Source organism: Tolypothrix sp. VBCCA 56010, assembly GCF_050875635.1.
GTDB lineage: Bacteria > Cyanobacteriota > Cyanobacteriia > Cyanobacteriales > Nostocaceae > Hassallia.
On the sequence record NZ_JBPAOH010000052.1, the window covers coordinates 1 to 44002 of the forward strand.

Annotated in this window: 39 protein-coding genes, 1 tRNA gene and 1 pseudogene; 23 read left to right on the top strand and 18 right to left on the bottom strand. The window is 42.6% G+C overall.

The window, feature by feature from the left end; genetic code table 11:
* Window positions 1–191: 191 nt before the first annotated feature.
* The 6 genes from AABK37_RS18640 to AABK37_RS18665 all read right to left on the bottom strand — a co-directional run bounded on the left by AABK37_RS18640 (window position 192) and on the right by AABK37_RS18665 (window position 6079).
* Window positions 192–812, bottom strand: coding sequence for a Uma2 family endonuclease (locus AABK37_RS18640; RefSeq protein WP_432553039.1), 621 nt, complete (start codon window positions 810–812; stop codon window positions 192–194).
* 140 nt (window positions 813–952) lie between these two features.
* Window positions 953–2146, bottom strand: a complete 1194-nt coding sequence (locus AABK37_RS18645) for an MFS transporter (protein ID WP_432553040.1) — start codon at window positions 2144–2146, stop codon at window positions 953–955.
* A 148-nt stretch (window positions 2147–2294) separates the two neighbouring features.
* On the bottom strand, window positions 2295–3017 hold the full coding sequence (locus AABK37_RS18650; protein WP_432553041.1) for a dienelactone hydrolase family protein: 723 nt from the start codon (window positions 3015–3017) through the stop codon (window positions 2295–2297).
* Between the two features lie 619 nt (window positions 3018–3636).
* Window positions 3637–4443 (bottom strand): inositol monophosphatase family protein, encoded by an 807-nt coding sequence (locus AABK37_RS18655; RefSeq protein ID WP_432553072.1) that lies wholly within the window; start codon window positions 4441–4443, stop codon window positions 3637–3639.
* Window positions 4436–4651 (bottom strand): hypothetical protein, encoded by a 216-nt coding sequence (locus tag AABK37_RS18660; protein ID WP_432553042.1) that lies wholly within the window; start codon window positions 4649–4651, stop codon window positions 4436–4438. The genes AABK37_RS18655 and AABK37_RS18660 overlap by 8 nt, the downstream gene beginning before the upstream one ends.
* Window positions 4652–4654: 3 nt before the next feature.
* Window positions 4655–6079, bottom strand: a complete 1425-nt coding sequence (locus AABK37_RS18665; protein WP_432553043.1) for a BCD family MFS transporter — start codon at window positions 6077–6079, stop codon at window positions 4655–4657.
* Window positions 6080–6206: 127 nt separating this feature from the next.
* Between AABK37_RS18665 and AABK37_RS18670 the strand changes: the two genes are divergently transcribed.
* Window positions 6207–7157: an aldo/keto reductase gene (locus tag AABK37_RS18670; protein WP_432553044.1), complete on the top strand. Its 951-nt coding sequence runs from the start codon at window positions 6207–6209 to the stop codon at window positions 7155–7157.
* Window positions 7158–7224: 67 nt separating this feature from the next.
* Here AABK37_RS18670 and AABK37_RS18675 read toward each other — a convergent pair whose 3' ends face one another.
* The 4 genes from AABK37_RS18675 to AABK37_RS18690 form a co-directional block, all read right to left on the bottom strand.
* A complete protein-coding gene (locus AABK37_RS18675) occupies window positions 7225–7794 on the bottom strand; it encodes a Uma2 family endonuclease (protein WP_432553045.1) in 570 nt (189 codons plus the stop codon).
* A gap of 120 nt (window positions 7795–7914) precedes the next feature.
* On the bottom strand, window positions 7915–9474 hold the full coding sequence (locus AABK37_RS18680; RefSeq protein ID WP_432553046.1) for a DEAD/DEAH box helicase: 1560 nt from the start codon (window positions 9472–9474) through the stop codon (window positions 7915–7917).
* Window positions 9475–9508: 34 nt separating this feature from the next.
* Window positions 9509–10846, bottom strand: coding sequence for a 30S ribosomal protein S12 methylthiotransferase RimO (rimO, locus tag AABK37_RS18685; RefSeq protein ID WP_432553047.1), 1338 nt, complete (start codon window positions 10844–10846; stop codon window positions 9509–9511).
* A gap of 564 nt (window positions 10847–11410) precedes the next feature.
* The gene (locus AABK37_RS18690) at window positions 11411–11617 is read right to left on the bottom strand and encodes a hypothetical protein (protein ID WP_432553048.1); all 207 of its coding nucleotides are present in this window, start codon (window positions 11615–11617) and stop codon (window positions 11411–11413) included.
* A gap of 67 nt (window positions 11618–11684) precedes the next feature.
* On the opposite strand from AABK37_RS18690, the gene btpA reads away from it, so the two are divergent.
* From btpA to AABK37_RS18710, 4 genes are all read left to right on the top strand, one after another.
* A complete protein-coding gene (gene btpA, locus AABK37_RS18695; RefSeq protein ID WP_432553073.1) occupies window positions 11685–12521 on the top strand; it encodes a photosystem I biogenesis protein BtpA in 837 nt (278 codons plus the stop codon).
* A gap of 6 nt (window positions 12522–12527) precedes the next feature.
* Window positions 12528–12677, top strand: a complete 150-nt coding sequence (locus AABK37_RS18700; protein ID WP_432553049.1) for a hypothetical protein — start codon at window positions 12528–12530, stop codon at window positions 12675–12677.
* 3 nt (window positions 12678–12680) lie between these two features.
* The gene (locus tag AABK37_RS18705) at window positions 12681–13682 is read left to right on the top strand and encodes a vitamin K epoxide reductase family protein (protein WP_432553050.1); all 1002 of its coding nucleotides are present in this window, start codon (window positions 12681–12683) and stop codon (window positions 13680–13682) included.
* A 308-nt stretch (window positions 13683–13990) separates the two neighbouring features.
* Window positions 13991–16255 carry a CHASE2 domain-containing protein gene (locus AABK37_RS18710; protein ID WP_432553051.1) on the top strand — a complete coding sequence of 755 codons (2265 nt, stop codon included), beginning with the start codon at window positions 13991–13993 and terminating at the stop codon, window positions 16253–16255.
* On the opposite strand, the gene AABK37_RS18715 is transcribed toward AABK37_RS18710, so the two are convergent.
* A complete protein-coding gene (locus tag AABK37_RS18715; protein WP_432553052.1) occupies window positions 16240–16632 on the bottom strand; it encodes a hypothetical protein in 393 nt (130 codons plus the stop codon). The genes AABK37_RS18710 and AABK37_RS18715 overlap by 16 nt on opposite strands.
* A gap of 343 nt (window positions 16633–16975) precedes the next feature.
* Here AABK37_RS18715 and AABK37_RS18720 point away from each other — a divergent pair, with 343 nt between their 5' ends.
* A complete protein-coding gene (locus AABK37_RS18720) occupies window positions 16976–17242 on the top strand; it encodes a hypothetical protein (RefSeq protein WP_432553053.1) in 267 nt (88 codons plus the stop codon).
* 81 nt (window positions 17243–17323) lie between these two features.
* Here the strand turns inward: AABK37_RS18720 and nadB are convergent, their stop codons facing one another.
* Window positions 17324–19015, bottom strand: coding sequence for an L-aspartate oxidase (gene nadB / locus AABK37_RS18725; RefSeq protein WP_432553054.1), 1692 nt, complete (start codon window positions 19013–19015; stop codon window positions 17324–17326).
* Window positions 19016–19048: 33 nt separating this feature from the next.
* Here nadB and AABK37_RS18730 point away from each other — a divergent pair, with 33 nt between their 5' ends.
* Window positions 19049–19207, top strand: coding sequence for a hypothetical protein (locus tag AABK37_RS18730; protein ID WP_432553055.1), 159 nt, complete (start codon window positions 19049–19051; stop codon window positions 19205–19207).
* A 70-nt stretch (window positions 19208–19277) separates the two neighbouring features.
* Here AABK37_RS18730 and psbU read toward each other — a convergent pair whose 3' ends face one another.
* From psbU to AABK37_RS18745, 3 genes are all read right to left on the bottom strand, one after another.
* Complete coding sequence (gene psbU, locus AABK37_RS18735; protein WP_039752477.1) at window positions 19278–19718, bottom strand: photosystem II complex extrinsic protein PsbU; 441 nt, start codon at window positions 19716–19718, stop codon at window positions 19278–19280.
* A 299-nt stretch (window positions 19719–20017) separates the two neighbouring features.
* Window positions 20018–20857 (bottom strand): SDR family NAD(P)-dependent oxidoreductase, encoded by an 840-nt coding sequence (locus tag AABK37_RS18740; protein WP_432553056.1) that lies wholly within the window; start codon window positions 20855–20857, stop codon window positions 20018–20020.
* Between the two features lie 38 nt (window positions 20858–20895).
* Window positions 20896–21669: a DUF3120 domain-containing protein gene (locus tag AABK37_RS18745; protein WP_432553057.1), complete on the bottom strand. Its 774-nt coding sequence runs from the start codon at window positions 21667–21669 to the stop codon at window positions 20896–20898.
* Window positions 21670–21856: 187 nt separating this feature from the next.
* Between AABK37_RS18745 and AABK37_RS18750 the strand changes: the two genes are divergently transcribed.
* Window positions 21857–22792: an undecaprenyl-diphosphate phosphatase gene (locus AABK37_RS18750; RefSeq protein ID WP_432553058.1), complete on the top strand. Its 936-nt coding sequence runs from the start codon at window positions 21857–21859 to the stop codon at window positions 22790–22792.
* 110 nt (window positions 22793–22902) lie between these two features.
* A complete protein-coding gene (locus AABK37_RS18755) occupies window positions 22903–24228 on the top strand; it encodes a TIGR03279 family radical SAM protein (protein ID WP_432553059.1) in 1326 nt (441 codons plus the stop codon).
* Window positions 24229–24424: 196 nt separating this feature from the next.
* On the opposite strand, the gene AABK37_RS18760 is transcribed toward AABK37_RS18755, so the two are convergent.
* Window positions 24425–24496, bottom strand: a tRNA-Thr gene (locus AABK37_RS18760).
* 322 nt (window positions 24497–24818) lie between these two features.
* Here AABK37_RS18760 and argF point away from each other — a divergent pair.
* From argF to AABK37_RS18790, 6 genes are all read left to right on the top strand, one after another.
* Window positions 24819–25739: an ornithine carbamoyltransferase gene (argF, locus tag AABK37_RS18765; protein WP_432553060.1), complete on the top strand. Its 921-nt coding sequence runs from the start codon at window positions 24819–24821 to the stop codon at window positions 25737–25739.
* Between the two features lie 416 nt (window positions 25740–26155).
* Window positions 26156–26761 carry a transcriptional repressor LexA gene (lexA, locus tag AABK37_RS18770; protein ID WP_432553061.1) on the top strand — a complete coding sequence of 202 codons (606 nt, stop codon included), beginning with the start codon at window positions 26156–26158 and terminating at the stop codon, window positions 26759–26761.
* Window positions 26762–26994: 233 nt separating this feature from the next.
* Window positions 26995–28470, top strand: a complete 1476-nt coding sequence (locus tag AABK37_RS18775) for a DNA phosphorothioation system restriction enzyme (protein WP_432553062.1) — start codon at window positions 26995–26997, stop codon at window positions 28468–28470.
* 369 nt (window positions 28471–28839) lie between these two features.
* Complete coding sequence (locus tag AABK37_RS18780) at window positions 28840–29013, top strand: hypothetical protein (protein WP_201280485.1); 174 nt, start codon at window positions 28840–28842, stop codon at window positions 29011–29013.
* Window positions 29010–31079 carry an AAA family ATPase gene (locus AABK37_RS18785; RefSeq protein ID WP_432553063.1) on the top strand — a complete coding sequence of 690 codons (2070 nt, stop codon included), beginning with the start codon at window positions 29010–29012 and terminating at the stop codon, window positions 31077–31079. Before AABK37_RS18780 ends, AABK37_RS18785 begins: the two co-directional genes overlap by 4 nt.
* Window positions 31080–31389: 310 nt before the next feature.
* Window positions 31390–31863 (top strand): DNA phosphorothioation-associated protein 4, encoded by a 474-nt coding sequence (locus tag AABK37_RS18790; RefSeq protein ID WP_432553064.1) that lies wholly within the window; start codon window positions 31390–31392, stop codon window positions 31861–31863.
* Between the two features lie 129 nt (window positions 31864–31992).
* Here AABK37_RS18790 and AABK37_RS18795 read toward each other — a convergent pair whose 3' ends face one another.
* Both AABK37_RS18795 and AABK37_RS18800 read right to left on the bottom strand, forming a co-directional pair.
* Entirely contained in the window at window positions 31993–33177 is a 1185-nt protein-coding gene (locus AABK37_RS18795) for a DNA sulfur modification protein DndB (RefSeq protein WP_432553065.1), read from the bottom strand.
* Between the two features lie 100 nt (window positions 33178–33277).
* Window positions 33278–34855: a DGQHR domain-containing protein gene (locus AABK37_RS18800; RefSeq protein ID WP_432553066.1), complete on the bottom strand. Its 1578-nt coding sequence runs from the start codon at window positions 34853–34855 to the stop codon at window positions 33278–33280.
* Window positions 34856–35019: 164 nt separating this feature from the next.
* On the opposite strand from AABK37_RS18800, the gene dndC reads away from it, so the two are divergent.
* The 8 genes and pseudogenes from dndC to AABK37_RS18840 form a co-directional block, all read left to right on the top strand.
* Entirely contained in the window at window positions 35020–36618 is a 1599-nt protein-coding gene (dndC, locus tag AABK37_RS18805) for a DNA phosphorothioation system sulfurtransferase DndC (protein WP_432553067.1), read from the top strand.
* A gap of 157 nt (window positions 36619–36775) precedes the next feature.
* Entirely contained in the window at window positions 36776–38758 is a 1983-nt protein-coding gene (gene dndD, locus AABK37_RS18810) for a DNA sulfur modification protein DndD (RefSeq protein ID WP_432553068.1), read from the top strand.
* 366 nt (window positions 38759–39124) lie between these two features.
* Complete coding sequence (gene dndE, locus AABK37_RS18815) at window positions 39125–39514, top strand: DNA sulfur modification protein DndE (protein ID WP_432553074.1); 390 nt, start codon at window positions 39125–39127, stop codon at window positions 39512–39514.
* 399 nt (window positions 39515–39913) lie between these two features.
* Window positions 39914–41374 carry a DNA phosphorothioation-associated putative methyltransferase gene (locus tag AABK37_RS18820; RefSeq protein ID WP_432553069.1) on the top strand — a complete coding sequence of 487 codons (1461 nt, stop codon included), beginning with the start codon at window positions 39914–39916 and terminating at the stop codon, window positions 41372–41374.
* Window positions 41375–41731: 357 nt separating this feature from the next.
* On the top strand, window positions 41732–43024 hold the full coding sequence (locus tag AABK37_RS18825; protein ID WP_432553070.1) for an AmpG family muropeptide MFS transporter: 1293 nt from the start codon (window positions 41732–41734) through the stop codon (window positions 43022–43024).
* Window positions 43009–43416, top strand: a complete 408-nt coding sequence (locus AABK37_RS18830) for a hypothetical protein (RefSeq protein ID WP_039752457.1) — start codon at window positions 43009–43011, stop codon at window positions 43414–43416. The genes AABK37_RS18825 and AABK37_RS18830 overlap by 16 nt, the downstream gene beginning before the upstream one ends.
* Before the next feature lie 99 nt (window positions 43417–43515).
* Window positions 43516–43698, top strand: coding sequence for a hypothetical protein (locus AABK37_RS18835; RefSeq protein WP_432553071.1), 183 nt, complete (start codon window positions 43516–43518; stop codon window positions 43696–43698).
* Between the two features lie 16 nt (window positions 43699–43714).
* Window positions 43715–44002: pseudogene (locus tag AABK37_RS18840) on the top strand (hypothetical protein); the annotation flags it as partial.

Here is a 44002-nt window from a genome sequence, read left to right on the forward strand (position 1 = left end):
GTTGGGAGGGAAAAAGCGGAGAGAGCAGTTCTTGTTTGTGGGGGGTACCCTTGGGGGGGAATGGCCTTGCCGTGCCCCTACACGCGACGATATAATGTTGTACCGCATCTGAATGGGAACTGCTATATACACTAAGCTTAAGCTATAAAGCTTTAGGCTATGCCGAGTACGGCAAAATACAACGCCCGTGTCTACTGCAAAAAGTTCCTTAACCACCTAATTGCCTCACTGGTTGTTTGCTCATTTGCAATTTGCAAACACTGCTGCACAATTTCTCTCACATTAGGAAAATAACTGCTTTCTCCAAGCACATAACTTTCAACGGCAAATTTATAAACCAACAAATGCTTATTTTTTAACAACCAAACCTCTGGTACTTTGTAAGGGAGATAATCATTAATATCGCTATAACTAGTAACGTCTATTTCAATTACCAAATCGGGTGGCGGGTCATTTTCCCAGTCGATACGGTTCTTACCTACTACAGCTCTCCAATTTTCAATGTAAAAGCAATAGTCCGGTTCTATACCACTTATTTCTGGCAAGCTCATGGTTATGGGCGTAAATGAGTCGTATTTGCAATTTAAATAATCAAGTAAAGTTATCGCCACCAAGGAGAGCAAGCTTGCATCTCTTCCATGTTCAGGTAAAGGTGCCATCAACAAAATTTCTCCTGGTCGGTATTTAATACGGGGGATTGAGCGATCGCCCAACTGCAAAACCATTCTTTGGTACTCTTGCCAGTTCCCCAAAAGTTTCAACACAGCGCCAGGAGGCAATTCGATTTTTTCTGGTGTAATTACAGTATTCATAGAAAAACACGGGATGCGGGAAACGAGCGTGTTATCTGAAGTATGAAGGATAAAGGATAAAAAAAGTATAAACGATAAAGTATATAGCGGTTTGCACCTTGTTCAATACAGACAGCAACGCCTGCCTCCTGCAAGGTTGCTTACCGTTTCAATGGCAACCGAAACCAACCGAAGATTGCTGAGGTTAGCAACAAACAGCCAAAGCACAAAAGCACCCGCTCAACATTCGAGAACTCGGTAAAAATGCCTGCTAACAGCAGTCCAAAAAGTCCAGCAATAAAGTGAATCGCTGTTAGTGAGGTGAATACTTGTCCTGCGATCGCTTTTGGTGTTTCCTCTTGCAAAATTGTTTGCTGTAACGGATTGCCTGCACCTAGCAACAATCCAGCCAAACCCGCACAAAATATAACTTGATATTTCTGACTGGAAACCGCACAAAGTATCATAGAACTTCCTGTCATTAATAATCCGCCATAATAAATGACTGAACGAGAGTAGCGATGAGAAAGCCGTGAGAAAAAGGCTGCACCAACGGTTGCTGCCAGCCCAAAAACTGATAAACAAACACCGAGTAAAGTTGTGCTATGAAACTTTTGTGTGGTCAACACCGGAAGCAGCAACCCCAAAAATGGCAGAATCGCGAAATTCGCAACCATACCGACGATCGCCAACGGTCTGAGTTGAGAGTGTTTAAAAATAAAAGTTACGCCCGTAGGTGCAGCACCTTCATTGCCCATTGATGCGATCTCCTGCTTTCTGGGAACCGCGATCGCAAATATGCCTGCACAAAGCAAAAAAGTAACGGCATTAATCAAAAAAGTGTGAACGATTCCAGCTACGCCAATTAAACCAACGCCGATTATAGGACCGAGAAAGTCAGCTGCGTTTTCAAGTCCCCCTCGCCATGAATTGATTTTTGGCAACGGCTTACCGGACAACTTTGCCAAGTTTGGTACGAGTGTTTGTCTAGCTGATATTCCAGTAGGATCGAACAGTGCCCCTAAAAATACCAACAAAAATATCAAGAATGGGGAAACTTGATCGAGATAAATGAATGCGAAGGGTAAAGCGAGAACAGATAAAAAACTCAACACATCGGCAGCCACGCTGATATTCCACGCACCGAATCTATCAATAGCTCGCCCACCCACAATTGCAGCCAATATAATCGGAACTATGTTAGCTGCGCTGGCAATTCCGGTAACTATAGGAGAATTAGTAAACCGCAAGACCAATATCGGTATTGCAACCGCCGCAATTTGGTTTCCCATCAAAGACAAGGATTCGGCTGTGATTAAACCAATAATTGGCATTGAGCGAATATTAAATTTCATCGGTTGCTTGCACTCTCATGAGGCACAAAGATAAACTGCTGTGTCCTCGTCGCCAAGCTTAATCAACTTCCCAGCAATAAAACCGATGCAGGTGTTCTCACGCAAAGACTCAGCCGAGCATATTGCTACGTTTTGGTGCAGCGTTTTGTTAGACGACTTCCTGCAAATGTTTATCGAAGAACGTTGTAAGCTCGCGCCAAGAATTTTCCGCTGCCAAGGGGTTGTAAGAAGAACGCTCGTTGCAGAAAAACCCGTGGTCGGCATCACTGTAAACCTTCAAGGTATACTCTTTGTCGAGTTCCTTGAACCGGGATTCGATTTGTTTAACACGTTCTTGAGGAATGAATGGATCGACACCACCGAAGAATAAGTATACGGGGACAGTAATGTTTCTTACTGCGTCGATCCACTCATCTAAAACCATACCATAGAAGAAAGCCGCCGCAGCGATCGCGTCCGACATTTTGCAAGCAGTGAGAAAGGTCAATCCGCCACCCAAGCAAAACCCTGTAACGCCAACTTTATCTGGGTACACATCAAGTCGTGACTTCAGATAAGCCAGCGCTGCCCGAATATCCTCCTCTACGGGCTTGCCAAAATCGAGACGCCACATCATAGCCATTGCTTGCTCCACCTCGTCGTATCCGAACTTGTTGTTCGGCAACTCGCGATAGTATAAATCCGGCGCAAGCACTACGTAACCGAGCTTGGCAATCCGCGCTGCTACGTCTCGGATGTGCGACGTTAAACCAAAAGCCTCCATGAAAAGGAGGACGGCTGGCTTGCGGTCAGGTTCAGTAGGTGTACATAAGAAAGCCGGCATCTGTCCATCCGGCGTGGAAATGATCACCTCTGTCTGCTTGATTTGCATATGTTTTACCTTTGTCTGTACGATAAGGCGTATAGACTTATACTGAAAATTATAAGTCGGCAATATCCCACTATCTGCTACTCCCTTCCCGCTACAAAATTACTTATCTTCTTTTTCTTCCTCCTTCGTGTCCTTCGCGTCTTCGCGGTTCGTTAAATAGGTATTTTTCGAGCGGGAAGCGAGTAATAATCATGTGACTGTAATATATTTTGATTCATCCGAGGCTAAAAATAATTAGTAGCAGGAGACGGCAACCTTCTGCAAAACAGGCAGTTTTCGTTGTTTGAGCTTCCGAACACGAAACTTCGAGTTCCGAACACGAAACTTCAGCTTCTGAACACGAAACTTCAGCTTCTGAACATGAAACTTCGAGTTCAGAACACGAAACTTCGAGTTCAGAACACGAAACTTCGAGTTCCGAACACGAAACTTCAGCTTCTGAACATGAAACTTCGAGTTCAGAACATGAAACTTGAGCTTCCGAAGATGAAACTTCGAGTTCCGAACACGAAACTCCGCAAAAATTATATCAAGAGCCGTGAAATTTTTTCTTGCTATTATTCGTAGTCAGCGATTTATCGCTCAATTTAAAGCGCTTAAGCGCTTACTACCTAAGAGTTTAAATTTTCACTTTATCTACAAACGGTTGAAATACAGGTTGCAATTCTGCACGACTGACAACTAAAGTAGGGAAAGAGCGATCGCTATAATCTTCTCCCGGTAATAAAGGAAACGGCTCTGTCTTCAAAGATACCCAACTTCCGCCTGCTGCCTGAACAATTACCCAAGCGGCGGCAAGATCCCAAACTTTTGGTGTCGCTTCCATACCGCCCAATACAGCCCCAGTCGCCACGGTGAGAAAATTATAGCTAGCAACGCCTAACATGCGAATTTTGCAGGGAAAGCCTTCTTGGATAACTGCTGTACTGCGAGAACAAACATTAAAAAAATGATTGTTGCTGGGGTCATCAACGCTGCTGTGGATGGGATGATGATTGAGAAATGCCCCGGTAGGTGTTGTTAACTCAGATGTACCTTGCCAAAAGCCGTGAAAAGCTTGGTCTGTTGGCGGCACATATACATAACCAAAAATAGGTACACCTCGATACAGCAAACCTAGGGAAATTGACCAAATAGGAATACCGCGTGTAAAGTTAGTAGTGCCGTCGAGAGGGTCAATTACCCAGCACCACTCTGTAGCGGGAAACACCTTATCAGCTTCTTCGCTGAGGATACCATAACCCGCAAAAGTGGAAGCGATCGCATCACAAATTGTCTTATCTGCCCATTTATCAGCTTGCGTAACCAAAGTACCATCAGCTTTTTGCGAAGCTTGCACCTGCCCAAAATCTAGCATTAGCTGCTTACCTACCCTGGTGGTAGTGGTTTGGGCAAATTCGAGAATTGTTGTCCAAAAGTCAGTCATTTGATAAATGGGAATTGGGAATTGGGAATTGGGCATGGGGCATTGGGCAATGGGCATTGGGCATTGGGCAATGGGCATTGGGCATGGGTAATTGGGCAATGGGCAAAGCGAACATTGGGAATAAGAGATTCTTTCCATGCGCCATGCCCCATGCGCCATGCCCCATGCGCCATGCCCCATGCGCCATGCCCAATGCCCCATGCCCCATTCCCTAATCTAAATCATTTGACATAATAGAGGCGATCGCTTGCTTGGCGTTATTCTGAAATTCTCTGACATTCACTTGACTTAAAAACCACAGCGCCAGCAAAATACCTACAGCTTGCGTGGCAAACACTAATCCGTAAGCTTGAATCGGTGTTGTGAAAAAAGCTTTCCCCAAATTCAACAACCCACCACCACATACTGTAGCAAGTGCTTTCGCCATTGCTTGCGCTAATCCCCAAGCACCGATAAATGTCCCCGCAGTTTCCACGGCTGTGAGGTCTAGCATCAAGCTTAACGCTCCGGTTGTCGTCACACCAGAAGCAAAACCAAACAAAATTAAACTCAATTGCAACAGCTTCGGATTAGCAGTCACCCCCGCCAAAATAATCAACAGCGAACATATCGCTACCCCCACACATCCCAGCTTGGTGGTGTTTTTCTTTCCCAAACGCGGGGCAATCAAAAAGCCGGTGATACTCAAACCAACCAGCGTACCCGTACCAAAGAAAGCATTCAGCTTTGTTGTTTCGGCGATCGTCATCTTAAACACTTGACCACCGTAAGGTTCCAAAACTGCATCTTGCAAAAACAAGCTGATGGTCATTAATAGCAAAAAGCTGAAAAATATCCCAGTTTGCCGACTCGCTGTTAGCACTCGCAGCGCTTTGCCCAAAGTAATTTTATCTTCGCGCTCAACTACCGTCGAACGAGTAGTATACTGAGAATATTTTTTTTCTACGCCAACTGTCGCGCCAATGCACAATCCGACGACAATTGCGGGTACGATTAAAAACAAACGGTTAATTTGCGATTGCAGTACATCTAACGGTGCGTTTAAAGCAATTTGTTTGAGTAAGCCGCTGCTAATAATTGCCCCGACAATGATACCCACCATCAGCATTGACCAAACAACCCCGACTAATTTTGAGCGATTGTCTTCATCAGAAACATCAACTAACAGCGCTGCGAAAGGTGTGGAACTCAAACCGATCGCCAAACCGTAGAGTGCGAAGATAAAAGCGAGAAATACTGCCCAAATTGTAGTTTGAGTTGTCCAAATTCCCGCTTGCAAACTGAAACCGAGTTGCCAAACGACTTGTACCGCTAAAAAAGAAGCGATCGCAAACAAAACCGCACCCAGCCAGATATAACCAGTACGGTGATAGCCAAACAACAATTTAGAATCTGATATTTGTCCAAACCAGACTCGCGTCGGTGAGACAAATTGATGCATAGCGATCGCCCCAGCTGCAATTAACGCCGGCACCTTCAACTCTTCAATCATCACTCGATTCAGCACTCCCAAAGTGAGAATCGACATAATACCCAAAGCCATCTGAAATAAGCCCAGCCGAAACATCGTCAAAACTTTGATTCGCGGGACACTCACAAAAGCTGACCCAGAATCAGATAAATCACCGCTTGCCATATTCTTTTTCGAGATTAATCGGATTTTTTTATTTATTTTCCAGGATAAACCTCAGTAGGGTAGATGAAAAAAGATAAAAGGTTAAATATCATTCATTTTTCTTACTAACCTCTACCTTCTAAAAAAAGTGACAACCATCACATTAGGACAAAACGGACCGACTGTAGCACCTCTTTGCATCGGCACTTGGGCTTGGGGTGATAAACTTTTTTGGAATTATGGCAAAGACTACAATTCCGAACAACTCAAAGAAGCCTTCATCGCAGCACTAGAAACAGGTGTCACTTTCTTTGATACTGCCGAAGTTTACGGCTTGGGAATGAGTGAAGAATTCTTGGGGCAATTCATGCAACAGACTTCCCAACCAGTGCAAATTGCGACTAAATACGGTCCCGCACCTTGGCGATTTACATCTCAATCAGTTGCCGATGCCTTAACAGCCAGCCTCAAACGCTTGCGAGTCGAGCGAGTTGCTTTGTATCAAGTGCATTGGCCCTTTGCCTTTTTTATGAGTCAACAAACTCTGATGAATGCCCTTGCAGATGAAGTACAGCGCGGCAGAATCGCTACAGTTGGTGTAAGTAATTACTCGGCAGAACAAATGCGAGAAGCGCACGATATCTTGGCTAGACGCGGTGTGCCATTGGCTGCGAATCAGGTACGCTACTCTTTGCTGACGCGGCAAATCGAAACTAATGGCATTTTTGCCGCTGCCCGTGAGTTGGGTGTGACAATCTTGGCATACAGTCCTTTAGCGCAGGGGTTACTCACAGGTAAGTACGCAACTGATAGCGCGGAAACTCCCAACGGTGCGAGGAAGATTGACCCGCGATTTAGTAAGCAAGGCTTGGAGAAAATTGCACCCGTGATATCTTTGCTACGCACTATTGGCGAAAAACGCGATCGTACTCCCGCTCAAGTTGCTCTCAACTGGTTAATTGTTCAAGGAAACACAATCCCGATTGCTGGAGCAAAAACCGCTCAACAAGTACAACAAAACGCCGGCGCTTTGAACTGGCAACTAACTGATGATGATATTGCCCAGTTAGACGAAGTTACCCGTCCTTGGCTGCACTAAGTAACGAAAACTCTGCGACCCTCTGCGCTTACCTTAGCGTCCCTCTGCGTTTAAAAACGCTTCTTAATTATTCAAACACAGGGGGCCACAGTTCTGATACTGTTAGCTCCCAACCCGGTAATAAATCTGGTAAAGTCAGCTTACCGTTATCTTGTAAAACTATCGGTTCTTGGTTAAGTCGGTAAACTGTTAAAGTCAATTCGTCAGGGTCAATTAAGATACCCACAGTCGATCCAAGTTGCAGAAATAGTTGAATCTTTTCTTGTAGCGTTTTGATGCGGTCGCTTTTAGATTTGACTTCAACCATCAAGTCTGGTACTAATTCCACAAAATCGCGCTTAGTTCTTTTCAGGCGATCGGCACGAACAAAAGATACATCCGGAGCGCGTAAATTTCTCTTTAATTTATCAGCTTCTACGTCTTCTAAGCTTGGCAAAATAAAACCAGCCGAAGAACCAGTAACTCGTCCTAATTTACGTGGACGCACCCAGTTAGCAAGTAATCTTATTAACTCTGCACCAATTTCTTCAGATTCGTAATCAGATGGACCCATAACCAACATACTCCCATCAACCAGTTCCATCTGCCATTCTGGATGTTCGGCTTGCAGTTGCTCTAAGTCTGTAATAGTAAACATAAAACCACCGAGAATGCTTCTGTCCCCATCATTAATAGTTAAGAGTTAAGAGTTATATTCCTAACTCCTAACTCCTAACTCCTAACTCCTAACTCCTAACTTTTAACTCCTAACTTTTAATTAAGAAGCAGATTCTCTAGCAGTAGGTGAACCAAGCTTTTTCGGTGTCATCGAAACATCACTGCGACGGGTGATGCGAGGTTTGGGCTTGGGAGTACCGCGTCTTTCTTCTTCAGTGTTACCATCAGATTTATTCCAAGAAGTACGCGGGCGATGGTCGCTTCGCGAACCGCCGAAGGCATCGCTCGAACCTTCACGACGCTTAACCAACTTCGGCTTGGGAGTGGACATATCTTCAGAAGGAATGTCAGCTTCTGATTGTTGCAGCCAAGCGGGACGAGTTTCATCGTAAGCGATTTGCAATGCAGCAGCTGCGATCGCTTGCGGATCGTATTTTTCAATTAATTCGCTGACAATCGGCAAAAATGAAGCCAAACGCTCGCCAGCTAAGGCTTCCCGCACTTGTTCTTGCAATTTGTCGATGTGTCGCGCTTCAATTTGAGCGCGTGTGGGAATCGTTAATACGTGCCAGCTTTGGCGTACATGGCGCTCAAAACCTTGCTGCTTGCGTCTTTCAAACGGCTGCACTAAAGATATTGCGGTTCCTTCTTTACCGGCGCGACCTGTCCGACCAATTCTGTGGACGTAGGTTTCTGGGCTATCGGGTAAGTCGAAGTTGATGACGTGCGATAGTTGATCGACATCTAAACCGCGTGCCGCTATATCAGTTGCTACCACCCAGCGCACCTGACGATTGCGGAACCTAGTTAATAAACGTTCCCGCGCTTGTTGCGACAAGTCACCGTGGTATTCATCGACACTGTGACCTGCTCCTTGCAATTGACTGGTGAGTTCTGCGGCTGTGCGTCGAGTGCGAACAAAAATTAAAGCTGTTTCTGGATCTTCCATTTCCAGAATCGGTTGTAAAGCTTTAGCTTTTGTCCAATGACGGGGAATCAAGTAAGCTACTTGATTGATTTTATTTGGTGCGGCTTTTGGCTGTTCGACTGTGACTGTCGCAGGCGATACTAAAAATCGGTTTACCAACGAGCGAATCGAAGGCGGCATTGTCGCCGAAAATAAAGCTGTTTGTCGTTCTTTGGGTGCTTGTGAGAGAATTTTTTCTACATCATCAATAAAGCCCATGCTCAACATTTCATCGGCTTCATCTAAGACAAACCACTTGACACTATCGAGCTTTAAACAGCCGCGATCAAGCAAGTCGATCACACGTCCTGGTGTACCTACGACCATGTGAACACCCCGCTTGAGTTGGGAAATTTGGCGCTCAATTGATTGACCGCCATAAATTGCCAACACGCGCAATGGGTCATTACCAATAAATTGCTCAATCGCGTCGTGAACTTGCATTGCTAATTCACGAGTTGGAGTCAAAACCAGAGCTTGCACGGCTCTGTGATTAACATCTAGCTGTTCTAAAATTGGCAGGGAAAATGCTGCGGTTTTGCCTGTTCCTGTTTGAGATTGACCGACGACATCACGACCGGCTAATAGTTGAGGAATTGCTTGCGTTTGAATATTGGTTGGTGTAGTGAAACCTAGTTTTTCTAGTTGTTCAGCGCGTTCTGTAGAAATACCTAATTCTGCAAAAAGATTCATTAATTCTCCTAAGATTTATTTTGATTTGGACTCTTTAACCGACAGTTAGCTTGTTAGTATTGACAACTTGACCAGAGAGGGAATATGTTTTAGCGCTGTGGATTGCGACTGGGAAAATCTCTCCTAGCTTCGCTTCGCCTTTTACATATACCTGTCCATCGACATCTGGAGAAAATCTTCCAGAACGACCAATTAATACTCCAGTTTTCGGATTTTCTTGCTCAATCAGCACATCAACAACTTTGCCTACTTCCTGTTGATTCTTTTTCCAAGAAATCGGTTTTTGAAGTGCCATTAATTGATGCCAGCGTTCTTTTATCACTTCTTGGGGCAATTGATTTGGTAAGTTATAAGCAGGAGTTCCTGACTCTGGGGAAAAGGTGAAGACACCAAGATGATCGAATTCATGTCGCTGGACGAACTGTAGCAGATGCTCGAAATGCTCTTGTGTTTCCCCAGGATAGCCAACTATAAATGTTGTCCGCAGTACTGCATCTGGTAGCGCGGTTTTAATGCGCTCAATAATCCCATCATTTACCCGTCCTTGCCAAGGACGGTTCATGGCACGCAGAACTTCTGGATGGGAATGTTGCAAGGGCAAATCTAAGTAAGGTAACACGTTAGGTGTTTCTTTTATCGCCTTAATCACTTCTGGAGTCAGTCCGGTGGGATAAGCGTAATGCATCCTTATCCACGGTACATCTACTTTTGCCAAAGCGCGAAGTAATTCGGCTAATTTTGGCTCGCCGTAGATATCTAATCCATAATTGGTGGTGATTTGGGAAATTAAAATTATTTCTTTTACACCTTGACTCGCTAGCTGTTGCGCTTCAGTGACAATCGATTCGATAGTACGCGATCGCTGATTTCCCCGTAGATAAGGAATGATACAAAACGCACAACGATAATCACATCCTTCGGCTACCCGCAGGTAGGCTACACCCTCGCTTGTCGTCCGATAGCGCGGTGTGGTTTCATCAGCAATATAGGTCGGTTCGGCACTAACAAGCTTGACTCGTTCTCCGGATTGTACGCGCTCTATAACATCAACTATTTTGTGATAATCGCCAGTACCTACTACCGCTACTGCTTCTGGCAACTCTGACAATAACTCCGCTTGAAAGTGCTGCGCCATACAGCCTGCGATCACGATTTTTTTATTCGCTTCCGCCAGTTCTACTAATGTCTTTACCGATTCTTCTCTAGCCGCTTCAATAAAACTACAAGTATTGACAATAACGTAATCTGCTAAATCTTCATTACTATCTACACCATAGCCTGCTTCTACCAGCAGTCCTAACATGTGTTCTGTATCAATTCGATTTTTCTCGCAGCCCAGGTGAGAAATTGCAATTGTTGGCTTATCACCCATATTATAAAAAATCTTCTTTGTTTGTTCAAGACTCAACTACTAGATCGCGTTTTGTGAGTTCTTAGTCATACGCACCCTAATCACGGGACACTTGTAAAGGCGATTGACGCACTCAAATGCCCGCACGCACTGTGACTCTAATTAGTAAATAGAGCTCGTGCTATGATATTCTTATTAATCTGTTTCCCAGGGTCTAACTAAAGTGTCTTCGGATAAATAGAACACTTTTAATATATTTTAACAAATAACCTGTTGTATTTTACACTACCGCAGGGTGTGGGTTGTTAATTTACCCATCGGGAAGCCGCCCTAAGGGCTGGTTGTGAGAAGTCGCTCGCCCTTTGGTAAATCGCAACTCGCGACTACGCCTGTACGGTAAGCTCACCTTGCGCTCAGGTATTGCCTTCCGGTGGTTCTGGAGGCAAAAGACCCAAACTACAAAGAAAGTGCCTCGCGTTTTGTGAGTGGCAAACTCCTCTTGTAGCCAGTTTTTATCTTAACATATCTTATGGAATGTTTTACGGCAATTTCCATCTAAAGGGGGAGGCAGTAAAACAAACTGTTTTAAACAAATTTGTCATCAGTCATTGGTAATGAGTTAATGGGCATAGGGCATTGGGCATTGGGCAATGGGCAATGGGCAATGGGCAATGGGCAATGGGCAATGGGCAATGGGCAATGGGAATAAAAAGAAGCGATCGCGTATTTCACAAATGACGCTTGCCCGATGCCCGATGCCCCATGCCCAATGCCCGATGCCCCATGCCCCATGCCCCATGCCCCATGCCCTATTCCCGATAGACTTTTGACTTTGGACTCCGCAAAGCGGGTTAAAGACGTGGACTTATATCAGCTATTTAAAACCAAAACACCGATTATTGGCGTAGTTCACCTACTACCGCTGCTGACTTCCCCTCGTTGGGGAGGTAGCCTAAAAGCGGTGATAGACCGCGCCGAACAAGAAGCAACAGCCTTGGCGAGTGGAGGCGTTGACGGGATTATTGTAGAAAACTTTTTCGATGCGCCGTTTACCAAAAATAAAGTAGATCCGGCGGTTGTAAGTGCCATGACTGTGGTGGTGCAGCGGATACAAAATTTGGTGACGCTGCCTATCGGGTTAAATGTTTTGCGGAATGATGCATTAAGTGCGATGGCGATCGCCACCTGTGTCCGGGCGCAATTTATCCGCGTCAACGTCCTCACAGGCGTAATGGCAACCGATCAAGGATTAATTGAAGGTGAAGCACATCAATTATTGCGCTATCGACGGGAGTTAGGCAGCGATGTGAAAATTTTTGCTGATGTGTTGGTCAAACACGCCCGTCCTTTAAGTTCCCCAAATCTCACCGTCGCCGTCAAAGATACAATTGAGAGGGGTTTGGCAGACGCCGTGATTTTGTCCGGTTGGGCTACTGGTAGTCCTCCGAACGAAGAAGATTTAGAATTAGCTTCGGGTGCAGCAAATGACACCCCGGTATTTATCGGTAGTGGGGCGAGTTGGGAAAATATTGCTACACTGTTGCAGGCAGCAGATGGTGTGATTGTTTCCAGTTCTCTAAAACGCCACGGTCGTATCGAGCAACCAATTGACCCGATTCGCGTAAGTCAATTTGTCGAAGCCGCACATCAAAGTTGGAACTCTAAGGCTGAAAAAAAATCAATTTTAATTGGGTAATGGGGAATGGGGCATGGGGCATGGGGCATGGGGCATGGAAAGAATCGTATTTATTCACGCACTCGCGCATCACCGAACTTCTTTAATTCCCATTGCCCATTGCCCATTGCCCATTGCCCAATGCCCTATTCCCAATGCCCATTCACCGTTGTTTAGGTTATGATTCGCCGTCGTTCTACACCTTGGATTCAAAGATGGTCGCGTATCTTGATTGCCGCGATCGCTGCATGTGGTGCCTTGACCACAGCTTATCTCACGTTTGAAAAGTTAACCGGAGGCAATGCCAATTGTGTGGCACAGGCTGGTGTTAAAGGCTGTAATGATGTTCTTTCTAGTCCTTGGGGAACAGTTTTTGGTCAGCCATTAGCCTTGTTTGGATTTTTGGCATACACTAGCATGATTGTATTTGCTTTGGCTCCCTTGGCAATTAAAGGAGCTGAAAGTAAGGAAAATAAGGACAAGCGTCAAAAGCTGGAAAATGTCACATGGTTGCTGCTGCTGGCTGGGGCGATCGCCATGACAGTTTTCAGCGGGTACTTAATGTACGTGCTTTTCTTCCAACTTAAAGCTTTTTGTCCTTACTGTATTGGTTCAGCTTTATTTTCTCTGAGTCTTTTGGTGCTGACGCTTATCGGTCATGTTTGGGAAGATTTGGGGCAAATATTTTTTACGGCAATTATTGTTGGCATGGTGACGCTAATTGGCACTTTAGGCGTTTATGCTGGTGTCAATCCATCGGGTGCGATCGCTGAATCAACTGACGGCAAACCTGTACAAATTAGCTTTACACCAACAGTAGCGCCCAATCCCGAATTCGGTTGGGAAATTACCACCAAATCTGGTGAATCAGAATTAGCGCTTGCACGCCATTTGGCGAAAATAGGTGCTAAAGAATACGTTGCTTATTGGTGTCCTCACTGCCACGAACAGAAGCTACTTTTTGGTAAAGAAGCTTACAAAGAAATCGAGACCAATAATGTCAAAGTTGAATGTGCTGGCGATAGCCCAAAAGGTAAACCAGAATTGTGTAAAGCCGCTAAAGTTGAAAGTTTCCCTACTTGGATCATCAATGGTAAAAGCTATGCAGGAGTGCAAAACTTGCAGGAACTAGCAACAAATTCTGGTTACACAGGTTCGACGAATTTCAAGTATTTTAGGTAATTGTTTCGACAAGTTTATTTTCGGTGATTTGGTTTCACCTGAAAAAGTCAACTGAATGCAACCTCTATATTTGCTTTTAGTTGACTTTTTTGTGTTTGTTTTGATTTATTTTTTAAGTATTTATACTGAAAAAACGGAATTGTTATCAAAGCCAGCGTTACTATGCGTGATGGTTGCATAATTGAATGGTAAAACATAAGCGTGTTGTCTTTTTGAAAAAGCATAATTGACTTGTGTGTAAGCTACATATATTAGGTAGCTTATAACTACAGTCAAGAGAGAATATTTGTCCCAATTAGGTAATGGGAATGAGTAAGCAGCTAGGCAAGCGTTTTTTGAAGTTACTATTTAAACGCAAAAAAACGCTTGGTCGAAAATACAGGGAATTGATTACTGCCTTCTGCGTAGCAGTCTGCATCTTAATTTTGCGGTCTTTCGGGTTATTGCAATCCTTAGAGTGGGCAGCCTTGGATCAATTTTTCCGCTTACGTCCAGATGAAGCGTCAGAAAACCATATTACTATTGTAGCGATTGATGAAGCTTCTTTGCGCCAGGTGGGTTCTTGGCCTATTCCAGATAAAGCGATCGCTTCGGTGTTAGAGAAACTAAAAGTCCACAAACCTCGTGCTATTGGTTTAGATATATATCGAGATTTGCCAGTTGAGCCAGGACATTCTAATCTAGTTGAGGCTTACAAGTCGATGCCAAACTTGGTTGGCATTGAATTACTGGGACATAATAAAAATACTATTGTTTCCGCACCACGAGAACTAAGCGATCGCGATCAAGTTGGTTTTAATAATGTGGTGTTAGATGGTGATGGCAAAATACGTCGCAGCTTGTTGTATTCGCACGACATCAATAGTAAATCACATGAAAGTTTTGCATTGAAGCTGGCTTTACTATATTTAAAAAACGAGGGTATTACTCCCAAAAAAGCAGCCAGCAATCATAAGTATTTGCAGTTGGGTAAAGCGGTGTTTCATCGTTTTGAAGCGAATCATGGTGCTTATGTAGAAGCTGATGCTAGAGGCTACCAAATTTTGTCTAACTTTCCCAAACCAGCCTGCAAAAACTTGCAAGAATCCTGTCCTTTTCGTCAGGTTTCTCTCATTGATGTGCTAGCTAACCGAGTACGAGAAGACTGGATTAGCGATTCAATTGTGCTAATTGGTTCGACTGCGCCGAGTCTCCCAGATTATGTATTAATACCGTACTCCAGCCGTTTGTTAGGGACGGTTCAACCTGTAGCTGGCATCGAATTACAAGCCTATTTTATCAGTGAGTTGATCGCAGCCGCCCTAAAAGGACGACCTTTACTAAAAGTTTGGTCTGATGAAATCGAATGTTTGTGGATTTTCGCTTGGGCTTATTTGGGAGTTGCTACCAGACGGCGAATACAACGCCCTTGTATTAGTGCCTTAAGTATAGTTTTTTGTTGTTTGCTACTAACTGGTTATGCTTATATTGCTTTTCTTGATGGTTGGTGGATACCAATCTTACCTGGGTTGCTTACCTTTTGCAGTTCAGCTGTTGTGCTGACTTATCAACTTGCCCACATGCAAGAAGAGTTAAAGCGCTCTAAAGACTTTTTAGGACAAGTGATTAATACGATTCCTGACCCAATTTTTGTCAAAAATGAAAAACATCAATGGATTGTTTTAAATGAGGCATATTGTCAATTTATCGGTTATCCGAAAACTATGTTAATTGAAAAGTCAGACTATGACTTTTTCCCGAAAGATGAAGCTGATGTTTTTCGCCAACATGATAATCTGGTGCTTTGCAGTCAAGAACCCCAAGAAAATGAAGAAGAATTTACTGATGCTTTTGGTAAGACTCATCTGATTGCTACTAAGCGATCGCTTCACAAAGATGCCGCTGGTAATTTCTTTTTAGTTGGAGTCATTCGTGATATTACGCAACGCAAGCTGTTTGAAAAACAACTCCAGGACACTGCTGCTGAGTTATCCCAATCAAACGATGAATTAAAACGCAAAGAAAAACAACTCCAGGACAGAGCTGATAAGTTATTCCAATCAAACGATGAATTAAAACGCAAAGAAGACCAGATGCGTTATCTTGCTTATCACGATCCCCTCACCGGTCTACCCAATCGCAAATCTTTCGCCGAACAACTTCACGAGTCGCTAGGGTGGGCACAAACCAACAATTTGTTACTAGCACTACTGTTTATTGATTTAGATGGCTTTAAGCAAGTTAATGATACTTTTGGACACGAGATCGGCGATCGCGTGTTGGTGACGATTGCCCAACGGCTGAACAACTCTTTGCGCGGCACTGATACCGTTTCCCGTTTGGGTGGCGATGAATTTACCGTGATTTTACGCGCAATTCCCAATACGAAAGTTGCAGCAAGAGTCGCCGAAAAAATTCTCACAACCATTACTGAGCCAATTGTTTTCGACGAATATACTACCAGAGTCTCCGCCAGTATTGGCATCAGTATCTATCCAATTAACAGCCACGACTGCGAAAGCTTGGTTAAACAAGCAGATACCGCGATGTATCGTGCCAAGCACTTAGGTAAAAACCGCTATGAATTTGCGTAATGGGGAATGGGGCATTGGGCATGGGGCATTGGGCATGGGGCATGGGGGAGGCAGTGCGTTGGACGGGTTCCCCGGCTTGAAGCACCTGCCGTCATGGGGCATGGGGCAAGCGGGCATGGGGCATTGGTAATAATTCTTTCCCTTTCACGCCAGTTCGCCCAAGTCGGCATCCCCGACGGCAGGTGCTTCAACGTTCGTGACCTCAACGCCAGATGCCTCAACGGAACGGCAGTCGCTACAACGCGCTTAACCCGCGCAACGCGCTGCCTCGGAAACCTCCGCACGAAACTAGCGCTCCGCAACGCACTGCCTCCCCAAGCGACTGGCTCCCCTTTACCCTTTACCCTTTTCCCCTCTTCAAAAAGCCCATTCCCCAATGCCCAATGGACGATTTTGTGTTACAGTCAACAGTGCTTGCTCGGAGAATATTAAAATTTTGTCAAAAAAATACACATTAACAATTAAATGTTTGTAAATATATATATCTTTTGGTTGATGTCAAGACCACTATCAGTAAAGTAAAGAGTTGTAAATATATATAACTTTTGGCTGATGTCAAAAGCATGAGTTTGCGAATATTTATTAAATGTTAAGAATATTTGAAGTTAAACAGTCAGCTACTCGCGGCTTTTTCTTTATATATAGCAAATAAAAATTTAGTTATTTTCCGAAAAAATTAATCACACTACTGAAGATAATAAAAAACAGGATTAAATCAAAATGCACGGGAATATACCGAGACAAATAGAAACAAGTTTAAGAATTACTAGTGCTGTAGTATTTTGTATTGGCTCTGCTTTAATAATCCCCAAAGTTGCCGATGCAACAGGAGTTTTGAGCAGTTTGGCTGTTAATAGTGTTAAGGTAATTGAGAGCAATTCTCAGACATTAAATACTACAAACTTAAATACTGAATCAAGTAGCGATATTTACGAACCGCCAAATAATGGTAGTCCTGATAGTCAACATGGTACTGGCACACGTTAAGAAATTAAAAATTTCCCAAATTAAAAATTTACAACAAAATTAAGTTGCTTTTTTCTACGCCTCATGCATATTGTTCGATCATCAAAATTGTGAGTTGCTAATAATCGGACTTTTATTCCAGTAGTTTATTTGTACTAGTGTGTGTGCCTGCCAATCGAGAGCGGTTTGAGGATAATCTAAACGAAAGTGTCCACCACGACTTTCGGTTCTGAAAGCAGCGCTTTTAAGAATTAAATAAGCTACATCTAATAAATTGCGGGTTTCAGCCCAGAGTCGCAACTGCCTTTCAACGTCGGGTAAAGTGAAACTAGCTGGTTGTGTTGGACGTAATGTAAGTAAAAATTGGCTCAGTTTCAAAGCAGCAAAATCTTGTTGCCAAGATTCAATAGTAGCGATCGCTTGCTCTAAACTTGATTGTTGACGACAAATACCAGCACTTTCCCAGACTAAACGCGGTAACTTCTGTCGTAGTGCTTCTAGCTGTGCTTCTTCGTTGTTCCACTCACCTTCAGAAAGGATAAACTCAGAAGGAGAAAGTGTAAATTCAGATTCTTTGATATCCTTGTGACTTGTGACTTCTGACTTCAGATTAGCCATTTGTGCGCCAAACACAATACATTCGAGTAGGGAATTACTTGCCAGACGATTCGCTCCATGTACGCCGGTACTGGCAGTTTCCCCCACCGCATACAAACCGGGAATATTTGTTTGATTCATCAGATCCGCGAAAATACCACCCATCCAGTAATGAGCAGCTGGGGCAACGGGAATCAATTGCGAGAAGACATCAATACCCCAATGCTGACAAACTTTAACAATGTTGGGGAAGCGGTAACGAATCTTGTCAACAGGGATCGGGCGCATATCTAACCATACATGAGCAGTTGCCAGGTCGCTAGAAGTGGCTTGCAAGTGGCTGAAAATGGCTCGACTGACGACATCTCTAGGAGCGAGTTCACCAGCCGGGTGGTAGTCAAAGGCAAAGCGTCGCCCTTCATTATCTACTAGATGTGCGCCTTCGCCGCGCACAGCTTCACTAATGAGAAAGCGATCAGCACCAGGTTTAGTTAAAGCAGTCGGGTGAAATTGGACAAATTCTAAGTCTCGCAAAATTGCTCCAGCACGCCAAGCGATCGCTACTCCATCGCCGGTACTCACCGCTGGGTTAGTGGTTTGGGCAAAAACTTGACCGCCACCACCTGTTGCCAAAACTACTGCGTCGGCTCGTATCCAGGTAATTTTACCTTGATAAAACAGACTAATTCCCTGACATCTTCCGCTTTCGGGTTCCAGCCACAACGATAGCGCCAAAGCTTGCTGAATTACTTGAATATTTGGGCGTCGCAATACTTGAGCGGTAAGAGTAGTAGTTACTTCCCTACCTGTAGTATCGGCAGCGTGAAGAACCCGATGCCGAGAATGGGCAGCTTCTAAAGTTAAAGCTAACTCATTATTATGACGGTCAAAAGCTACTCCCAAATTTACTAAAGATTGAATGCAACTTTTGGCGTGTTCGGCGAGGAATTCTACCGCTTGGGGGTCGCACAAACCAGCACCTGCGCGTAAAGTATCTTCAATGTGCAGGTAAGCAGAATCTTCCGGAGCGATCGCCGCAGCAATACCTCCTTGTGCCCAATCACTAGCGGACAAAGAAACTGTTTCTTTAGTAATCAAGCCGACTTGTAAGTGCTCTGGCAAACAAAGTGCCGTGTATAATCCAGCAGCACCAGCACCGACTACTAAGACATCAAATTGGCTGTTGATATTTAGCACGCGGACAAGGTTGGGGATGGGGGGAGTGGGGGAGTGGGGAGATGGGGGGACAAGGGAGAGGGGGGAGATGGGGGAGACAAGGGGGATGGGGGAGATGGGGGAGACAAGGGGGATGGGGGAGATAAAGGAGAAGAAAATTCATCTTGTCTCCCTTGTCCCCTTGTCCTCCTTGTCCACGGACACGTTCCTTAACGGGGGGAACCCCCGCACTCGCTGTGTCCTCCCCTTGTCCTCCTAGTCCCCAGTCCCCAGTCCCCAGTCTTTATCTGTAGATGCCGTTGTTAAAGCGATCGTCTCCTTCGTTGAAGACGGCTTCCTGCTCGGTCACGGTAAAGTGATCTAGGTTGGCTTGCAGGATTTGTTTTTGGCGATCGCTTAATCCGGGAATGTTGAACACATCATCTAGCTGCTGGTAAGGAGCATTTTCGATGATTTTCCTGGCGAGGGTAGGATACAGTCCTGGATATTGCTGAAAAGCTCGCACGTTGGTGTTATTTAAGTCAAGTTTTTTCCCAAATTCCGTTGCTAGTTTTTGGTCTGCCCTGTTTTGCGTTGGTTGAGTGAACTCAACTGCAAGAACTGGCACAAATTGCAAACTGACACCATTGATATTGCTAGCTTGGGCTATCTGAGTTGTTCCCAACCATCCCCAGCAGCCAAGCAACAAGCTAAACACTGTTAATAAACGCACCAATCCTTTCACAATTTTTTACCTCTCTATCAAACTGAAATAAAAGTTTTAAGCTCAGAGCACGCCAGAGCGATCGCTCGTCATTCGTCACAGAACGACAAAAGACAATCCTCAATCCTATGCTCATAACTTAATCAACACAGCAGTCATCAGAAACTAATATACAGCGTATTAATATCCACAATATTTACTGCCACTGCCATTGGTTGTACTTTTACTAAAAATTATCAAATAATAAAGCAAAAATACCTATTCTTTTTGGCTTGGTGCAACACCGTTTTTGAGAGCGCGTATACGCGTCAAGCAAAGCTTTAACGCCCAAAAAGTAAGCCACCATTAACGTTTAGCACTTCACCTGTGATAAATGAGGCTTTTTGTGAAGATAAAAATAGAACTGCCGCTACAACATCCCCAACATTCCCAGATCGACCTACAGGGGTTTGGTTGACAATTGACTCAACGATTTCTTCAGACCACTGGTTTGTAATAGCGGTGTTTTCAATATAACCAGGAGCAACAGCATTAACCGTAATTCCTTGGGGACTGAGTTCGCGTGCTAGAGCATAAGTTAATCCATGTACGCCTGCTTTGGCTGACGTATAGCCTAAATAACCCGGTCGGTTTCCTCCCGTAAACGCAGCATTAGTGCTGATGTTAATTATGCGACCTCCCGGTTTGGTCAAATGAGGGGCAACCGCCATTGCCATCAAAAAAGTACCTTTGAGATTAGTATTTATCACCTCATCCCAAAGTTGTTCGGCTTCGTCTAACGGCGTACTGGTTGTCAACCAACGCGGAAAGCCTGCGGCGTTGACCAATACATCAATATTGCCGTATTGCTGAACAACAAAATTAACAACTTCAGTAACTTCGTTTCGCTTGCTGACATCTGCTTGTTGCCACACGCAATTCAAACCAATTGCTTGCGCTGTAGATTTGAGCTTTTGTTCATTTCGTCCAATAATCACAACATGAGCATCTTCTTTAACAAAAGCTTCCGCAATGCCACGTCCGATGCCACTACTGCCACCTGTGATGATTACAACTCGCATGTTATGACTGGTTTTAGGACTTACGCAAAAACTCTCTGCAACTGTTATTCCTTCGTGTCCTTCTCCTTCTCCTATCGGAGAAGGACGCCAAGTACCCAAGGAATAAGAGTTGTAGAGGGTTTTGGCGTAAGTCTGGTTTAAGACGCAACGGCAGCTAGCAGAAATAAGCTATCTACCAAAATTGTACTTAGCACCGCTCCACTAAAGGCGTACCAATGCCGTTGGCGTTTAATTAAAGGCAAAACGCCAGCAATCAACAAAACTACCGCGAGAATTAACGCCCAAGTTTGTCCCCAAGGTGTTTGTACTTGCGCTACAGCACTATGTAATATTGGTGATGCTAAAGCTGATTCGACACGCATGATTTGCCGCCAATAGGGCATCAAGTCTACTAGATAAAAATACACGTCGGTTAAAGCTGTACCCAGTAAAGAACCGAAATAAAACCAGTTACCGACTTTGCCCCAATTCCGCATTAGACACCAACAAGCAAATGGTAGCGCGATTGACTCTACTGGCAAATGCCATAACGGTTCCCAACGCAACCAGCCCCAATAAATTGAACCGGCTAACCAACTCCAGCTGAACCCTAAGAGTAAATCTCCCCAAATATAAGTTGCGGAATTTGACATTAATCTAAAACTCAGCCAAACCCAAAAGCCTGTTAATACAAAACTTAATAAAGGTAGCGATCGCACTAACGGCGCTTCGATAAACACGGGCACAGATACTAAAAATACCGCCGCCGCAAACACTAACCAACCTTGGCGAGACGATGCCATGACTCCCAATGAGGGACTCAAAGACAGTGCTGTCTCTAACTCCTCTCGGCTTTTTTGCACCGTTTCCGTGTCTAGGGCATTAATTGCAGGGGTAGAAGTTGCGTAAGAAGACAATGTATTGTTAATCAAAGTTTTTAATATTGTTTACTTAACTTTATATTATTTAAGATATCACAACAATAAATCCCCTATGGGGGCATATTTATTTTACTTTAATTTTAATTGGCTAAAATTATCTGACCCGGACACAACGACAACAGAGGCGTAAAGTTGGATAATTCGGTAAAATTACGCAGCTAATATAGGAGTCTGATTAATGGGAATAATGTTAGAAGCCGGTCTAGATTTGCTATTGCCAACATCAAGTCATATATTACAGGTGGGAGTTCCCTCTGCTGTAGCAACGAGTGAACCGAACCTGATACAGCAAATAATTCAGGCATTTATTCTGGGGATTGTGCAAGGGATAACAGAATTTCTGCCCATTAGTAGCACTGCCCATCTACAAGTATTTACCAAAGCATTAGGCTGGGAACTTTTGGGAGAAAAGTCTTTTGTCGCGACGATTCAATTTGGCAGCGTGATTGCCGTTTTGATTTATTTTTGGAAAGATATTAGTCTAATTTTGACTGGAGGCTGGGTAGCTTTCCAAGAAAAAAACTGGCGACGGGATGAATGGCAATTATTGGTTGGTGTAGCAATAGGCACTTTACCGATTTTAGTAGTGGGATTTGCGATCAAGGATTTACTCAACGATGAAAATTCGGCAATTAACAGTATGACGACGATCGCCATCGATTCGATTGTCATGGCACTTTTATTAGGGGCAGCAGAAAAATTCGGTAGCCGCAAACGCGACTTTAACAGCTTGAAGATTCGCGATGGACTGCTGATTGGGTTAGGACAAATGCTAGCTTTAGCACCTGGGGTATCTCGTTCTGGTGCAACTTTAACCACCGCCTTGTTTTTGGGCTTGCAAAGGGAGACAGCAGCAAAATTTTCCTTTCTTTTGGGCATTCCTGCCTTGACAATTGCAACTTTATATGAATTTATCAAAGAAGCTTTGGGTAAGATTGACTTGGTGTTGGTAGGTGTAGGAACATTATCTGCGTTTATATTTTCGTATATCTCGATCGCTTGGCTGTTGCGATATCTTCAAAGAAAAGACACTTGGATCTTTGTTTGGTATCGTTTGGCATTTGGAGTAGCAATCTTGAGTGCGATCGCTGCTGGGATGTTGAAAAATAATTAATAAAAGTTAGGAGTTAGGAGTTAAAAGTTAAAAGTTAAGACGAGTAAATAGTTAAAATATTTTTGCTGACAACTCATAACTCATAACTCATAACTCATAACTCATAACTCATGTCTACCATTAATCCTGCCCGAATTACTGGGGTATTACCAGATTCCATCGCTGCGGAAATTGGCTTTGCGGTGGGGGATGCGATCGTTGCTATCAATGGTATGCGTCCTCGCGATTTAATTGATTATCAGTTTTTGTGCGCTGATGAAGTTCTGGAACTAGAAGTTTTAGACGAGAAAGGAAAAACTCATCATATTGAAATTGAAAAAGACTACGACGAAGATTTAGGATTAGAATTTGAAACGGCACTGTTTGATAATTTAATTCAGTGTAATAACCGGTGTCCATTTTGCTTTATCGATCAACAGCCACCAGGCAAGCGACAAAGCTTGTATTTTAAAGATGATGATTATCGCTTGAGCTTTTTGTATGGCTCATACTTAACTCTTACCAATTTACCAGAGCGAGAATGGCAGCGCATTGAAAAAATGCGACTATCTCCGTTATATGTTTCGGTTCACGCTACCGAACCAGAAGTTAGAATTAGACTGTTGAAAAATCCCCGTGCTGGACAAATTTTACAACAACTGAAGTGGTTTCAAGAAAGACGATTGCAAATTCATGCTCAAGTCGTCGTTTGTCCTGGTATAAATGATGGCAAACATTTAGAACAAACATTGCGGCATTTAGCGTCATTTTCTACTGGGGAAGTGCCTGCGATTTTATCAGTAGCAGTGGTACCTGTGGGTTTGACGCGATTTCGTTTAGAGAAAGATGAACTTATACCAGTAAGTGAAGAAAAAGCGATAGAAGTGATTTCGCAAGTGCGATCGCTTCAACAAGAATTTAGTAAAAAATACGGTTCTAACGTAGCTTGGTTAGCTGATGAGTGGTTTTTGATTGCTGGTGAAGAATTACCCAGCGAAGTTGAATATAACGACTATCCGCAAATTGACAACGGTGTAGGTTCGATTCGTTTATTTCTCAAGCAGTTTGCAACCGCTGCTACTGAATTATTACCACAAAAAATCTCAAAGGCGCGAAAATTTACTTGGGTAGTTGGCAATGCAGTTGAAAAAGCATTTCAGCCTATTTTACAGCAATTGAATGCTGTAGAGAATTTAGAAGTAAATATGCGTGCTTTGAACAGCGATTATTGGGGACAGAGTATCAGCGTTACCGGGTTGCTAACTGGTCATGATTTGCTTTTAAACTTACAAGGGCAAGATTTAGGAGAAGGAATTTTGCTACCAAAAGTTATGCTCAAACATGGTGAATTGATATTTTTAGATGATATGAGTATTGAAGAGGTAGCTAGCCAACTGAATACAAAAATCTTACCAGTCGCCGGTGTGGAAGATTTAATCAAGACTTGTATTGATTAAAAAATTGCTCAGTCATTATACACTATTTTCTAAGATTATTCCGAAAAGAAGTGATTGGCACCTTAAAACCTGCCTTAAAGTGGTTTTCATGAGGCGGCGATGTCGGAACCTGCGTCCGACATTTTAGCCGCCGTCCCCAGCGCATGATTGCACGGGGTTTTCAACCTACCTTCTTATAAGACGATTCCACAGACAAAGCCAGCAGTCGGATTTGAACCGACGACCTTCCGATTACAAGTCGGATGCACTACCACTGTGCTATGCTGGCGAAGCGCTAACTCTGGACGATCGCAAAAATTTTTTTTGTACACATCATACCAATTTCATATCCTAGCATAAGCCAGCTAATCGCACAACGTCAAGTGCAAAAAAAGAAAATATGATTTTTCTGCCTGTAAATGATTTATTGAAGGCTGCTTTCTTCGTGCAAACAAATCGAAAAAATTGTGAGTAGGGAGTAATGAAGATTCATATCTGAAATCCCAGGCTGAACACCAAAATATCTGGTAAGGTTTTAAAGTGGTATTTTATTAATACGGCAGGCGCGAAGCGAACAAGCAAGACATAATTGTTCTTTACAGATCACAACAATGGCAGCGTTGATCGGACGAGATTTATTAAGTTTGGCGGACTTGAGTGCAACCGAAGTTCAAGAACTCTTGCTTTTGGCAACTGAGTTGAAATCACAACGGCTAAAGTTGCATTGTCCTAAAGTGCTGGGGTTGTTGTTTTCCAAAGCTTCAACTCGGACACGAGTCAGTTTTACAGTGGCGATGTATCAACTGGGTGGACAGGTAATTGATCTTAACCCGAATGTCACCCAAGTGAGTCGCGGGGAACCGATAGAAGATACAGCGCGGGTATTGGATCGATATTTGGATATTTTGGCAATTCGCACCTTCGCACAGCAAGATTTGGAAATTTTTGCCCATTATGCCAAAATTCCCGTAATTAATGCGCTTACCGATTTAGGGCATCCCTGTCAGGTATTGGCAGATTTAATGACGATTCAAGAATGTTTTGGCACCCTGGCTGGGTTAACCTTAACTTATGTGGGCGATGGTAATAATGTCGCCAATTCTCTGATGCTAGGCTGTGCTTTGGTAGGGATGAATGTAAGAATTGCCACGCCAATTGGCTATGAGCCAAATGCAGCCATCACCGAAAAAGCACGCGCAATAGCCGACAACAAAACTGAAGTTATCTTAACTAATGACCCAGAAGCAGCAGTAAAGGGAGCTTCTGCACTTTATACTGATGTTTGGGCAAGTATGGGGCAAGAAGCAGAAGCCGACGCAAGGCTACCAATTTTCCAATCCTACCAAATCAACGAGCCGCTATTAAGTCTTGCCTTACGCGACGCAATTGTTTTACACTGTTTACCAGCTCATCGCGGTGAAGAAATTACTGGATCTGTAATTGAAGGCTCTCATTCACGAGTTTGGGATCAGGCAGAAAATCGGATGCACGCTCAAAAAGCTTTACTTGCAAGTATCTTAGGGGCAGAATAAAGAGTTAGGAATTAGGAGTTATAAGTTATGAGTTAGGAGTTATGAGTTAGGAGTTATGAGTTAGGAGTTATGAGTTAGGAGTTATGAGTTATGAGTTATGAGTTAGGAGTTATGAGTTATGAGTTATAAGCTATAAGTATTTACTCCTCACTCCTCACTTTCGTACAGACGTGGGAGTGTGGAACGTCTCTAGCTCACTTTGCTCCTCTTAACTCCCAACTTTTAACTTTTCACTCCGCTCGTCTTAACTCCTCACTCTTAACTTTTAACTTTTCACTCCTAACTCCTCACTTTTAACTCCTCACTCTTTGAATTTCCTCACCCAAAATTAAAAATTCAAAATTTACAAGCCATTGGGGGAGTTTTTGTAGTACTAATGTTCTAGAGACATTTGTACTTTGTCTCCCTACTAATTTATGGAAAGACTAACAGAAGCTCAACAAGAACTTTACGAATGGCTGGCGGAATACATCCGATCGCACCAGCATTCGCCCTCAATTAGGCAAATGATGCAAGCGATGAACCTGAAATCACCTGCACCCATTCAAAGCCGCTTGGAACATTTACGCGCCAAGGGACATATTGAATGGAGTGAAGGTAAGGCAAGAACAATTAGGATTTTGCGTCCGCAAAAACCAGGTGTGCCAATTTTAGGTACAATTGCCGCCGGCGGTTTAATCGAACCGTTCACCGATACTGTGGAACATCTGGATTTGGCTAATTTGTCGTTACCTCCGCACACATATGCTTTGCGAGTAGCTGGCGATAGTATGGTTGAAGATTCGATTGTCGATGGAGATGTGGTATTTCTGCGTCCAGTACCAGAACCAGATCATCTGAAAAATGGTATCATTGTCGCCGCCAGAGTCGAAGGACACGGTACGACATTGAAGCGATTTTACAGAAATGGCGATCGCGTTACCCTCAAACCTGCAAATCCCAAATACAACCCCATCGAAGTATCGGCTATAAAAGTGGAGGTGCAAGGTACCCTTATCGGTGTCTGGCGAGGTTACAACTGATATATGGGTAATGGTTAGTGGATAGTAGTTAGTGGATAGTAGTTAGTGGTTTATAAAACAACTAACTACTAACAACCCTTCGGGTTCACCACTTGCTACAACGGGGGGAACCCCACGCCAGTCGCCGAGGGCGTTCGTGACCTCCGCACAGCGCTGGCTCCGCAACGCAGTGGTTCACCAACAACGCTCCAACCAATTATCGTTTTATCACCATTTTAGTCATCGCTGTCTATATGTATTTGACGCCACGAGTTGAGAAATTGCCCACTTTCAAGCTGAAAAAACCATTTGCCGGCGAAAGTAAGGGCAATTATCAAACTCATAAACTACCAGGATGCCCCAGAATGCCGCAATATCTGCAATTACGGCAATATCAACGACAAGCTGTTGAGTCTTGGTTTGCCAACAACGGCAGAGGTACGCTGAAGATGGCTACTGGTAGTGGTAAGACGATTACAGCATTGGCGATCGCTTGCGAGTTATACAAACAAATTAACTTGCAAGCTTTACTGGTGGTGTGTCCCTTTCGTCATCTTGTCACCCAATGGGCGCGAGAATGTGAAAAATTCAACTTGCAGCCCATTTTAGCTTTTGAAGATTTACGAACGTGGCAAAGTCAACTTTCTACCCAACTTTATAACGTGCGTTCTGGTTCGCAATCGTTTCTCACGGTTGTTACTACCAATTCCACATTAATTGGCGATGGCTTTCAGTCTCAACTCAAATACTTTCCCGAAAAGACTTTGATTATTGGTGACGAAGCACATAACTTAGGCGCACCTAAGTTTGAAGAAAGTTTACCGCGCCGCGTGGGTTTACGACTCGCTCTTTCTGCTACCCCAGAAAGATATTTTGATGATGATGGCACTCAATCTTTATTTAATTACTTTGGTGCGGTTATTCAGCCAGAATTCACTTTAAGGAATGCAATTTATCAAGGTGCGTTAGTACATTATCTGTATCATCCCATCTTAGTAGAGTTAACTGAAACAGAAAGCATTGCTTACTTAAAATTAACCAAAAGAATTGGACGAGCCTTACTGTATCGAGAACGAGAAAATTTAGATGTAGGTGACTTTGAAGACAATGAAGATTTAAAGCCTTTGTTAATGCAACGTGCGAGATTAATTGGCGCGGCAGAAAATAAATTAAATGCCTTGCGCGAACTAATGGCGACTCGTCGCGAAACTAGTCACACCCTTTTCTATTGTAGTGATGGCGCACAAGAAGCGGGACAGCGGTCATCCCTACACCAGCTTAAAGCAGTCGCCAAAATATTAGGAGGAGAACTGGGGTATCGGGTAAGCACCTACACCGCAAAAACGCCTTTACAAGAAAGGGAAACTTTGCGCTGTCAATTTGAAAACGGCGATTTACAAGGTTTAGTAGCAATTCGCTGTTTAGATGAAGGAGTCGATATTCCGGCAATTCAAACTGCTGTAATTTTGGCAAGTTCGGGAAATCCCCGCCAATTTATCCAGCGAAGAGGGAGAGTTTTACGCCCTCACCCAGGTAAAGAACGCGCTACTATATTTGATATGATTGTGCTACCACCAGAACTTGACAGGAATACTTTAGAAGTTGAGCGCAATTTGTTAAGAAAAGAGTTGCGTCGCTTTGTCGAATTTGCTGATTTAGCTGACAACGCTGGTGAAGCCAGGATGAAATTACTCGCTTTACAAAAGAGATACGACTTATTGGATATCTAATGATTGCACTAAGACACCAAAAACAACGATTTTTCTTGCTTTAGATAAATTTTTGTGAAAGAAGTAAAAAAAATCGATAAAAACAGGGGTAAATGTGAGATGATAATAAGTATGAGATGGATTTTAGTATAATGGGGTATTAGCAAAATTTTTAAAACAGCGACCACTCAATTATGATGAAAGTTATTTAGTTATCTTTAATAATACCAGGAGACAGCCCAAAAAGAAAGCGATTTTTGTCAAAAAATTGCAAATTTTCTTGTTTTTTTTGGGTGAAAGTAAAGATAACGGTAAGAGTACCTTTAAGGCGACGCTTAGACTCCTTACAGACGGTTAAAATAGAGAATAAAAATCTATTTTAAAACCGAAATGACAAAAGAGCCGAATATCGATGATGTTCAGGAGCCAATTATCAATGCTCCTGAGGAAGTGCGGCAAATAATTGAGCGGGTATGGTATCTAGAAAAAAGCAGACTGGATAAGAAAAGTCTTAGCCATATTAATGATGATATATTAAAAATAGTGAAGGAAGTTGTGCAATGAAGCTGACTTCAATCAAGCTGTGTAACTTTCGCTCTTTTTATGGCAAAACACCGGAAATCATCTTAGCAGTTGGTGAGGCTGATAACACGACAATTATTCACGGTAATAATGGAGCGGGAAAAACCAGTCTGCTAAATGCATTTACATGGGTGCTGTATGAGAAATTTAGTGCAGCATTTGCATCAGTTGAGCAGTTAGTTAATAAGCGAGCGATCGCTGAAGCTAAAATCGGGCAAGCTGTAGAATGTTGGGTAGAAGTAGCTTGGGAACATGACAGCAAACGCTACAACGTCAAACGTCAGTGTCGAGTTTATAAAAATGCAACTGACATTGATGTTGGTAAGACAGAATTATTAATGCAAGTATCTGGAGATGATGGACGCTGGTATTTTCCACTCCAACAACCAGAAGATATTATAAATCAGATTTTACCTAGTAGTTTACATCAATATTTCTTCTTTGATGGCGAACGGATTGAGCAAATAGTGCGTTCTGATAAAAAAGCGGAAATCGCGGAAGCGACAAAGATGCTTTTGGGGGTAGAAGTAATAAATCGTTCTATCAAGCATTTGGGGGAAGCAAAGAAAACTTTAGACAATGAATTAAAACTCATCGGTGATTCCGAAACGAAACAGCTTTTAAGACAGCAAGAAAAGCTAGAGCGGGAAATTGAGCGCATCACCAAGCGACAAACGGAAATAAAACAAGAATTAGAATATCAACAAACCTTTAAAAAAGAGACAAGTAACCGTTTGCGAGAACTCAGCGCTGCCAAAGAAATTCAAGAAAGACGACAAGAGTTAGAAAACCAAAAAAAAGCAAACCAAGAAAATCTCAAACAAACCAGAGAAGCGTTAAAAAAACTTATTTCCACACGCGGTTATACGGTGTTGCTATCGTCAACTACAATCGAATTTCGTGCAATTATCGAAGATTTAAAGCAGCGTGGTAAATTAACTGCGGGAATTTCGCGGGAGTTTGTCACCGACTTACTCAACTCGAAACGCTGTATTTGTGGTGCAGAATTACACGACGGAACCCACCGACACGAAAATGTGAAAAAGTTGCTCGATAAAGCTGGTTCTTCAGCGATAGAAGAAACAGCTTTCCGCATGAGCGCTCAAGTAGATGAAATTGATAAGCAAGCAGTCGCGTTTTGGGAAGAAGTTGATAAAGAACAAGCCAGAATTAATCAGCTAAGGCAAACTATATCTCAAATTGAAGGTGAGTTAGATACTATTCAAGAACGCTTGCGAAAAGATCCAAGTGAAGAAATTCGCAGTTTGCAAAAGCGATTAGATGAAATTGAAGAAAAAATCAGAGAATTAACGTTAGAACAAGGTGCAAATCAACAGCAAATTGCTAATCTGAAAGCGGAAATAGAAGGTTTGAATAAGCAAGTTGCTAAACAAAAGCTGAATGAAGATAAACAAACACTCGCACAACGACGGATTGCAGCAACCCAAGATGCAATTGAGCGATTAACTGAAGTTAAATTTCGTCAAGAAAATCACTTTCGCTTGCAACTTGAAAAGCGAGTCCAAGAGATATTCAGTGAAATTTCTTTTACACCTTACATTCCTAAAATTAGCGATAAATATGAACTGACGCTAGTGGAAAATACAACAGGTATGGAAGCGCTAGTTGCAGCTTCTACAGGGGAAAATCAAATTCTCAGTTTATCTTTTATCGGCAGCATTATCGACAGGGTGCGGGAATGGAGTGAAAGAAAAATGCTGATGATGCCAGATAGTAACACGTTTCCGATAATGATGGATTCGCCTTTTGGTAGTTTGGATAATAACTATCGTCGGCAAATTGCGAAGACTATTCCGCAATTAGCAAATCAGTTGATTGTGTTGGTTACTAAGACGCAATGGAGAGGTGAAGTTGAGGAGGAAATGGCAAAGAGAATAGGTAGGGAATATGTGTTGACTTATTATTCTTCTAAACCTGATTGCGAACAGGATTATATCGAGTTGGGTGGGGAAAGATATGCGTTGGTTAGGCAAAGTCCGAATGAGTTTGAGTATACGGAGATTGTTGAGGTTGAACGTGGGGGTTAATTATTCTTTGCGACTTTGCGCCTTTGCGTGAGATTATTATTTGATGCGATCGCGAAGTGACTCCGCAGGAGTATCGCGTTTATTTTTTAGGAAAACGAACCGCCAAGGCGCCAAGTACGCCAAGATAAGAGAGGAAAGTGCGATGCGGAAGCCGCCACCTCCGGTGATCGCGTTTATTTTTTAGGAAAACGAACCGCAAAGGCGCGAAGTACACGAAGATAAGAGAGGGAAGGGCGATGCGGAAGCCGCCACCTCCGGTGATCGCGTTTAGGTTTTTGGTTAAAATTGCAACGTAGTATATATCAATATTATGGCTGAAACTGGCAGAATCAGGGTTGCTAAAGATAAGGCTGAGTTGGTGAAGGCTTTAATATCGGCTGATGGTGCAATGGGTCCTTTTCAGACTTTTGCTGATGCGATCGTTTTTGCTGCTGCTTTGGGTGCGAAGCATAATAAGCGAGTTCCTTTGGGGGAGATATCTAAAAGAGAACCGTCACCAATTAGGTTAGAGTATTTTGCCTCAATGGGACATGATATTTTAATAAAGTTATTAGCTATTAATGAAACTAAAGATATCAAAATATTATCTCTTAATGAGGAGGAATATGAAAAGCAACGCAATCACATATTTGAAGAATACGCTAATGGGGGATTAGAAATACTCCAAAATGAATTACATGGCTCTGTTGATTATTCCGAGCGTACTTTATTATTTTTAGGTTACGAACGAACGAACAAAGAAGAACAAGACGAGGAATTTGATTTAAGCAAATTCTTGTCTTAAAATATAACAGTCCTAAATGATTCGTGAAAAAACCAGATCCCCGACTTCTTTAATAAGTTAGGGATCTGAATAGGGGCAATTTTAACTGAGGAAATAGGATTGCTATAGTTGCTGCTTAAAACCAATAAATTATGTCCATTCTAGTCTCAATTTAACTGTCTTAACTGCATCCGCTATGGGAGTTGATTTATTTAACACTTCGTAGGTTGTAATATCCGAATTAGTCGCTTTCCTAACTACATTATTTTCCCAAAGATTATTTTTTCGTGACCAATCTAGCTGTGCTAGTTGTGAAACTTTCTGTGGATCAAAATAATTTATTTCATTGTCATAAGTGTGGTATAATAATCTACCCAGAACTTCCAGCCCAACACTAACTCCTAACAATGAATATTCTTTGAATGTAGCTATCTGATTAACTGTCAATTTGTCAAACTTTGTTTCAGAAATATTGTTTGTATCTGCACATTCAGAGAAAAAGTTATTTAAGCACTTAGCTAAAACTTCGGATGATTGCTCAACATCACGACCTTGAAGATTATCATTTGGTTCATCAGCAAAAATACAACTGACAAATCTAGCTATAAAATTAGTTGTGTAAATCAACTTTTGTTTAGTAGGTGCGTTTCTTCCAATTTTATTTGTTTTTTCTTGAAACATTCGTACTCGTTCTATCAAGTTTTTGGTAATGCCAACCCTACCTTCAAACTCACCAAATGATAACAACAATGAATTATCTAGTTGTTTCGTTTGAGCCATATCTCGGAAATCTGTCTGACATTGGCGCTTTTCTCCTTCTAAAATCAGGGTAATTGCAAAATCGTCATTACTAATTAAGTGGCTTTCATCACTAAATATTAATTCGTGAATTGCACTCTTACGATGCTGACCATCTGTAATATCTAATTTGATTCCATTAGGAATAACGACTATACAAATTCCTCTACCCAATTCGTGTATTTGAATATGTTGCTGGTCAACATTGGCTGTAATTGTCCCCAAAACCCAGGGTTTGTTAGCTTTAGCGCGATCAACAACATAGTTTTTTATTTCCTCAGCATGACCTTTAACTTCTGGACGATTCTTACCTGAATCAGGATCATTGTTTTTGGAGGGTTTGGCTTGAAGAAGAGTAGGTAAGTCTTTAGCTGGTACATTTATTTGGAGCATTTTCCGCTTTCCCTGCTGAAAAATCAACCCTGGATAGCAAGACTCTCGATAATGTGCCGAAAATAACGGATCAACTACGGTACTAAACTGAGCTTTGACTTGAGGAGAAACGCTATTGTCAATATTTTCGTTAATTTGAGCCATATAAATACCTATAAATATTGGCAGATGTTAGCCAATATAATATAAATATATGTAATATTTAGCCCCAGTGAAAGTAATAGTTTAAAAAAGTACACAAATATTACTTAAGAACTGGTGGAAGTCCTACTTCTTTTGGTTCAACGAACTTACCATCAAAACTGATTGTTTTATTTTCCACAGTTCTCGCATTCGCTAAAGCTTTGCGAAGTTCCGCACGCTCCATCTGATCTGTGATTCCACCTAAAATATATATTAGTAACTTTGCTGCCAAATCCCTTCCAGCAACCTGCACCCGTTTTTTATTTGGGTCATACAAAACCCCATACCAAAGTGATTGCGGGTACTCGATATTACTAAATCCTCCCTTTTGGTCGAACCTGCGAAGCTTCTTAAAAATGTCTTCCAGTGATAAATTTTTGCGGAAAACTAGAATTCCCAAAGCTTGCGCTAAAGCTACTTGTCCCACAGGACGAAAAAGCATATTTCCTTCACCCCCATCTTTCTCAAAGCTGAATCGTCGCAAAGGTGGTGTATCTTCTTCTTCTAAAAGCTGATAACTGGGAAGACTGGCTAAATAATCAAATAGCTGATATAATTCTTTAATTCCCTCTTGAAGTTCGTCATTCTCTGGACGCATGGGAATTAAGCCTTTATCCAAAGGTTTCCACAAAGGGAATTTTTGCCCCAAATATCGGCTAGACATATCTTGCAGAGCTTGCAGGGTGGTTAAAACTGTTGATTTCGATGCCACTGTTGCACTATCCCAATTAACGCGAGGTTTGCGATTCTGCTTTTGTTCAAAAAGTGGATGCGTCACAGCGATTTTTCTCGCAACAATCGAAAAACCATCATCTTCATTCAACTGCGCTAATTGACCTTTAGTCAAAGGTGCAGCCATCAAGTTAACATGAACAAATATGGATCTTACCCGTCGTCTTGCTTGTTCGCGAGTTTCTCCAGCAGCGATCGCACAAATAAATTCAATCCCAATCTTTTCTGCGGGCAAGTTTTGCAGATAAGCTGGGTCTACATGATACTGATCGATCAAGTCAGATAAAGTAATAAAAGTATCGTCAGCGGTTTTATCTTTTTTGTAACGCAGGAGTTTGCGAGTTTTAATCAACTCCATCAATCCTTGTACCCCCATCAGTCGATGCTGACCATCTAATGCATAAATGGTTACATCCTCTTCGGAAACGTTCAGTAAACCGACTTTACCATCTTTATCTAATGGGGTAAAATCAATAGTTGATTTTGTCGCAGTTCCTTGTTTATTCCACTCAGCAGCTTTCGGATTGTCCACCCAAGGTTGGTTAATTACGACCAAAACAGGGGGAAACTTATGATTAGTCCTTGCTGCTAAATACTGCGCTAGGGGTAGTTGACGTGACCAATCAAGGGGACGTTGACGAATTTCCTCTATGCTATCCGCGTCAATTTCTACATTATTATACTTTTGCTGAAGCAATGGTAAACTAGACGCAAAGCGAACCCGATCGGCAAACCATTCTAAACTGACAGAACCCACATAAGCTTCAGTCCCACCCATCTCTGTTTTTTGGACGAGAATCCGATCTTTTTTCCCCAGGAATTTCTCCAGCAATAAAGCAAGTACCTGTTTATCCTTGTTTTCCCTTGCTAGATACTTGTTTGCGATGTCAGATGCACTATCAGTCATGTTGATTTGTGAAAACTTAAAAGTTAATACAAATTAGTTTTCTATAAAATTCGCTGGTGGATAAGTAAGTTTTTAAAAACTTTACGTTCTACAATACTAAAGCTGATAAATGCAGTACATATAAAGAGGGTAACAAATGCCCGTGTCTATACAGGAAAGGAGAAATGGCTACAGCACAACCAGAAAAGAAACGAGAGCAAGTGCGTACAGTCGCAGAGTTTGTGGATAATATCCAAGAACTGACTGTCGAGATACAAGAATTATACACTCTGGATGCCATTCCTTGGGTAATTGGATATTCAGGTGGTAAAGACTCGACAGCAATTTTACAGTTAATCTGGAATGCGATCGCTGCTCTTCCTCCAGAAAAACGAACCAAAACAATACACGTTATTACAACCGACACCCTTGTAGAAAATCCTTACGTTTCTGCTTGGGTACGCAAATCTTTGCAGCAAATTAAAGTTGCGGCAAAACAACAACAGATGCCTATGATACCGCATCTGTTACACCCCGAACTAAAAGAAACATTTTGGGTAGGATTAATCGGTAAAGGATATCCAGCACCGAGAAGAAAATTTCGTTGGTGTACGCAACGTTTAAAAATTAGCCCATCTAACCGCTTTATTCGAGATGTGATTCGGGTTAGCAGTGAAGCGATCGTTGTTTTAGGTATTCGGAAAGCCGAAAGCGCATCACGCGCTAAGAGGATGAGAGAATGGGAAGCGACAAGAGTACGCGATCGTCTTAGTCCTAACATGAATTTACCAAACTCTTTAGTTTATAGTCCCATAGAAGACTGGAGAAATGATGAAGTTTGGCTTTATTTAATGCAATGGGAAAATCCTTGGGGATACAGCAACAAAGATTTATTTACTATGTACAGAGGTGCGACAGCGGATAATGAATGTCCTTTAGTTGTCGATACATCAACTCCTAGTTGTGGTAGCTCTCGTTTTGGTTGTTGGGTTTGTACTTTAGTGAGTGAAGATAGCTCACTAAAAGCAATGATTCAAAATGACGAAGAAAAAGAATGGTTACAACCGCTTCTGGATTTACGCAGAGAATTAGACATAGAAACAGAAGACCGTAATTGGCGTGATTTTCGTCGCCGAACTGGAGATGTCCAACTATATGAGCGGAATATAGAAGGTGAAATTTCAGTTGAGCCTATTCCTGGTCCCTATATTAAAGAAGCGCGAGAATATTGGTTAAGAAGACTCCTGACTATTGAGCAACAATTGCGGTGTAATGCACCAGAAAATATGCGCGATATCACCCTAATTACCCCAGAAGAACTGAGCGAAATTCGTCGCATTTGGCTAGAAGAAAGACACGAATTTGATGATAGTTTACCCCGCATTTATATGGAAGTGACTGGTGAAGCTTTCTTAGACCCTCGTCCCGGTGCTGATTATAGTCTACTCGGTAGCGATGAATGGGCTGTGTTAGAAGAAATTTGTGAAGGTGATGGAATGCATTTAGAGTTAATGGCGAAACTGTTGGATACAGAACGCCAATATCGCAAAATGTCGCGTCGTGTGGGAATATATGACACCTTAGAGCAATGTTTTAAAACAAGTTCCCGCTCCCCAGAAGAAGCGATAAAAAATGCTCATTACAAACGCGATTTAAAAACAGCGGCAGGTTCTGGTGATGTGGAAAAGGTGAAGCAGCTAACTTTGGGAGATGTTGCGTTAACAGATGAAGCAGAACCGAAAAGTTGGGCAAATATGAAATTTAAAAATAAAAAGAGTGAATAAAATCAAATTGTTGGCGAATTAGTGTGGAGTAAACCTATCAATCGTTAAAAGATTTTCGCAGTTATGATTTTTGTGCTGAAAAAAAATCTTCCTGATTGTTTAAAATAAGATAAGCGTTGAAACGCTTACTACGAAAGATATTAATTCAGCTTGTAAAATGAAATTTCTTGAACTCGTATTACGAAACTTCGGTCCATACTGTGGGAAACAAGTCATCAATCTTAACCCAGAAATTGATGAAGAAAATTCTCGTCCCATTATCCTATTAGGGGGAATGAATGGTGGAGGAAAAACCACGCTCATGGATGCGATTCGTCTCGCACTTTATGGACATCGCGCTCAATGTTCTACTCGCGGTAATCTGAGCTATAGTGATTTTCTCACTCAATGTGTCAACAGTCACACCGATCCGGTTGAGAAAACCCGGATTGAATTAGTTTTTGAACATATTGAAAATGACAAGCCAGCAAAATACCGCGTGGTACGGACTTGGGATAAAAATCCCAAAGACGGTAAAGACCACTTAGGTATTTTAGATGCTAATGAATGGCTTGATACTGCTTTAGCTAATATCTGGGATGAGTATATTGAAAATCTACTACCTTTAGGAATTTCTAATTTATTTCTCTTTGACGGAGAACAAGTTAAAGAACTCGCAGAACAAGAAATACCACCACCGATTGTAGTTGAAGCGATTAGCGGACTTTTAGGACTAGAATTAGCTGAACGTTTAGCAGTTGATTTGGAAATATTAGTCAATCGCAAACGCAAAGAAATTGCTGATATTAAATATTTAGCAAATTTAGAGGAAATTGAAAATCGGCTAAAAGAACAACAAAAAGAATACGATGCATCAACGCTCTTATTAACGTCTTTACAAGAAAAGTTAAAAGAAGTTGAACTTCATCAACAACTTCTTGTTGATAAATTTATTTCTGAAGGTGGTAAAATCGCTGGAGAACGCAGTCAGTTAGAGAAGCAGAAATCAGAAATAACTGCGTCAGCCGAGAAAACACGTCAAGTAATGTGTGAATTAGCGGCTGATATTTTACCTTTGGCTTTAATTGAACCTTTGTTGAATCAGACTTACACCCAAGGAGAAAAAGAACTTCATATTCAAGAAGCGAAAATAGCACATGATTTATTAGTTGCGCGAGATAAACGATTACTCGATTTAATTCATAATTTGGCTCTAGGTGATGATAAAGTTGATAAAATTAAACATTTTATCAATCAAGAAAATCAATCTTTAGAGGAAACTACTACAAAACAGCCTTGGTTATTAACTGATACGGAAACACTGCATCAGTTAGATAATATTATTCGTCATCATTTGCGAACAGCAAAAAATAATGCAGAAGATAAACTCAATATATTACAAACAAAAGAAGAAGAAATTATCACTTTAGAAAGACAAATTCAAACTGCTGCATCACCAGAAGATTATCAAAGATTAGTTGATGAGTTGCAACAAGCACAAGAGCAAGTTGCTAAAGCTAAAGCAAGTTGGGAAATAACAAAACGCCGTTTGGATGAATTAGATAGTAATATTCGCAATACTAAAAAAGAGCTAGAAAATTATACTGAAAAAAATATTGACCGCCAAAATAAAGAGCATATTATTTACTCGGCTGCTAAAGTTCAAGATACACTAAAAATTTTCCGCGAAAAATTAACTTTGCGAAAGTTAAATAAATTAGAAGTTGAAGTTACAGAATGTTTCCGCTATCTTTTGCACAAATCTGATTTAGTGCATCGCGTCGCTATTGACACCAACACTTTTAGCCTTTCTCTGTATGACTTACAGGGTAAACCAGTTCCCAAACATCGACTTTCCGCTGGGGAAAAACAACTTTTAGCGATCGCCTTTCTTTGGGGTTTAGCGCGAGTCTCCGGACGCCGCTTACCTGTCGCCATCGATACACCACTAGGCAGACTAGATTCTTCGCACCGTGGTAACTTAGTAGAACGTTACTTTCCCTCAGCCAGCCATCAAGTAATTTTGTTATCTACAGATACTGAGATAGGCAAACCGGAAGTTGAAACACTCAGAGAAAATGAAGCGATCGCCCGCGAATACCTCCTCAAATACGACTCCTCCACCCGTCAAACTACCATACAACCAGGCTACTTCTTTTAGGGGAGTAGGGAGTGGGGAGTCACCAGTGCGTTGGTAAGGCAGCGCGGTCTTCTCCCTTTGGGAGAGGCTAGCGCCAAGGGGAGGCAGTGCGTTGGGCGGGTTTCCCGACAGCCGTGCACCTGCCGTGGTTCCCCCCATGAGCGACTGCCGCAAGGGTTCCCTGGCAGCCGTGCACCTGGCGTTGGGGAATAGGGAGTGAGGAATCAGTGCATTTTGAATTTTCACTACTCACCACTGCCTAATATTGGAATATTGGGGAATTAGTGCATTTTGAATTTTCACCACTCCCCACTCCCCACTCCCCACTCCCCACTCCCCACTCCCCACTCCCCACTCCCCACTCCCCACTCCCCACTCCCCAACATTATGGAAACACCAATTGAACGCATACGCCTTTCGCAAACCGCAAAAGACCAACTTCTCAAACTAAGACGCAACACCAAAATCGACCAATGGAACATCCTTTGTCGTTGGGCATTTTGTCGTTCCCTCGCCGAACCAACCGTTCCCTCCCCCGTACCAATTCCCCAAGATAGCAACGTGGAAATGACTTGGCGCGTCTTTGGCGGCGAAATGTCTGATATTCTCCTACTTGCCCTCAAACAACGTTGCTACAACGATAATTTAGGTACTGACAAAGAAACCCTCATCACACAATTTCGCCTGCATTTACATCGCGGGATTGCTTACTTAGCAGGCGATTTAAATATCAAGAAGATTGAAGATTTGATAGAACTGGCAACTAAAAAGATATAAGGATTATTAAACCACAGAAAACAGGGGAAGGGGAAAGGGCAATGGGGAGCCAGTGCGTTGGTGAGGCAGCGCGGTGAGACCAGCCCCCTCAGGAGCGGTCTCCCTGATCGATGGGGGACTGGCTCTCCCGTTGGGTCTTGGGGAGCCACCTCCGTGCGCGGGTTCCACTCGCCAGCCGCGTGCGGAGGTCACGAACGTTGAGCGGACTGGCGTCGCGTTGAGGAGAGTGGCGTGGTTTCCCCCATGAGCGACTGCCGCTCATGGTTTCCCGGCAGACGCGCAACTGGCATCATTGGGCAGGGGGCTTTCTTGCAGGGGGCATTGGGGAATAATCTTTTTACCTAGTCCCCAGTAAAGAGTCCCTAATCCCTAATCCAAGCGTCCCTAATCCCTATCTTTATGTCACAAAGCTACTTAGAAATCGAACGTCACAGAGCCGCGATTGTTCGCACTGACATATCTCGTCCTGTGCGATTAGCAATAGAGTGGGCAATTATAAATAATGATACCACGTTTTTTGACTACGGATGCGGACACGGGGGTGATGTACAGCGAGTAGCAAATTTAGGTTACACCAGTGCAGGCTGGGACCCTTACTATCATCCAGATATACGACTCACTCCAGCAGATGTCGTCAACTTGGGCTACGTCCTCAACGTGATAGAAAACCCAGAAGAACGGCGTGAAGCACTTTGCCATGCCTGGGAACTCACCCGCCAAGTTTTAATTGTCGCGGCTCAAGTGCTGATTGATGCTCCTAGCAACGCTCAATTAGCTTACGGTGATGGCATTGTCACCCGTCGCAATACATTTCAGAAATATTACGACCAAGAAGAATTAAAAAGTTACATTGATGAAGCGCTAAATACAGATGCAGTACCCGTAGCGCTGGGCATCTATTTTGTTTTTAGAGATGAGGCTCAAAAAGAAAGCTACAAAGCCATCCGCTTTTTTTCTAGCAATTCTACGCCTCCCGTCCGCATCCCGACAAAGCGGTTTGAGGACTATGAAGAAAAGTTGCGACCACTGATGGAATTTTATACGCGCCGTGGCAGACTGCCAATGAAAGGTGAATTAGAAAATGAACAAGAATTACTGATTGAATTTGGTAACTTTCGCCGTGCCTTTGCGGTGATATTACAAGCAACTGATGAAGCCCAATGGGATGCGATCGCCTATCGTCGTTCTCTTGATATTCAAGTTTACCTTGCTCTCACCCACTTCGATCAACGCCCATATTTCTCTAAGCTAGCCCCGGAAATGCGCTACGATATCAAAGCCTTTTTCGGTAGCTACGAAGAAGCTTGTTCAGTCGCTGATGCCAAGCTTTTCAGCTTAGGTAAACCAGAAGTTATTCAAACAGCTTGCGAAAAAAGCAAAATCGGTAAACGCACTCGTAGCGCTCTTTACGTCCATGTTTGGGCACTTTCCGCACTCGATCCCATACTTAGAATTTATGAAGGCTGCGCTAGTCGCACTGTCGGACGTGTAGATCAAGCCACACTGATAAAATATTGCACCGACAAACAGCAAATTTGCTACCTATTTTACCCAGAATTCGACACAGACCCCCATCCAGCGTTACAAGCGAGTATCATTATTGACTTTAAGACTTTAAAGATAACCCACCGAGACTATCAAAGCAGGGTAAATCCGCCGATTCTCCACCGCAAAGAAACGTTTGTCACTTCTAGCTATCCTATGTTCGCAGAATTTGCTAAACTCACTCAACAAGAAGAGGAATTAGGATTGCTTAAAGGCAAAAGCGACATTGGCACCCGTAAAGGTTGGGAAAAATGCCTTGCCGCACACGAAGTAGAAATTAGAGGACATCAAATCTACCACATTAACGAAACTTAAGGAACTAGATATGTTAAAGGAACATCCTTTATAGGTGTATTTGCCCTGATGACAGCCCAAGTTGTCTGGAAAGCATAACATAATATCGGTTTTCATGTAACTACTATTCTTTCATGCCTTTAAGAATGAAAAACAAGCAGGGAGTGAGACTTCAATCTACAGGTAAAACTGCATTAATCACATTGAAATAAACCTATTTCAATTTGAGAAGTCATACTCATACTAATCTCACTCTCAAAAAAAGATAGTGCAAATCAGATGTGGCTTTATTTCTCCTTGAGGCATAAAGGCATGAAATTAGACAACAGCTATGGCAAGATAACTAAAATTTACTGATGAGAGGATGAATCTCGAATAATGAAAGAAATTAAAGGACTGGGACAAGTTTTTGTCAGCCGCAAAATGGCGGCTTTATTATTACTCGGTTTGGCATCCGGTTTGCCTTTATATTTAATCGGTCTTACCTTAAAGGCTTGGATGACCGAGGAAAAGGTGGATTTGGCGGCTATTGGCTGGTTTGGTCTTACCAGTTTGCCTTATTCGTTGAAGTTTCTCTGGTCGCCTTTTCTGGATAGATTCACCCTACCATTTTTAGGACGTCGGCGAGGTTGGTTGCTGTTGACGCAGATTGCTTTAATGATAGCGATCGCCCTCATGGGTTTTCAACAACCCAAACAAGCATTACAATTTCTTGCCATCAACGCCATTATCATCGCTTTTATTAGTGCTACTCAAGATATCGCGGCTGATGCTTACCGTACCGACGTTTTAACACCATTAGAAATGGGTGCTGGTGCAGCGATTTGGATTTTAGGTTATCGAATTGGTTTGTTAGTTGCAAGTGCTTTGGCTTTGATACTTGCCGATCGCTTGCCTTGGTCGTCAGTTTATTTAATCATGGCTGGTACGATGGGAATCGGTATTTTTGCCACATTATTCGCACCAGAACCAAAAGAAATTAGCCCTCCTGCATCTTTAACCGAAGCCGTATTTTTACCCTTTGGTGAATTTTTTCAGCGTAAAGGTGTTATGCGGGGCTTGTTGATTTTATTATTTATTACCCTATATAAATTGGGCGATGCTTTACTGAGTAATATGACCACGCCGTTTTTGCTGCAAACTGGTTTTAGCAAAACTGATATTGGGGCAATTCAAGTAGGGATGGGATTAATCGCTACTATTGTTGGTGCTTTGGCAGGTGGTTCAATTTTGAGCAGAATTGGCATAAATCGTTCACTTTGGGTCTTTGGCATTCTGCAAGCTGTAAGTAATTTAGCTTATTTTTCTCTAGCATACCTTGGCAAAAATTACCAAGCGATGGTGTTAGCGATTAACATTGAACAGTTTTGTGGTGGGTTGGGAACAGCCGCTTTTGTTGCCTTTTTAATGAGTCTTTGTAACCAGCGCTTTTCTGCAACCCAGTATGCTTTGCTCTCTAGCTTAATGGCAGTCAGCCGTGATATTCTATCTGCTCCAGGTGGTGCGATCGCGGCTGTTACAGGTTGGTCTACATTTTTCTTAATTACTATTGTCGCCGCTGTGCCGGGACTATTCCTGTTACCAGTGTTTGCCCCTTGGAATTCTCCAATAGAAGCAATGCCCAGACCAGGACTCGATCAAGAAAATGAGGATTTATGGGAAACCAAGTAGTCGTTTTTGTCGGCACATTTATTCTCTTCGTTACCGGTTTATTACTTGGCTATGTTCTGTCTCAGTTAGTTTTAGGATTTCTGCCGTTTAACCTCCTAACTTTTTTAGGAACACTCAGCCTAATACTAATTTTTGGGACACTTTATTACGTTTTATTTTGGCAGTTTCGCCGACAGGATTCTTCCTTCTTTGCCCAAGAGATACCCAATTGGGTAGACGATAGTACAGGTGGCTCTCAAAACCGCATGAAAAATAGGCTCGTTTCTTTATTATCAGGAGATACCGCCGCCGCCGATCGCTTAATTGAACAAGCAAAGCAGAATTATCCAGGAATGCCCGAAGATTGGTATTGGGAAAGAGCGATCGCCGATTTAGAACGCGATCGGCGTTAACCTTATATCCCCCAAAAATCGCTAAAATAAATCAGAATTAACTTCACAAATATAAGCGCAAGTTCCTCATAAAAGTTTATTGCTGCTTACAATTAAAACATGGCTATAATTCGTCAATACATCGCCCCCTTGTTGGCAATACTAGTATTTACCCTTGCTCTAGTAGCAGTCAGCGCTCGCATTTTTTTACCTTCTGATATGGCAGCACCCGCACCGATTGAAGAAGTAGGAGTAAGTATTTTACCTGATTTGGAGTTGCCATTTACACCATTATCTAGCTAACAGCAATTTAGTTCCTTTGAATTCCTTACTACCTGGGTACAATATTCGCCGTGGCTCAACTTTAGATCGAGCGCTGCTGGTAAAGTTTATGCAGCGAACTTATCAGGATATGTTTCCGGGTGAGGATTTTTCCCACCTAGCGCGAACAGTCGAGCAATATTTCTCCAGCGAAACACCTCTGTGGTGGGTAGATTTTGTCGGAGAGGGGAACAAGGGAGACAAGGAGGACAAGGAGACAAGGGGACAAGGGGACAAGGGGACAAGGAGAATAATTCTTTCTCCCCATCCCCCCCTCTCCCCATCC

What these genes read in the sequence shown, in the direction of transcription:
- AABK37_RS18640 (WP_432553039.1), bottom strand. Translation starts at nt 812, where the DNA reads ATGAATACTGTAATTACACCAGAAAAAATCGAATTGCCTCCTGGCGCT.
- AABK37_RS18645 (WP_432553040.1), bottom strand. Translation starts at nt 2,146, where the DNA reads ATGAAATTTAATATTCGCTCAATGCCAATTATTGGTTTAATCACAGCC.
- AABK37_RS18650 (WP_432553041.1), bottom strand. Translation starts at nt 3,017, where the DNA reads ATGCAAATCAAGCAGACAGAGGTGATCATTTCCACGCCGGATGGACAG.
- AABK37_RS18655 (WP_432553072.1), bottom strand. Translation starts at nt 4,443, where the DNA reads ATGACTGACTTTTGGACAACAATTCTCGAATTTGCCCAAACCACTACC.
- AABK37_RS18660 (WP_432553042.1), bottom strand. Translation starts at nt 4,651, where the DNA reads ATGGGGCATGGGGCATTGGGCATGGCGCATGGGGCATGGCGCATGGGG.
- AABK37_RS18665 (WP_432553043.1), bottom strand. Translation starts at nt 6,079, where the DNA reads ATGGCAAGCGGTGATTTATCTGATTCTGGGTCAGCTTTTGTGAGTGTC.
- AABK37_RS18675 (WP_432553045.1), bottom strand. Translation starts at nt 7,794, where the DNA reads ATGTTTACTATTACAGACTTAGAGCAACTGCAAGCCGAACATCCAGAA.
- AABK37_RS18680 (WP_432553046.1), bottom strand. Translation starts at nt 9,474, where the DNA reads ATGAATCTTTTTGCAGAATTAGGTATTTCTACAGAACGCGCTGAACAA.
- rimO (WP_432553047.1), bottom strand. Translation starts at nt 10,846, where the DNA reads ATGGGTGATAAGCCAACAATTGCAATTTCTCACCTGGGCTGCGAGAAA.
- AABK37_RS18690 (WP_432553048.1), bottom strand. Translation starts at nt 11,617, where the DNA reads ATGGGGCATGGGGCATCGGGCATTGGGCATGGGGCATCGGGCATCGGG.
- AABK37_RS18700 (WP_432553049.1), top strand. Translation starts at nt 12,528, where the DNA reads ATGGGGCATGGGGCATGGGGCATGGGGCATGGAAAGAATCGTATTTAT.
- AABK37_RS18705 (WP_432553050.1), top strand. Translation starts at nt 12,681, where the DNA reads ATGATTCGCCGTCGTTCTACACCTTGGATTCAAAGATGGTCGCGTATC.
- AABK37_RS18710 (WP_432553051.1), top strand. Translation starts at nt 13,991, where the DNA reads ATGAGTAAGCAGCTAGGCAAGCGTTTTTTGAAGTTACTATTTAAACGC.
- AABK37_RS18720 (WP_432553053.1), top strand. Translation starts at nt 16,976, where the DNA reads ATGCACGGGAATATACCGAGACAAATAGAAACAAGTTTAAGAATTACT.
- AABK37_RS18750 (WP_432553058.1), top strand. Translation starts at nt 21,857, where the DNA reads ATGGGAATAATGTTAGAAGCCGGTCTAGATTTGCTATTGCCAACATCA.
- AABK37_RS18755 (WP_432553059.1), top strand. Translation starts at nt 22,903, where the DNA reads ATGTCTACCATTAATCCTGCCCGAATTACTGGGGTATTACCAGATTCC.
- argF (WP_432553060.1), top strand. Translation starts at nt 24,819, where the DNA reads ATGGCAGCGTTGATCGGACGAGATTTATTAAGTTTGGCGGACTTGAGT.
- lexA (WP_432553061.1), top strand. Translation starts at nt 26,156, where the DNA reads ATGGAAAGACTAACAGAAGCTCAACAAGAACTTTACGAATGGCTGGCG.
- AABK37_RS18775 (WP_432553062.1), top strand. Translation starts at nt 26,995, where the DNA reads ATGTATTTGACGCCACGAGTTGAGAAATTGCCCACTTTCAAGCTGAAA.
- AABK37_RS18780 (WP_201280485.1), top strand. Translation starts at nt 28,840, where the DNA reads ATGACAAAAGAGCCGAATATCGATGATGTTCAGGAGCCAATTATCAAT.
- AABK37_RS18785 (WP_432553063.1), top strand. Translation starts at nt 29,010, where the DNA reads ATGAAGCTGACTTCAATCAAGCTGTGTAACTTTCGCTCTTTTTATGGC.
- AABK37_RS18790 (WP_432553064.1), top strand. Translation starts at nt 31,390, where the DNA reads ATGGCTGAAACTGGCAGAATCAGGGTTGCTAAAGATAAGGCTGAGTTG.
- AABK37_RS18795 (WP_432553065.1), bottom strand. Translation starts at nt 33,177, where the DNA reads ATGGCTCAAATTAACGAAAATATTGACAATAGCGTTTCTCCTCAAGTC.
- AABK37_RS18800 (WP_432553066.1), bottom strand. Translation starts at nt 34,855, where the DNA reads ATGACTGATAGTGCATCTGACATCGCAAACAAGTATCTAGCAAGGGAA.
- dndC (WP_432553067.1), top strand. Translation starts at nt 35,020, where the DNA reads ATGGCTACAGCACAACCAGAAAAGAAACGAGAGCAAGTGCGTACAGTC.
- dndD (WP_432553068.1), top strand. Translation starts at nt 36,776, where the DNA reads ATGAAATTTCTTGAACTCGTATTACGAAACTTCGGTCCATACTGTGGG.
- dndE (WP_432553074.1), top strand. Translation starts at nt 39,125, where the DNA reads ATGGAAACACCAATTGAACGCATACGCCTTTCGCAAACCGCAAAAGAC.
- AABK37_RS18820 (WP_432553069.1), top strand. Translation starts at nt 39,914, where the DNA reads ATGTCACAAAGCTACTTAGAAATCGAACGTCACAGAGCCGCGATTGTT.
- AABK37_RS18825 (WP_432553070.1), top strand. Translation starts at nt 41,732, where the DNA reads ATGAAAGAAATTAAAGGACTGGGACAAGTTTTTGTCAGCCGCAAAATG.
- AABK37_RS18830 (WP_039752457.1), top strand. Translation starts at nt 43,009, where the DNA reads ATGGGAAACCAAGTAGTCGTTTTTGTCGGCACATTTATTCTCTTCGTT.
- AABK37_RS18835 (WP_432553071.1), top strand. Translation starts at nt 43,516, where the DNA reads ATGGCTATAATTCGTCAATACATCGCCCCCTTGTTGGCAATACTAGTA.